At 65.8% G+C, this 57,671-nt stretch carries 44 protein-coding genes (2 of these 44 cut by a window edge); 23 read left to right on the top strand and 21 right to left on the bottom strand.

Going from position 1 to position 57,671, the window contains the following annotated elements; translation table 11 throughout:
- The 3 genes in view from AAF481_11475 to AAF481_11485 are tightly spaced (at most 51 nt apart) and all read left to right on the top strand, a layout consistent with a single transcriptional unit that may run on beyond the window.
- Window positions 1-1,448: the 3' portion of a S9 family peptidase gene (locus AAF481_11475; protein ID MEM7481785.1), read on the top strand. Its footprint begins 577 nt before the window's first position; the window shows 1,448 of its 2,025 coding nt (coding positions 578-2,025); the start codon falls outside the window, past its left edge; its stop codon occupies window positions 1,446-1,448.
- A gap of 51 nt (window positions 1,449-1,499) precedes the next feature.
- Window positions 1,500-2,711: a crosslink repair DNA glycosylase YcaQ family protein gene (locus AAF481_11480; protein MEM7481786.1), complete on the top strand. Its 1,212-nt coding sequence runs from the start codon at window positions 1,500-1,502 to the stop codon at window positions 2,709-2,711.
- A gap of 23 nt (window positions 2,712-2,734) precedes the next feature.
- Window positions 2,735-4,291 carry a tetratricopeptide repeat protein gene (locus AAF481_11485; protein ID MEM7481787.1) on the top strand — a complete coding sequence of 519 codons (1,557 nt, stop codon included), beginning with the start codon at window positions 2,735-2,737 and terminating at the stop codon, window positions 4,289-4,291.
- 5 nt (window positions 4,292-4,296) lie between these two features.
- On the opposite strand, the gene AAF481_11490 is transcribed toward AAF481_11485, so the two are convergent.
- The 3 genes from AAF481_11490 to AAF481_11500 all read right to left on the bottom strand — a co-directional run bounded on the left by AAF481_11490 (window position 4,297) and on the right by AAF481_11500 (window position 6,192).
- Complete coding sequence (locus AAF481_11490) at window positions 4,297-5,232, bottom strand: branched-chain amino acid transaminase (protein ID MEM7481788.1); 936 nt, start codon at window positions 5,230-5,232, stop codon at window positions 4,297-4,299.
- 116 nt (window positions 5,233-5,348) lie between these two features.
- Window positions 5,349-5,780, bottom strand: coding sequence for a DUF6010 family protein (locus AAF481_11495; protein MEM7481789.1), 432 nt, complete (start codon window positions 5,778-5,780; stop codon window positions 5,349-5,351).
- A 4-nt stretch (window positions 5,781-5,784) separates the two neighbouring features.
- Window positions 5,785-6,192, bottom strand: a complete 408-nt coding sequence (locus AAF481_11500; protein ID MEM7481790.1) for a DUF3224 domain-containing protein — start codon at window positions 6,190-6,192, stop codon at window positions 5,785-5,787.
- A 132-nt stretch (window positions 6,193-6,324) separates the two neighbouring features.
- Here AAF481_11500 and AAF481_11505 point away from each other — a divergent pair, with 132 nt between their 5' ends.
- The 3 genes from AAF481_11505 (at window position 6,325) to AAF481_11515 (ending at window position 11,619) form a co-directional block, all read left to right on the top strand.
- Window positions 6,325-6,534 carry an AbrB/MazE/SpoVT family DNA-binding domain-containing protein gene (locus AAF481_11505; protein ID MEM7481791.1) on the top strand — a complete coding sequence of 70 codons (210 nt, stop codon included), beginning with the start codon at window positions 6,325-6,327 and terminating at the stop codon, window positions 6,532-6,534.
- Complete coding sequence (locus AAF481_11510) at window positions 6,531-6,905, top strand: type II toxin-antitoxin system VapC family toxin (GenBank protein ID MEM7481792.1); 375 nt, start codon at window positions 6,531-6,533, stop codon at window positions 6,903-6,905. Before AAF481_11505 ends, AAF481_11510 begins: the two co-directional genes overlap by 4 nt.
- A 346-nt stretch (window positions 6,906-7,251) precedes the next feature.
- Window positions 7,252-11,619, top strand: a complete 4,368-nt coding sequence (locus tag AAF481_11515; GenBank protein MEM7481793.1) for a M36 family metallopeptidase — start codon at window positions 7,252-7,254, stop codon at window positions 11,617-11,619.
- 151 nt (window positions 11,620-11,770) lie between these two features.
- Here the strand turns inward: AAF481_11515 and AAF481_11520 are convergent, their stop codons facing one another.
- The 4 genes from AAF481_11520 to AAF481_11535 all read right to left on the bottom strand — a co-directional run bounded on the left by AAF481_11520 (window position 11,771) and on the right by AAF481_11535 (window position 20,061).
- Entirely contained in the window at window positions 11,771-14,845 is a 3,075-nt protein-coding gene (locus AAF481_11520; protein MEM7481794.1) for an efflux RND transporter permease subunit, read from the bottom strand.
- A gap of 4 nt (window positions 14,846-14,849) precedes the next feature.
- Window positions 14,850-15,953, bottom strand: a complete 1,104-nt coding sequence (locus AAF481_11525; protein MEM7481795.1) for an efflux RND transporter periplasmic adaptor subunit — start codon at window positions 15,951-15,953, stop codon at window positions 14,850-14,852.
- The gene (locus tag AAF481_11530) at window positions 15,946-18,114 is read right to left on the bottom strand and encodes a TolC family protein (protein ID MEM7481796.1); all 2,169 of its coding nucleotides are present in this window, start codon (window positions 18,112-18,114) and stop codon (window positions 15,946-15,948) included. The genes AAF481_11525 and AAF481_11530 overlap by 8 nt, the downstream gene beginning before the upstream one ends.
- Window positions 18,115-18,366: 252 nt before the next feature.
- Entirely contained in the window at window positions 18,367-20,061 is a 1,695-nt protein-coding gene (locus AAF481_11535) for a sigma 54-interacting transcriptional regulator (GenBank protein ID MEM7481797.1), read from the bottom strand.
- A 287-nt stretch (window positions 20,062-20,348) separates the two neighbouring features.
- Between AAF481_11535 and AAF481_11540 the strand changes: the two genes are divergently transcribed.
- Window positions 20,349-23,558: a hypothetical protein gene (locus tag AAF481_11540; GenBank protein MEM7481798.1), complete on the top strand. Its 3,210-nt coding sequence runs from the start codon at window positions 20,349-20,351 to the stop codon at window positions 23,556-23,558.
- Here the strand turns inward: AAF481_11540 and AAF481_11545 are convergent.
- A complete protein-coding gene (locus AAF481_11545; protein MEM7481799.1) occupies window positions 23,512-26,859 on the bottom strand; it encodes a protein kinase in 3,348 nt (1,115 codons plus the stop codon). The two genes, AAF481_11540 and AAF481_11545, sit on opposite strands and share 47 nt — an antisense overlap.
- A 112-nt stretch (window positions 26,860-26,971) precedes the next feature.
- Here AAF481_11545 and AAF481_11550 point away from each other — a divergent pair, with 112 nt between their 5' ends.
- From AAF481_11550 to AAF481_11560, 3 genes are all read left to right on the top strand, one after another.
- Entirely contained in the window at window positions 26,972-27,949 is a 978-nt protein-coding gene (locus tag AAF481_11550; GenBank protein MEM7481800.1) for a hypothetical protein, read from the top strand.
- 200 nt (window positions 27,950-28,149) lie between these two features.
- Window positions 28,150-32,235, top strand: coding sequence for a M4 family metallopeptidase (locus AAF481_11555; GenBank protein MEM7481801.1), 4,086 nt, complete (start codon window positions 28,150-28,152; stop codon window positions 32,233-32,235).
- Window positions 32,236-32,330: 95 nt separating this feature from the next.
- A complete protein-coding gene (locus tag AAF481_11560; GenBank protein ID MEM7481802.1) occupies window positions 32,331-33,959 on the top strand; it encodes an FAD-dependent protein in 1,629 nt (542 codons plus the stop codon).
- Window positions 33,960-34,043: 84 nt separating this feature from the next.
- Here AAF481_11560 and AAF481_11565 read toward each other — a convergent pair whose 3' ends face one another.
- The 7 genes from AAF481_11565 to AAF481_11595 form a co-directional block, all read right to left on the bottom strand.
- On the bottom strand, window positions 34,044-34,601 hold the full coding sequence (locus AAF481_11565; protein MEM7481803.1) for a hypothetical protein: 558 nt from the start codon (window positions 34,599-34,601) through the stop codon (window positions 34,044-34,046).
- A gap of 322 nt (window positions 34,602-34,923) precedes the next feature.
- Window positions 34,924-36,069: an ABC transporter permease gene (locus AAF481_11570; GenBank protein ID MEM7481804.1), complete on the bottom strand. Its 1,146-nt coding sequence runs from the start codon at window positions 36,067-36,069 to the stop codon at window positions 34,924-34,926.
- 15 nt (window positions 36,070-36,084) lie between these two features.
- Window positions 36,085-37,212, bottom strand: a complete 1,128-nt coding sequence (locus AAF481_11575; protein MEM7481805.1) for an ABC transporter permease — start codon at window positions 37,210-37,212, stop codon at window positions 36,085-36,087.
- The gene (locus AAF481_11580) at window positions 37,209-37,937 is read right to left on the bottom strand and encodes an ABC transporter ATP-binding protein (GenBank protein ID MEM7481806.1); all 729 of its coding nucleotides are present in this window, start codon (window positions 37,935-37,937) and stop codon (window positions 37,209-37,211) included. Before AAF481_11580 ends, AAF481_11575 begins: the two co-directional genes overlap by 4 nt.
- Window positions 37,934-39,016: an efflux RND transporter periplasmic adaptor subunit gene (locus tag AAF481_11585; GenBank protein ID MEM7481807.1), complete on the bottom strand. Its 1,083-nt coding sequence runs from the start codon at window positions 39,014-39,016 to the stop codon at window positions 37,934-37,936. The genes AAF481_11580 and AAF481_11585 overlap by 4 nt, the downstream gene beginning before the upstream one ends.
- Window positions 39,017-39,077: 61 nt before the next feature.
- Window positions 39,078-39,449: a PadR family transcriptional regulator gene (locus tag AAF481_11590; protein ID MEM7481808.1), complete on the bottom strand. Its 372-nt coding sequence runs from the start codon at window positions 39,447-39,449 to the stop codon at window positions 39,078-39,080.
- A 293-nt stretch (window positions 39,450-39,742) separates the two neighbouring features.
- Complete coding sequence (locus tag AAF481_11595) at window positions 39,743-40,468, bottom strand: DUF2071 domain-containing protein (protein ID MEM7481809.1); 726 nt, start codon at window positions 40,466-40,468, stop codon at window positions 39,743-39,745.
- Between the two features lie 197 nt (window positions 40,469-40,665).
- Here AAF481_11595 and AAF481_11600 point away from each other — a divergent pair, with 197 nt between their 5' ends.
- Window positions 40,666-40,896 (top strand): ribbon-helix-helix domain-containing protein, encoded by a 231-nt coding sequence (locus AAF481_11600; protein MEM7481810.1) that lies wholly within the window; start codon window positions 40,666-40,668, stop codon window positions 40,894-40,896.
- On the top strand, window positions 40,893-41,222 hold the full coding sequence (locus tag AAF481_11605; protein MEM7481811.1) for a type II toxin-antitoxin system PemK/MazF family toxin: 330 nt from the start codon (window positions 40,893-40,895) through the stop codon (window positions 41,220-41,222). The genes AAF481_11600 and AAF481_11605 overlap by 4 nt, the downstream gene beginning before the upstream one ends.
- 18 nt (window positions 41,223-41,240) lie before the next feature.
- Here AAF481_11605 and AAF481_11610 read toward each other — a convergent pair whose 3' ends face one another.
- Entirely contained in the window at window positions 41,241-42,779 is a 1,539-nt protein-coding gene (locus AAF481_11610) for a DNA polymerase Y family protein (GenBank protein ID MEM7481812.1), read from the bottom strand.
- 8 nt (window positions 42,780-42,787) lie between these two features.
- Window positions 42,788-43,696 carry a hypothetical protein gene (locus AAF481_11615; GenBank protein MEM7481813.1) on the bottom strand — a complete coding sequence of 303 codons (909 nt, stop codon included), beginning with the start codon at window positions 43,694-43,696 and terminating at the stop codon, window positions 42,788-42,790.
- Between the two features lie 281 nt (window positions 43,697-43,977).
- Here AAF481_11615 and pdxH point away from each other — a divergent pair, with 281 nt between their 5' ends.
- Entirely contained in the window at window positions 43,978-44,610 is a 633-nt protein-coding gene (gene pdxH, locus AAF481_11620; GenBank protein ID MEM7481814.1) for a pyridoxamine 5'-phosphate oxidase, read from the top strand.
- Window positions 44,611-44,622: 12 nt separating this feature from the next.
- Here pdxH and AAF481_11625 read toward each other — a convergent pair whose 3' ends face one another.
- Window positions 44,623-45,987, bottom strand: coding sequence for a DEAD/DEAH box helicase family protein (locus AAF481_11625; GenBank protein MEM7481815.1), 1,365 nt, complete (start codon window positions 45,985-45,987; stop codon window positions 44,623-44,625).
- 330 nt (window positions 45,988-46,317) lie between these two features.
- On the opposite strand from AAF481_11625, the gene AAF481_11630 reads away from it, so the two are divergent.
- The 4 genes from AAF481_11630 to AAF481_11645 all read left to right on the top strand — a co-directional run bounded on the left by AAF481_11630 (window position 46,318) and on the right by AAF481_11645 (window position 49,126).
- The gene (locus AAF481_11630) at window positions 46,318-46,767 is read left to right on the top strand and encodes a polyhydroxyalkanoate synthesis regulator DNA-binding domain-containing protein (GenBank protein MEM7481816.1); all 450 of its coding nucleotides are present in this window, start codon (window positions 46,318-46,320) and stop codon (window positions 46,765-46,767) included.
- Window positions 46,767-47,150: a phasin family protein gene (locus AAF481_11635; protein ID MEM7481817.1), complete on the top strand. Its 384-nt coding sequence runs from the start codon at window positions 46,767-46,769 to the stop codon at window positions 47,148-47,150. The genes AAF481_11630 and AAF481_11635 overlap by 1 nt, the downstream gene beginning before the upstream one ends.
- A 132-nt stretch (window positions 47,151-47,282) precedes the next feature.
- Window positions 47,283-47,933 (top strand): phasin family protein, encoded by a 651-nt coding sequence (locus AAF481_11640; GenBank protein ID MEM7481818.1) that lies wholly within the window; start codon window positions 47,283-47,285, stop codon window positions 47,931-47,933.
- Between the two features lie 11 nt (window positions 47,934-47,944).
- Complete coding sequence (locus tag AAF481_11645; protein ID MEM7481819.1) at window positions 47,945-49,126, top strand: patatin-like phospholipase family protein; 1,182 nt, start codon at window positions 47,945-47,947, stop codon at window positions 49,124-49,126.
- Window positions 49,127-49,335: 209 nt separating this feature from the next.
- Here the strand turns inward: AAF481_11645 and AAF481_11650 are convergent, their stop codons facing one another.
- Window positions 49,336-51,114, bottom strand: coding sequence for an AarF/UbiB family protein (locus tag AAF481_11650; GenBank protein ID MEM7481820.1), 1,779 nt, complete (start codon window positions 51,112-51,114; stop codon window positions 49,336-49,338).
- 113 nt (window positions 51,115-51,227) lie between these two features.
- Here AAF481_11650 and ftsY point away from each other — a divergent pair, with 113 nt between their 5' ends.
- The 6 genes from ftsY to AAF481_11680 are packed head-to-tail and all read left to right on the top strand — an operon-like array spanning window position 51,228 to window position 56,774.
- Complete coding sequence (gene ftsY / locus AAF481_11655) at window positions 51,228-52,250, top strand: signal recognition particle-docking protein FtsY (protein MEM7481821.1); 1,023 nt, start codon at window positions 51,228-51,230, stop codon at window positions 52,248-52,250.
- A complete protein-coding gene (gene ribD / locus AAF481_11660; GenBank protein MEM7481822.1) occupies window positions 52,186-53,373 on the top strand; it encodes a bifunctional diaminohydroxyphosphoribosylaminopyrimidine deaminase/5-amino-6-(5-phosphoribosylamino)uracil reductase RibD in 1,188 nt (395 codons plus the stop codon). Before ftsY ends, ribD begins: the two co-directional genes overlap by 65 nt.
- Window positions 53,337-53,948: a riboflavin synthase gene (locus AAF481_11665; GenBank protein ID MEM7481823.1), complete on the top strand. Its 612-nt coding sequence runs from the start codon at window positions 53,337-53,339 to the stop codon at window positions 53,946-53,948. The genes ribD and AAF481_11665 overlap by 37 nt, the downstream gene beginning before the upstream one ends.
- Before the next feature lie 11 nt (window positions 53,949-53,959).
- Window positions 53,960-54,961 carry a hypothetical protein gene (locus AAF481_11670; GenBank protein ID MEM7481824.1) on the top strand — a complete coding sequence of 334 codons (1,002 nt, stop codon included), beginning with the start codon at window positions 53,960-53,962 and terminating at the stop codon, window positions 54,959-54,961.
- Window positions 54,962-54,984: 23 nt separating this feature from the next.
- On the top strand, window positions 54,985-55,734 hold the full coding sequence (locus AAF481_11675; protein ID MEM7481825.1) for a hypothetical protein: 750 nt from the start codon (window positions 54,985-54,987) through the stop codon (window positions 55,732-55,734).
- Between the two features lie 14 nt (window positions 55,735-55,748).
- The gene (locus AAF481_11680) at window positions 55,749-56,774 is read left to right on the top strand and encodes a GntG family PLP-dependent aldolase (protein ID MEM7481826.1); all 1,026 of its coding nucleotides are present in this window, start codon (window positions 55,749-55,751) and stop codon (window positions 56,772-56,774) included.
- Here the strand turns inward: AAF481_11680 and AAF481_11685 are convergent.
- Both AAF481_11685 and hpt read right to left on the bottom strand, forming a co-directional pair.
- On the bottom strand, window positions 56,771-57,166 hold the full coding sequence (locus AAF481_11685) for a Rid family detoxifying hydrolase (GenBank protein MEM7481827.1): 396 nt from the start codon (window positions 57,164-57,166) through the stop codon (window positions 56,771-56,773). The genes AAF481_11680 and AAF481_11685 overlap by 4 nt on opposite strands.
- Window positions 57,163-57,671: the 3' portion of a hypoxanthine phosphoribosyltransferase gene (hpt, locus tag AAF481_11690; GenBank protein MEM7481828.1), read on the bottom strand. The gene runs 67 nt beyond the window's last position; 509 of the gene's 576 nt are visible here — the last part of the coding sequence; its start codon lies beyond the right edge, outside the window — the gene reads right to left on this strand; its stop codon occupies window positions 57,163-57,165. Before hpt ends, AAF481_11685 begins: the two co-directional genes overlap by 4 nt.

The raw sequence follows: 57,671 nt of genomic DNA on the forward strand, positions 1-57,671 counted from the left end.
TCACCGACGGCACGTCGCAGGCGGTGCTCGAAGAGGGCAAGACCTGGGCTCCGATTGAGTTCTCGCCGAATGGCGACAAGCTCCTGGTGATCCGCTTGGTCTCCGCCAACGAGTCCTACCCCCACATGCTGGACCTCGCCTCGGGCAAGCTGACGGAGCTGAATCCGAGCGATGAGAGGGTGGCCTACGGCGGTGCGACCTTCTCGAAGGACGGCAAGGGCATCTACTTCTCGACGGACCTCGACGCTGAGTTCGAACAGCTCCGCTATTACGACATTGAAAGCGGCGAGAGCAAGGTACTGACCGGCGATATTCCGTGGGATGTCGGCAGCATCAACCTGTCCGCCGACGGTGAGCTTTTGGCCTTCACCGTCAACGAGGGCGGCATTTCGCGCCTGCACGTTCGCAGGACGGAAGATTTCTCGCCGGTCGAGATTCCCGCCCTGCCGACCGGCCAGGTGGTCGGTCTGGAGTTCAACCCCGCGGGCGATAAGCTGGGCTTCATCGTCAGTTCGCCGCAGACGCCCGGCGACGTCTACTCGATTGACTTCGAGAACAACGCTCTGGAGCGCTGGACCTACTCGGAAGTCGGCGGGCTCGACACTGAGACCTTCACCAGCCCGGAGCTGGTCGAATTCCCGACCTTTGACGAGGTGGGCGGCGAGCCGCGCATGATCCCCGCTTTCTACTACCGGCCGAAGGGCCCCGGCCCGCATCCGGTGCTGATCCAAATCCACGGCGGTCCGGAGGGCCAGGCGCGGCCCTTCTTCAACTCCTCCGTGCCGTTCCTGATGGAGGAGTTGGGCATCGCCGTGGTGGTGCCCAACGTGCGCGGCTCCTCGGGTTACGGCAAGAGCTATCTGCTGCTCGACAACGGCTTCAAGCGCGAGGACTCCGTCAAGGACATCGGCGCTCTGCTCGACTGGATCGAGGCACAGCCGGAACTCGACGCTTCACGCATGGCGGTGATGGGCGGCAGCTACGGCGGCTATATGGTGCTTGCCTCGATGGTGCACTACAACGACCGGCTGCGCGCTGGCATCGACATCGTCGGCATCAGCAACTTCGTCACCTTCCTGAAGAACACCCAGGACTACCGGCGGGACCTGCGCCGGGTCGAGTACGGCGACGAGCGCGACCAGGAGATGCACGACTTCCTGCAGAAGATCTCGCCCAACAACCAGGCGGACAAAATCACCAAGCCGATGTTCATCGTGCAGGGCTTGAATGATCCCCGCGTACCGGTGACCGAGAGTGAGCAGATGGTGGAGGAGATCCGCAAGAACGGTGGCGACGTCTGGTACCTGCTGGCGAAGGACGAAGGCCACGGCTTCCGCAAGAAGGGCAACCGCGACTACTACGCCAGCGCGACGGTGCTGTTCCTGCAGCAGCACCTCCTCGGCGAAGGCGGCGAGGAATCGGGTGCGATGGACAAAGCCGCCCGCTAGCCACCACCCCGACGGGCGGAGCGATTCCGGCTCCGTCCGTTCCTTCTCGAGATGACCGCCACTCTCACCCAGCGCCAAGCCCGTCGCCTGGCGCTGCTGAGAGCCGGTCTGATCAAGCCCTCATGGAGCGGCATGCCCGCCCGCGGCGCCCGCTACGGTCGGGCCGCGGCGCTGAAAGTGATCCGGCGATTCGGCTATCTACAGCTCGATACGGTTTCGATCGCCGGCGCCCGCAGTCATGTGCTGGTGCTGCTCTCGCGGCTCACCGGCTTCGATCCGGCGCTCGGAGAGCGGCTGCTCGAACCCGGCGAGCCGCTGTTCGAGTACTGGGGTCACGAGGCGAGCTGGCTGCCGCTGGAGCTGTACCCGGCCTTCGAGTTTCGCCGTCGCGAGTGTGCGAGGCATCCCTGGTGGGGAGACTTGATCGGCAAGCACCAGGACGTCGCCGACGGGCTGATCGCGCGTATTGCCGCGGAAGGCCCCCTGCGCTCGGCGGATTTCGAGGAGGGCGGCCGGCGCAAGGGCGATCGTGCCGGCTGGTGGAACCTCAAGGTCGCCGCCAAGGTGGCTACGGCGCTGTGGTCCTGCGGCCGCCTGGCGATCCGTCGCCGGAGCGCTTTTCAGCGCCACTACGATCTCGCCGAGCGGGTCATTCCCGAGGAGCTGCGAGGCCGGCCGCTGGGCCGGGAGGACGCTCTGCCGATCTTGTTGGAACGTGCCCTTGCCGGCCACGGTTGGGCTACCACCGGCACCTTGGCCGCGACCTGGCGGCTCAAGAGTCTTCGGCCCGCCATCGATTCGGCCCTGCGTCGGTTGACGGACGAGGGGCGGATCCTTCCCTGCCGATTGCTGGTGGGGCGGAGCAAGGCAGACGCCATCGGTTGGGTCCGGCCGCAGGATCTGGAGTTCGCCGATCGGTTGGGTGACCTCCGTCCGAGGCGCGGCCGTGGTGTCTTGCTGTCGCCCTTCGATCCGGTGTTGTGGGATCGCGGGCGGGTGCAGACGCTGTTCGGTTTCGAGCAGCTCTTGGAGATCTTCAAACCGGCGCCGCAACGGCGCTGGGGATACTTCTGCCTGCCCGTTCTGGCCGGTGACTCGTTGATCGGGCGGGTGGATCTCAAGGCCGAGAACGCCGCCGGGCGGCTGCGGGTGCTCTCACGGCATTTCGAGCGATCGAAGCCGACGGCCGCGGACCGTTCGGCCATGGACTCCGCTCTAGAACGACACGGTGAGGCTCTGTCGCTGGCCGTGGCCGATGACTGAACCCACCTGCTAACCTCCGGCCCATGAACGCCAAGATCCGCCCCTTCGCCCTCTCCGTTGCCCTCCTCCTGTTCGCCGCCATCGCTTGCGCCGAGTCGCCGGCCAGGACACCGGCGGCCCAGCGGGACCTGGGCGATATCGAGTTTCCCACCTCCGGCGAGCCGGCCGCTCAGAGCCACTTCGAGCGCGGCATGCTGTGGCTCCACAGCTTCGAGTACGAGGATGCCCGGAGCGAGTTCCGGAAGGCCCTGGAGGTCGACCCGGACTACGTCATGGCGGTGTGGGGCGAGGCGCTGACCTTTCATCATCCGATCTGGGTGCGGCAGGACGTGGAGCGCGGCCGCCGTGCCCTCGAACGGCTCGGACAAGGCCGCGAGGCGCGCCTTTCGAAGGCCCCGACGGTGCGGGAGCGCGGCTACCTGGAAGCGGTCGAGGCACTTTTCGGGGAGGGTACCAAGGAAGAGCGCGATGCGGCCTACGCGGCGGCCATGGGGAGTCTCGTCGAGCGCTATCCGGAGGACCAGGAGGCGGCCAGCCTGTATGCCCTAGCGATCCTCGGCACGGCCCAGGGCGACCGCGACTTTGCAACCTACATGCGCGCCGCTGCCATTGCCGAAGAGGTCTATCGGCGAAATCCCCGTCATCCCGGTGCCCTGCACTACTTGATTCACTCCTACGACGATCCCATCCATGGTCCCCTCGGCTTGCGGGCGGCCCGGGTGTATGCCGACGTCGCGCCTTCCGCGCCGCACGCTCTGCATATGCCGTCGCACATCTTCTTTGCCTTGGGGATGTGGGACGAATCGGCGGCCTCGAACGTCGACTCCTTCGACGCTGCGGCGGCCCGCGGCCGGCGCAACGACCACGCTCTGTACTGGTTGCACTACACCCTTTTGCAGCAGGGTCGCTGGAATTCCGCCCGCGAGCGGCTGGAGTTCTTGGTCGCGGAACTGAAGGACAAGGACGATCCCCGGGGCTGGCGGCATCTCGCGTACTTGCGGGCGAGCCACGGCGTCGAAACCGGCCAGTGGCCGTCGACTCCAGGCGATGTGGAGGGCAAGGTCGATTCCTCGCTGGTGCGGGCGGCGGATCTCTACGCCGCCGGCACCATGGGCTGGTCCAAGGGCAACCTGCCGGCGGCCGAGGCGGCCCTCGCCAGGCTCAAGGAAGTCGCAGGAGACCTCTCCGAGGGGGACGAAGCGGCCTTTCTGGCGGGCCAGCTCGAAGGGCGATTGCTGCTCTACAAGGGACAGTCCGACGAGGGCATCGAGCTGCTGCGCCGGGTGGCCGACGCGGAAGACAACCGCAGCTACGAGATCGGCCCGCCGATGCCTCCCAAGCCCACCCGCGAGGTGCTCGGTGAAGGCCTGCTCAACCTCGGACGACCGGCCGAGGCGCGCCAGGAGTTCGAGGCGGTGCTGGAGCGCTTTCCGGGACGGGCTTGGACCCTACGGTCGCTGATTCGGGCCCTGTGCAAGGTGGAAGACTTTCCGGCGGCCCATCGGGCGATGGGTCAACTCGAAGGCTACCGCCGGAATGCCGAGCCAGGATCCGAGGCCATTCCCACCTGTGACCATTAGATCCGCTACGCCTCGGCGGCGGCGGCGACCGGGTCCAGCCAGCCCCAGCGGTCTTCCGTCGTGCCGTCGAAGATTCCGCGGAACATCTCCTGCAATTTGCGGGTGATCGGCCCCGGCCGGCCGTCGCCGATGTCGAGGCCGTCGACGGTGCGCACCGGCACGATCTCGGCGGCGGTGCCGGTCAAGAACATCTCGTCAGCGCCGTAGACCCGCTCGCGGATCAAGTTCTCTTCGCGCACCGGAATACCGATCTCGGCGGCCAGGCGGAAGACCGTGGCGCGGGTGATGCCAGAGAGCACCGAGGCGGCCAGAGGCGGGGTCACCAGCTCGCCGCCGATCACCAGAAACAGATTCTCGCCTGCCCCTTCGCTGACGAAGCCCGCGGTATTCAGAGCAATACCCTCGGTGTAGCCGTGACGCTGCGCTTCCTGCGACACCAGGCGGGAACTCAAGTAGTGGCCGCCGGCCTTCGCCATCAGCGGGGTGGCGTTGCTCGGCGGGCGCTGCCAGGAAGAGAACCCCACGTCGATGCCGTGGGCGTGGGACTCTTCGCCCAGGTAGGCGCCCCAAGGGAAGGCCGCAATGGCCAGTTCCACCTCGCAACCCCGGCCGGTCAGGCCGATGCCGCCGGCGCCCAGGTAGGCGATCGGTCGCACATAGGCTGCGCCCAGGTCGTTGGCGGTCACCACATCGCGACAGGCGTCGAACACCTCGTCGAAGCTCCAGGGAATGTCCAGGCGGTAGATCCGGGCCGAGGCGAACAGCCGCAGAAGGTGGTCGCGCAGGCGAAAGATGCAGGTTCCCTGGTGCGTCTCGTAGGCTCGGATGCCCTCGAAGACCGAGGTGCCGTAATGCAGGCCGTGGGTCATGATGTGGCAGGTCGCGTTCTCCCAGGGGACCAGGGAGCCGTTGTGCCAGATCGCTTCGGCGCGTTTGTTCATCGGGGTTTGCGCTCCTATTCCAACATTCCTCTCGACCTACGAGGGGAGTGATTCCAGCGGATTCCGGCCTACCAGTATGGCGGACCGGCTCGAAAGGCTCAAGGTGAGCCGCTGGGTCAGTTTCGCGACGACGTCCGTAAACGCCAGACAATCCAGGCACTTACGACGAGGTCGAAACTCAGGCAGGCGACGGCATACCGGGCCGGCGCAAGGGAGCGCCCTGGACCGACGAAATGAAGACCCAGGTCCCACACCGTATGAAGGCCCCAGCCGGCGGCGAGCCAATAGCCGGAGCGCCGAATTCCCAGCAGGGCAAACAGGCTGAACAGCAAGACCCCGGCCAGCTCGATCGCCAACCACCCGCTACCCGCCTCGGAGATGCCCCCGAAGAACACGTAGATCCAGGCGGCGATCATCAGGCCGACGGCGAGGATTCCGCGGCTGCCCTGCCGGCGAAGGGTGGCCAGACGCAGGAAGAGCGCCGCCAGAGCGGCACCGACCACCAGCCAGAAGAGGATCTGCAGATGAGACAGCGTCGCCGACTCCATCGGGTCAGGAAGGCTTCGCCACGGTGAACTCGAAGTCGAAAACATGGCGCTCGGCGTGCCCGGTGGAGAAGGTCCCTTCGCCCTGCAGGCCGGCCAATGCTCCGGTCCCGGATCCCGGCACCACGGTGCAGATGGCGCTGGCGATGCCCTTGGCGTAGCTGCCGGCGTGGTGCAGCACGAAAGAGCCCTCCCTGCCTCCGACCTGGCCCGTCACCAGCTCCTGGCCGACGAAACTCGCCGAGCCGTCCGGCCGGTAGGTCATCAGGTAGTCGAGGGTGCCCTCACCTTCGATCACCCCCGAGAATCCCTTGGAGATCTGCGCCCGGGTCAATTTCCGCCCATCGTCGCCTTCGGAATAGGCGATTTCGTTCCAGGAACGGATCTCGAAGGTGGTGCTGGGATTTTCGGTCAAGGGGGCTCCTTTCGCAGTGGGGGAAGTGCTGACCCTTGCAGCCTACCAGGCTGACAGTTCTCGCTTGGGCACGGTGGACCTCACTTATCGTGTTACGATATGTTGATCGATCGGTGCAACGTAGGAGGGTGTATGGCTCAGACCACCGTTTCCCCCAAGTTTCAAGTCGTCATTCCCAAGGAAGTTCGGCAACAGGTCCCTATTTTCAAGGGTCAGCGCTTGGGCGTGATCGTCAAGAACGGTCTCATCACCTTGGTTCCGGATCGGCCCATCGCTGAAATGAGAGGGTTTCTTCGCGGGATACCGACGGAAGGAGTTCGGGAGAAGAAGGATCGAATGTGAATCTGGTCGATTCTTCTGGCTGGCTTGAGTTCTTCTCCGATGGTCCTCTTGCCGATCACTATGCCGAGTACCTAGCAGACCCCTCGAAAGTCCTGACTCCGACGGTAGTGCTGTATGAGGTCTACAAGTGGATCAAGCGTTCACGGTCGGAAGAAGAGGCTCTGATCGTCGCCGCGCGTCTTACGGGAACCATGGTGGTTTCGCTCCAGCCTACGGTGGCTCTGGAGGCCGGTGACCTGAGCCTGGAGCACGGATTGGCGATGGCCGACGCTCTGATCTACGCGACCGCCCTGCACCATCAAGCTTCGGTCATCACCAGCGATGCTGACTTCGAGCACCTGCCAGGGGTCGTCTACTTAGCTAAATCGTAGAAAGATTCTGCGGCAGCGAACGAGGGCTTCTCGGCACTGGAGCCGGTGCGTCATTGCGCATGCGGTCATCACCTGGTACGATGCTTCCGGTCCTATTCAATAATCAGCGGAACTGCTGTTGTGTTGGAGTGCTGATGAGGGAATCCGCCTGATTTGGCGGGGTTCTGGATGGAACGGTGTCACGCGCCGCTTGCCGAGAGTGTGCTTCTTGATGCGTGCTTCACTATTTTCTTGTAGGGGGTTGAGTCTGCCGGCGGGATGGCCGCTCACTCCTTTGCGCGACCTTGTAGGGAACTTCCCGTGGCCTGGTTGGCCGGTTCCCGCTCATTTCCTTGGAGGCAACTGAATGCACCGACCGAGTTTTCCGCTAAAGACCCTTAGTGTGGTGGCGGCTCTGGCCGCGCTATTGTTCACCGGCGGGCTTTGGGCCGTCGGCCCGGACGCCGGTGAAGGCCACAGCCTGCGCGACTTCGATGCGCGGGTGCGCTACAACCAAACCTTCAAAGTCGACCCCACGGCGGGCCAGCAGCAGAGAATCGCGGCGATGAGCGCCGCGGTGCCGGAGATGGCCGTCACCTTCGAGGAGACCACGGGCGCCACCCGCACGGTCTACAACCAGACCGGTTATCTAACCGGTCCTCGCAGCGGTGAGCCGCTGGCGATCGCCAAGGACTATCTCCAGACTCAGCTCGGACTCCTCGGGCTCGACGGGAGCGATTTCGCCGGCCACGAGCTGACGGATCTGGTGCCCAGCCGGGTGACTGGTGCCAGTCACGTCTACCTGCGCCAGGTCCATCAGGGCATTCCGGTCTACAACGGCCAGCTCCACGTCAACGTCAACCGCGAAGGGCGAATTCTCGGCGTCAACAACTCCTTCTTGCCGAAGCTGGCCTTGGCCGTCAACCGGGCACAGCCCGGCCTGCGGGCCGTCGAGGCCGTCCGCATCGCCGCCGAGCACCTGGGGCTGCCGGTGGACATTCGCGCGCTGACCCGCCCGAACGGAGTGCGTCAGACCACTCGCCTGCGGGCCCGGGGTGTGTCCTTGGACGAGGTTGAGGCAAGCCTGATGTGGTTGCCGGTCCGACGCGGTGAGGCGCGGCTGGTGTGGAACTTCAACGTGCGCACGCCGGACGGCATACACCACTATGACTTCAATATCGATGCGCACGACGGCAGGGTGTGGACCCGCTTCGACTGGACCCGCAGCGACAGTTACCGGGTCTACCCGATTCCGGCCGAGTCGCCGAGCCACGTTTCGCCGGTGCCGCCGGCCGACGGCCGCACCCTGGTATCGGATCCGGCGTCCACCGCTGCATCGCCCCTCGGCTGGCACGATACCGGGACCACCAGCTACACGATCATGCGCGGCAACAACGCCCACGCCTTCCCGGACACCGACGGCAACGGCGCACCTCCCGCTTCGGAGACGAGCTGCGGGGCGTCGCTGGATTGCGACTTCTCGATCAACCTCAATCAAGCGCCGAGCCAGTACCAGCCGGCGGCGACGGCAAATGCCTTCTACTGGAACAACATCCTGCACGACATCCAGTACCTCTACGGTTTCGACGAGGCGGCCGGTAACTTCCAGCAGAACAACTTCGGCAACGGCGGCGCCGGTGGCGACTACGTCAATGTGTCGGTGCAGTCGGGCAACTTCCGGTGCCCGAACAACGCGTTCTTCTCGACTCCGCCGGATGGCGGCAACGGCGCCATGCTGATGTGCCTCTGGACCTCGCCGAACCCGGACCGGGACGGCGATCTCGACAACGGCATCATGGCCCACGAGTTCGGCCACGGCGTGTCGATCCGTCAGGTCGGTGGTCCGTCCAATTCGAGCTGCTTGAACAACAACCAGCAGGCCGGTGAGGGCTGGAGCGACCTGATGTCGTTGATGTACACCCACGAAGTGGGCGATCAGGGCACGGACCCGCGCGGTATCGGCACCTACGCCCTCAATCAACCGACGTCCGGCGCCGGCATTCGCACCCAGCGCTACTCCACCAATCCCGCGGTCAACAACCACACCTACGAGTCGATCCAGGGGATGGCGATCCCGCACGGCGTCGGCGAGGTGTGGGCGCAGGCGTACTGGGAGGTGTATTGGGCGCTGGTGGATCAGTACGGCTTCGATCCGGACCTCTACGACGCCTCCGGCGGCTCCGGCAACCAGCGGGCGATGTTCTACTTCAACGAGGGACTGAAGAACACCGCCTGCTCGCCGACCTTCGTCGACAATCGAGACGGCATCATCCAGGCGGCGACGGACAATTTCGGCGGCGCCGATGTTTGCCTGATCTGGGAGACCTTCGCGGCCTTCGGCCTAGGCGAGGATGCCGTCTCCGGCGGCTCCGGCTCGACCAACCCGACCAACGGCTTCGCGGTGCCGGCTTCCTGCGCCTGTCAGCCTTCGGCGGTGGCCGATGCCGGCCCGGACCAGTCCATCTGCCTGGGCGACTCGGCGACGGTCGGCACTCCGGCCCTTGCCGGACACAGCTATAGCTGGGCGCCGGGCGGTCAGTCGACGGCTCAGATCTCCGTCAGCCCGTCGACTTCGACCACCTACACGGTGACGGCGACGACCACCTGTGGTTCCGCTCAGGATTCCGCCACGGTGACCGTCGACAGCGGCACCGGCGGTGGCCTGAACGACGATTTCGAAGGCAGCGTCGCTGGCTGGACCACCTCCGGCCTGTGGCACGTGGCGACCAATTCGACCTGCGCCAGCCCGCAGAACGGCTACACCTCGCCGGTCAACGCCTTCTACTATGGCCAGGATTCGACCTGCAACTACGACTCCGGCGCCGCCAACAGCGGCTCCTTGACCTCGCCGGTGATCACCGGGATCACCGCGTCGTCGACCCTGACCTTCCAGTATCTCCGTCAGGTGGAGAGCTTCAGCGGAGCCTTTGATTCGACGGTGGTCGAGATTGTCACCGGCAGTGGGGCGACGACGGTGTTCGCCCTCGATTCGTCGGACGCATCGACCTCCGTGTGGGAGTCGAGCGGTGCGATCTCGCTGAGTGCCTTCGCCGGTCAGAGCATTCAGGTGCGTTTCACCTTCGATACCAGCGATAACGTCGACAACGATCAGATCGGCTGGTTCGTCGACGATGTGGTGGTGACCGGGGATTCGCCGTGCACGCCGTCGAACACCCCGCCGACGGTGACCATCTCTTCGCCGGCGGATCCGACCACCGTGACGCAAGGCGCTTCGGTGACCTTCACCGGCACCGCGACGGACGCCGAGGACGGTACCCTCACGGGTTCGCTGTCCTGGAGCTCGAACCTGGACGGCGCCATTGGTTCCGGCGGTTCGTTCTCGACCTCGTCGCTCTCCATCGGCACCCACACGGTGACCGCTTCGGTGACCGACAGCGGCAGCCTCTCGGGTTCCGACACGGTGACCGTCACGGTCAACGCGCCGACCAACGACGTGCCGAACGTCAACATTTCGTCGCCGGCGGATCCGACGACGGTGACCGAGGGCACTTCGGTGACCTTCACCGGCACGGCGACGGACACCGAGGACGGCACCTTGACGGGTTCGTTGTCCTGGAGTTCGAACCTGGACGGCGTGATCGGTGCCGGTGGTTCGTTCTCGACCTCGTCGCTGTCCGTGGGTGCTCACACGGTGACCGCCTCGGTCACCGACAGTGGCGGTGCCACCGGCTCCGACACGGTCAGCGTGACGGTCAATGCGGACACCCCGGGTTGCTCCGACTGCATCGACTGGAGCGTCACCGGCACGGTGTCGTACTCGACGCAGGACGCCAGCGCCGACGTGACGGTGGAGGACGGCGGAGATACCTTGCTGCTGGAGCAGAACACCTGGCGGCGGACGACGGATACCTTCACCGTCACCTCCAACACGGTGCTGGAGTTCGACTTCTCGTCCACCGACGAGGGTGAGATCCACGGCATCGGCTTCGACGAGGACGACACCATCAGCAACGCTGTCCGGGTGTTCCAGGTGCACGGCACCCAGAACTGGGGGAGCGCCAACCACGACTTCGATAATTACGTCGCGGGCAGTGGTTTCGTCACCTATTCGATTCCGGTGGGGCAGTACTACACCGGCAGCGGGTTGCGTTTGGTGCTGGTCAACGACAAGGATGCCGGAGCGCTGACCAACGACAGCCGGTTCCGCAACGTGCGGATCTACGAGGACGTGCCGGTGGGTTGCGCCGTCAACGATGATTTCGAGGGTGGCGCTGCCGCCTGGATCAATGGCGCTGCGGCGACCTGTACCACCGGTGACTTCGTGGTGGGTACGCCGACCCAGCAGACCAACGGCGGGGTGACCACCCAGGTCGGCGGTGACCACACCACCGGGTCCGGCAACGCCATCTTCACGGCGACCAACACCAGCGCCGGCAATGCCGACGTGGATGGCGGCACCTGCATCCTCGAGTCGCCGGTGTTCTCGGTGGCCGAGGCGTCGGTGTTGCGCGTTTGGTACTTCCACGGTCAGCGCGATGCCGGGGACGACGCGGGAGACCTTTTCCGCTTGGAGGTGTCCACCAACGGTGGCTCCAGCTACACGTCGATCGTCGATCTCGGCGACGTCACCAGCAACGCGGCATGGACCGAGGCAACGTCGGCGATTCCCGCCGGCTCGTCGGTGATGCTGCGGGTGCAGGTGGCCGATGCCACCGCCGATGGCGACTTGGTCGAGGCGGGAATCGACGACCTGTCGATCTGCCCTTCCCCGTAGGTAGGCGCTAGCGAGGATTCCGGGACCGCTTCGGCGGATCCCGGGATTCTCTGGACATCGTATGGATCCTTCGGGCTCGGCTCTCAGCCGAGCCCGAAGTGTTTTCGGGGCGTGTCTCCGACCTTGCCCGCGAGCCTTTCGCTTCGAACGCCTAGCGGTAGCGCACCCGGAAGAGTGCGCTGTAGAGCAGGGGGACGACGAAGAGGGTCAGGGCCGTCGCGAAGGCCAGGCCGAAGATGATCGTCACAGCCATCGGCTGGAACATCGCCGTACCGCCCCACCACAAAGGCAGCAATCCGAGGACGGTCGTTGCGGTGGTCAGCAGAATGGGGCGCAGTCGCTGCTGGCAGGCATCGATCACCGCTTGACTCGGCGCCTTGCCGAGTTCCGTTTGCTCGATCTTGATGCGATCCAACAGCACGATGGCGTTGTTGATGATGATGCCGGACAGCGCGATCAATCCCAGAAGCGTGAAGAAGCCAAAGCTCGATCGAGCGACCAGAAGACCGAAGGTCACTCCGATCAAGCCCAGCGGAATGGTGGTGAGGATGATCAGTGGCCGACGAAGGGAATTGAACTGCCCAACCAACAACAGCAGGATCGCCATGCCGGCGAGGGGTAGTTTGGCGGCGATCGAAGCGTTGGCTTCGTCGGAGGATTCCGACTCGCCGCCTTCCTCATAGCGAAATTCGTCCGGCCAACCGGTACTCGCTTCGGCGAGCCAAGGGGAGAGTTCGGCGTTGACTTCGGAGGCGGTGACCTGCGGGTCGAGGGTGACCTTGAGGACCATGGTGCGCTCGCGATCGCGACGCTCGATAATGCCGGGCTCGAAGGCAAGGCGGACATCGGCGACCTGTTTCAGCGGCACTGTGGTGCCGGCGGCCTGAGAGTAGACGCTCAGACCGTCGATCTTGCCGATGTCCTGACGGTCGGCGGCGACGGAGCGCAGGGTCACCGGGATCAGTTTGTCTCCTTCTCGATACTCGGTCATGTCGATTCCCGCCAGACTGGCATTCAGGGAGTAGGCCACGTCTTCACTGGTGACCCCGGCTGAGCGAGCACGCTCTTGGTCTACTTCCACCACCAGTTTCTTGGTTTTGAGGCCCCAGGTGTTCTTGACCGAACGAACGGCGGGAATCCGGTACAGCCGGTCGGTGACTTCTGCCGCAACGGAGTAGAGTGAATCGAGGTCGGGCCCGGAGATGCGAATCTGAATCGGGTAGCCCACCGGCGGACCGTTCTCGAGGCGGGCGATCTGCGTTTGGAGGTCCGGGTGCTGTTGCCGAATATACCTCTGGAGGCCGGCGATGATCTCGTCGACGTCTTTCCCGTCAGCGGTCTTGCCGATCAAGAAAGTGTTCGCCGGGTTGGCGTTGGGTGGATCGAGCGCCAGGGTAAACCGTGGACCTCCTTCGCCGATGAAGGTGAGCCAATGGGTCAGTCGGGAGTCGCCGTCGGCTGCTCGATGGAAGGTGCTGTCGAGGTATTGATCGATGTCGGCCATCACTTGCTGGCTGGTTTCGATCGATGTCCCCAAAGGCATCTCCAGTTTGCCTGAAAACACCGGATCCTCGGAGGGTGCAATGAACACCTGGGGGACCCACCGAAAGCTGAAAATGGCCAGGGCGAAGGCTGCCACCACCACCAAACCGCTGAGCAACGGGAAGCGCAGGGCGCGCAACAACAGGTTGCGATAGAGGCGATACCAGCGACCGTCGAAGACCTCCTCGCTGGCCGTCTCGCCGGATTTCTTCTTGACCCTGAGGGCGACGGTGGTCAGCAGCGGAATAAAGGTCATGGCCAAGAGCCACGAGATGAGCAAGGTGATGGTGACGACGTAGAAAATGTCGGCGGTGTACTCTCCGACCGCCGATTCCGCCAGCCCGATGGGCGTGAAGGCGGCGGCGGTGGTGAGCGAGGAAATCAGCAGCGGGGTGATCAGCTCGCGCCCGGACTCGACGGCGGCGGGAATGGCCGCCATCCCTCGCTCTCGTTTGACCAGTACCGACTCGACCATCACGATGGCGTTGTCGACCAGGAGGCCCAAAGCGATGATCAAGGCGGCCAAGGAGATTTGGTTGATGGTGATGCCGAACAACTGCATCACATAGAAGGTGATGATCATGGCGCTGGGGATGAGCGTCGCCACGACCATGCCGGTGCGAAAGCCGAGAGTGAAGATCATCACCAAGATGACGATGCCGATGGCCTGCAGCAGGCTGGAGAGGAAGTCATTGATATTGGCCTCGACCAACTCCGACTGAAACCAGACCTTTTCGATTTCGACTCCCCACGGATAGCGGTTTTGAATCCGCGGGATCTCGCGGTCGAGGATGTCTCCGAGTTTGCGGATGTCGCCGCCTTCGCGCATGGAAATGGCAATGGCCAGGGCCGCTTTGCCGTTGATCCGCGTCACGCTCGACGGTGGATCCACCGTATCTCGGTACACCTGGGCGATGTCTTCGAGGTACACCATGCTGCCGGAAGGTAGCTGTAGCACCGTCCGCCGAAGGTCCTCGACGGATTCGAAATTGCCCGTCGGTTCGAGCACAATGCGCTCCCGGCCGCTCGTTACATTGCCTCCGGAGGACAAAATGTTGACGCTCGCCAAGGAAGCCGAGAGCTGCTGCGGAGAGAGGCCGATTTCGCGTAGTCGGGCGTGGTTGTACTCGACGAAAACGACCTCTTGTTGAGTGCCGTGGAGGGTGACCTTGGCGACTTCCGAGATTTTGAGGAGCTGATCGCGGATCTCGTCGGCGATGTCCTCGAGTTCGGCGTAGTCGTAGCCCTCGCCGCTCAAGGTGTAGACGCTGCCGAAGACGTCACCGAATTCGTCGTTGACAAAGGGGCCGTCGACGGACTGGGGAAGATCTCCCTGAACGTCTTCGATCTTGCGCCGCAGATCATCGAAGATCGGGCGCATGTTCTTGTAGCTCTCGAGGAAGTTGACGCTGACGATGGAAATGCCGGTTCGCGACTCGGAGGTGATGAAATCGACCTCCGGCATCTCCTGCGCTTTCTTCTCGATCTTGTCTGTGACCAACTGTTCGACCCGTTCCGGGCTGGCGCCGGGAAAGCGGGTGGTGACGACCGCTGTGCGAACGATGAACCCCGGATCCTGGGCTTTGGGGAGGGCGACGTAGGCGAGTATTCCGGAGAGGAGAAGAACGCCCACCAGCACCAACGTGATGCGATTTCGGCGGATGGCTACTTCGGTCAAAGACACTGCTTCATCCCTTCCTGGATTCTTCGAGAAGGACTCGCAGGCCGTCCCGAATCAACGAGGTTCCCGCCGTGATGACCCGATCTCCAACCGACAGTCCGGCCGTGATCTCGGCTCCGTCCTCGGTGAGATCTCCGACCGTGACGACCCGTTGGGTCACGATCCCCTCGCCGGGTTCGTCGGCCGCTTCAGCGAGGTAGACGTAGGTCGTGCCGCCGCTCTCCACCAAAGCCGACAGGGGGATCAAGAACCGTCCGTCGGAGGAACCGGCGGCCAGCTCGAAGCGGACCTCCGCCGCCAGGCCGGCGCGCAGTTCCGGGTGATCCCCTTCGAGGGTCACGGTGGCCGGAAAGGTCGAACCCTGGCGGGCGCTGATGCCAACTTCCGTCAGCCGTCCGGGAAACACCTCATCGGGTCGGGCGTCGAAGCGAACCTGGGCGGTCATCCCTGTCTCGAGATCTGCAACCAGACTTTCGGGGATCGAGAGGCTGACTTCGAGCCCTTCGCCGCAGTTGACCGTTGCGACCGTTCCACCGGTCGACACGTTCTCGTTGACCTCCACATCGATGGACGCCACCGAACAGTCCGTCGAGGCCGCTAGACGGGTGTAGGAGACATTCAGGCGTGCCAGTTCCAAGGCCTTTTGGGAAGCTCGCACTTGCGCTTCGGCCGACTCCGCAGAGGCACGAGCGCTGTCGAGGTCGGTACGCGAAGCGTTGTTGTCGGCGTAGAGGTCCTTGGTGCGCGCATAGGTCGCTGCGGCATTGCGTTCGGAGGCGACGGCCTGGGCGAGGCTGGCTTGGGACTGTTCGGCCTGTAGTTCGTAGGAGAACGGGTCGAGGCGGGCGACCAGGTCTCCGCGGCGGAGCTTCTGTCCCACCTCGATGGGCAAAGCCACGACGGTGCCGCCGACTTTGAAACTGAGACGAGAGGTTTGGACGGCCCGCGATGTGCCTGTGAAGGTTCGCGTGCGACGGCCATCGGCAGACTGGACGGTCCATGTCCGAACGCTGCGGAGTGCCTCCTCGGTCGATGGCTCTGCCGGGCCGCAGCCGTTGAGCAGTCCGAAGGCCAGCAGAAGGATGGCAAGGGGTCGGAAAGGCTCAGTCATCGGTCGATTCTCCTTGGGTCAAGCTCTGCTTGAGGTCTTCCAGGGACGTGGCTCGTTCTTCGGCGTCGAGAAAAAAGTCGAAGCGCCCGACGGCCCGCTGTACGTTCATCAGGTCGATCAGAAAGTTGTACACCGTGCTGGCCTCTGCCAGTTCGGCTCGCAGGGAGGCATCCTGGGCGTCCAGAAGGTCGAGAATTCCGGTGGCTCCCTCGCGGTAGGAAGCGGTCACCAATTCCAGGTTCTGGCGCGAGGCCTCCGCGGCTTGTTCGGCCAAGGGTAGGTTGTTGTAGGAGGCGTTAGCGAGGTGAAGGGTCGAACGGATCGACTGCTCGAGCTGTACCCGGATGGCCTGGCGACGCAGCTTCAGGGCCTCGAGTTCCAGCTCCGACTGGAGTCGCCGGCTCTTGCGGGCGCCGCCGCTGAACAGCGGCAGGGAAGCCGTAACCCCGATCGACCAGTCGCTCTCCCCGGCCAAATCGATGGGGCCCTCACGGCTTTCTTCGAGAGTCTCGGTGGCCTGCCCCTGGAGCGTGACTTCCGGCGAGTAGTAGGCCCGTCGATCCGCCAGAAGCTGCCTCTCGAGGGAAGCGATGGTGGCGTCGAGGGAATCCAGCTCCGGGGCGCGTTCCAGGCCCTCCGCGATCAGTTGCTCGGCGAAGGCCTGGAAGGAGCCCGGGTTGTCGATCAAGTCGCCTAGCTCATTGTCCGGATCGAGAAACTCCGGATCACGTAGGGTCGAAGGCGTGATCGGTCGGCGCTCCGTCAGCGGTCGGTTGAGCACGCGGTTCAGGTTCTCATAGGAGCGGTCTCGCTCGGCGAAAGCGTCGATGGCCGCCTGCCGAGCTGCCGCCAATTCGCTTTCCCAGCGCAAGACGTCCGAGCGGTTCGAAGCCCCGATGCGAACTCGATCTTGGGCGAGGTCGAGGTTGGCTCGGATCAACTCCAGGTTGTTCCGCTGGACTTGCCACTGGGTTTCGGTGAGTTGGAGGGTAAGGAAGGCCACCGTCGCCTCCTGGATCGTGTCGAGGCGGAAGGCTTCCAGATCGTAGCGCTGACTCTCGAAGGATCGCTCCTGGATCTCGACTCCTGCCCGTGCCGATTCCGACCAGAGGATCTGGCGGATCGAGAGGGCGGCCTTCAGGTCGCGCTCGGCCAGGGCTCCGGAGGAGACCGAGGAGCTGCCGTCGTTGAACTGATTGCCCTGGAGACTGGAGGAGATCTGAGGACGCAGGTTGGCTCGAGCTTGTTCGGTGATTTGCTTTGTCGCTGCCGTTCGGAAACTGTCGGCGAGATAGGCGAGGTTGCTCTTCACCGCCTCCCGAGCCACGTCGCCCAGGGACCAGGGCTCTCCCCTCGTCGGGGTTTCGGCGTTGATCAATTCCGCTTCGATCAGCACCGAGTAGCGGGGCCACAGATCGAGGGCCCGGGCGGTCTCCATGTTGAGAAAGATCCGGCGCTTCTCCTGGAAGGCGACGGGTAGCCGGGAGGCGTCCTCGCCGAGCAGCGCCGCCTGAATCTGAAGGGCGGTTTTGCGGGCGATCCGCTGCCAGTCGGAACGGCGCGTATCGGCCATCAGCAAGCCGTTCTCCACCATGTCGTCGCCATCGAAGGTGAAGCTGGGGAGCCGACGCTCGATCAGGCCTTCCACGAGCCGCTCGATGGCCCCGGGGCTCAACCGATCCGCGCCACCGATCATCACCGCATCGACAGTGGCCGGGAGATCCGTCAACAAATCCCCTTCCGGGTCGGTGAAGGGCAGCAAGACGACCTCGACCCCAGCGTATTCTGCGATTCGGGTGGCTTCGAGGGCAATGTCATCCACGGCCTCGAGAATGAACCCATCTACCAACATGCCGAGGGTGTCGAAATCCGCTACGCGCTGGAAGGCTTCTAGATCGACGGAAAAATCGGTGCTGTCGCTCAGGTAGGCGAGGTTGGTCTTGCCGGAGCTAGCGCCGTCTCGCGGCAAGCCGAGGAGGCGAGCATCGAACACCACCGGTAGAAACGTCGGCTTGGCGTAGCTCGGGCGTTTTCCGAGAATCTGGTTAGCGAGCAAGCCGGTTACGAGAACGACGTTGACTCGCTCGTCGGCGTAGGCTCTTTCGAGGGCGTTGTGAATACCGTCGGCCGTCCAGTCCCCGCCGAATTCAAGGAACTGCATCTCGAACTCTCCCTTTGTAAGGGCGAGCAGCTCTTGGCGGAAGATCTCATCCGTTCGAGAGTCCCGGGGGGGTGGGCCATCGCCCAGGAGGGCGACTCCGATGGGTTGGCAAAGAGCAGGGCAGGTCGTGAGAACGGCGAGAATCCAGAGAAGGACAGTTCGTGGCAAAGGGGGGCTCCTCTTTCGGTTTCGGAGGCGGGTTTTCGACCGAGATCCTACTCTAGATCGACGGTGTCCGCCGCCGGTTCTCGGCTAGGGATCACGGCGAATACCGAGGGCTTTCATCCGCCGGTAGAGGGTGGAAACCGCCAGGTCCAGCGCCGCTGCCGCTTCGGTCACGCTGGCGTCGGTCCGGAAGAGGGCGGCGGAGATGGCGTTCCGCTCGGCGCTTTCGAGGACTTCCTTGAGGGATCCCGCCGGCGCTTCGGTCGCGCTCGCGGCCAACCGCCGGCTCAGGGCCTGGGTTCCTAGTAGTTCTCCATCGCTCAGAAAAAGCGCCGCCCGGGCAATCTCCGTGCGGAGTTGACGGATGTTGCCCGGCCAACGGAAGGCTTCCAACCGGTCCAGCGCCGCCCGTGAGATACCCGCTGGGCGAATGCCCAAGGCCTCGGCCTCCGCGGCGAGGAAGGTGATCGCCAGGTTGGCGATGTCCACCCGGCGCTCCCGCAGCGGCGGTACGGTGACTTCCCAGCCGGCGATGCGGTGGTAGAGATCGCTCCGGAAGCTGCCCGCGGCGAGCATCTCTTCCAGTGGCTGATGGGTGGCGGCCAGGATCCGCGCCTCCGCCGGGCGCGGTTCGCGGCCGCCGAGGCGGTACACCTCACCCTCTTGCAGAACTCGCAGGATCTTCGCCTGGGTGGCCGGCGCCATATCGCCGATCTCGTCCAAGAAGAGGGTGCCGCCGTGGGCCGCTTCGAACTTTCCTGGCCGGGCATCCACTCCGGTGGCGACGCCCCGTTCGATGCCGAACAGTTCCGACTCCAACAAATCGTCCGGCAGGGCGGCGCAGTTGAGGGTGACGAGCGGTCCGGCGAGGCCGGAGGCCTCGTGGACATAGCGTGCCAGGACCTCTTTGCCGGTGCCCGATTCCCCCCGAATCAGCACTCCGATCTTGCCCGGTGCCACCCGCGCAGCCTGGGCATAGATCTCCTGCACTCGGCGGTCGAGGCTGGCCGGTGGCGGCAGTGGGGGAGGTTGGCTGCGGGGCGACGCGGTCCTGCTCAGTCCCCGCTGGTCTCGGGAGCCCGACAGGGCGAGCAGGCTGGCGGCGCATTCCACCACCCCCTGGCAGGCCCGCGCGACGCCCGACTGGAAAAAGGTCACCGCCACCCGGACGTCCTGCCGATCTGCCGCGATCTCCAGAGTGTCTGCGCGGGGCGAGGTCGCCTCGCGGCGCCCTTCGAACAACAGGCCCGCGGTTTTTTCTTCGATGCGGACGGCGAGGCAGGAGAGGGAGCGAAACAAGGCGGCTCCCAACGCCTGGGCTGCTCCGAGGCGGTCCAGGCCTCCGGCCATTCGCTCGAGCAAGGGAGGGATCTCTCCGACCAAGAAACCCTGGGCCGGAGCCAGCGCGGCGGTGCTCTGGTGGGTGCCCTCTCGGGTAGGCCGCGATCCGACTTCCGAGGCTAGTCGAACGCCGGCTTCGAGATCCCCATCCGGCGCTTCCTCCAAGCGCACTTCAACACTTCCCAACTGCAAGACCTGGCCGGCCTTCAGAGCGGTCGGGGCCCGCAACTTCGAACCCCCGACGCGGCTTCCATTGCTGGAACCAAGATCCTCGGCTGCGACGGAACCGTCCCGCTGGGTCAATCGCAGGTGCCGGCGCGACACGCTCGGATGGGAAATCTGAATATCGCAGCCCGGTCCGGAGCCCACTACGGTGGTCTCGGCGGCCAGCGGCCGGCGTAGAGGTCGCCCTTCGAGATCGATGGAGAGGATCCAGGCCATCGTAGGAAACCTATCAGTTCGCTCTCACCGGTGAGAAAACGATCGTCTCGAAAATGAGAATGCGTCGTCCCTTCGGCTGCCGATGGGATGAAAACACAGTGCTCGAGGACTACGACAAGATTCATGTAAATGAAATCAATACAGTGGCTTGCGGGATATGAGCGAGGGCCCTTCCCGACGCCTCCACAAGGTGCCAGGGACTTGGTAGCGACCTTGCTTTTGGGGGTAGGTGATGCGGCGAAGAGGCCGCCCCTAACATCCACGATATCTCCAAGAGAGGTGAGTCCATGAATCCGAAGAATTTCCCCAGTCCCCGATGGCTGGTCGCGATCGCGCTGTTGAGCGCGGTCTGTTCGGCTGGAGCCCTTGGCGCTGAAGAGGAGCGCGAAGAGCTGGTCGCAGAGCGCACCGTTTACATGAAGACCTTCGACAATCACGACGGCACCAAGACCCAACACATTGGACTCGAGCCGTTGCACTACCAGTCCGAGAGCGGTGGGACCTTCGAGGTGATCGATCCGCGGCTGGTGGAAGAGGCCGGCTGGCAGAACGATGCCAATTCCTTTTCGGTGCGGTTGCCGCAGCAACTCGGGGCCGGTGACTCTGTGGAGCTGAAAGGCGGCGCCCTTCGCTGGCGGCCGGGAGTGCTCTATGCCCGTACCCTTTCCGGTGCCGAGATCGCGATTGCGGAGGCGGCGCCAGCCTGGGGCTCGCGCTTTGAGGAGTTCGAGAACATCGTCATCTATCCGGACCTCTATCCGGGAATGGACCTCTTGGCGGAGGTGCGTGGTGGCACGTTGAACCTGTCCTTTCGTTTCACCGAGTGGGCCTTCTCCCTGGCGCCGGAGCAAATTGCTTCCTTCGAGCTGGAGGCGGATTTCGAAGTGAACGATCCCGCTCTGCTCGAGGAGGTGGACACTCGGGCGGCAGAGGGAGAGACCTTTGAAGAGATCCCGCTTTACTTCGGTCAACCCGATGATGAGTTTGTGATTGCTCTCTTCGGCCTGCCGGACGCTACGGAGCATGAGTTGGAGACCTACGCGGATGCCTTGCGCCGGGAGGAAGAAGCGGAAGCCGCTTCGGCGCCGGAGACCTGGCGTTCCAATACCTTCCACTGGCTGCAGACCGGGCGTTTGGTACACCACTTCTACTATCCGAAGGCGCCGACCTTCGGCCCCGGTTGGGGAACCGGCAGTACGACCGCCGCGCTCATTGCCAGCTTTCGCTTCGTGATGATCGATGGCCCGCGTCAGCGGCGCTATTTCACCGCGGCCTATTCGCCGGCGAATTTTGGCCGCCGTGACGCCGGGGCCCCGGCGATCGGTGTGACCAGCCGCTGTGCCGTGGCGGGCAAGGGGTGCCAGCTTTTCTGGAATTACATCGCCGCCGGCAAGGGCGATGGCAGGGCCCGGCGGGCCTTTGTCTTTTTCCCGGGTATGAAGCCGATGCTCGATGCGATCCGCGCCGCGGGGCCGGACATGACCATTCTCGACGTGCAGGTCGGCTTTGACCAGCAATTGGCCAAACCGCCGGGATCGGTGGCCATCCGGACCGATGAAATCATTGCCCACCGTGCCCTGCCGTGGATGTTCAAGGATGGCTATGCGATCAAGGTGCACGACTGGCCGACCATCGTGCCCCATCCCTATAACCAGCAGTTGCGGACCGTTTCCAACGGCTGGATCAAGACCGCGACCTGGTCGCCCTTGAGCGGCCGGTCGCGCACCGTGAAAGTCGACGGCGACGACCTCACCTTCGGCAGCTTGATGCATACCGCCAATGGCTCATCGCGAACCGCGGCGACGGACCTTCGCAAGCTACTCGCCGGCAATGACCACCCGATGACGGTCATCCTGGCGTTGCCCTACGACCGGACGCCCTGCACCGTCTGCACCTCGAATCATCCGGATGCGGCGGTGCAGGCGTTGAACGGGGACTACCGGGTCGGGGCCGTCTTCTATGAGCTGGCGTTGGAGGTGACGACCACCAACAAGCCGATTCGTGACGCTCAGGTGACGGCGCAGAGCGTCGTCTCGGGCGGCGACCGCCTCTACCCCGGCGAAACCCTCGCCTGGGATTTGGAGATGACCCAGTATTCCGGTCCGGCGGATGTTCTGGAATTCATCGAGCCGAAGTGGGATCCGAAGTACTTCGACATTTGGACGACCGATCCCGCCACCGGCGCTGCGCTGAACGCTCCGAGGCTTTCGCAGGTGGGGGACAAGGTGCGGGTGCATGTGAGGTGGAAGCGCGCCGACCCGAAGCTTTACGACAAGGTGGAGAGACTGGTGTTCTACGGAGGATTCCAGAGCGGTACTCGCTTTCTCGGCAAGGTGGAGATCCCGGTTTTGCTCTTCGGGCCGGTGGCGCAGCCGACGATCACCCAACTCCACTCGGTGCTCGAGGACGACATTCCGTCGGCGATGACCTTGGCCGAGATCAAGCTGCCCGCCACACCCCTCAAAGCAACGGCCTGGGCCGAGGCCGAGCTGCGGTGGTTGAGCGGACCGACCAAGGCTCCAAAGGAGGGTGTGCATTGGGTGAGGAGGAATGCCACCACCGGCACGGATGGCTGGGTGGACGTGTATCCGGATCAGTTCAAGCCCGGCATACACACCCTGGAACTCACCCCTTGCCTGAAGCCCACCGGAACGAATGGGCCGGTCCATTGCCAGACGGCCCGCAAGCAGCAAATGACTCTGGAGGTGCGCGCCGCGGCTTCGCCACCGCCGACTCCGAAGCCGGAGATCGACTTCGTCAGTCCCTGGAGTATCGACAACCCCTCCGGTGGCCCGGTGACCGTGTCGATCTTCGGCAGCGATGTCGGTGGTGCCTCGTCTGGAACCGCCGTGACCATCCCGCAGGTGGTGACCAACGCTACGCCCCTGGCGGGTTCGACGGCGTCTCGCACCAACATTTCGGCGTCTCTTTCGGCGTCCGGGGTGTGTGGCCCGCGGCAATTGCGATTGACCACCGCCGGTGGCAGCGACGTGCATTTCTTCAACGTCACCCGGCCCTTCCAGGGAAGTCCCAACCACTTCGCCACGGAAGCCGAGGCGGGCACGCGGAGCGGGTTGCGGAATCTTTCCTTTCCGGAAGCCTCGGGGGGCAAGGCGGTGGGGCCGGGCTTGGCCGACGTGAAGAGCAGCGCCACCTTCAAGATGCAGGTGCCCGCCACTTCTTCGAACTATCAGCTCTACGTGCTCTATCGCACGCCGGGATCGGTTACGGCGCGGGCGAATGCCACGATCAAACTTCCCGGAGCGGCCGGTTCGACGATCGCCGTGGCGCTTCCGGCGACCAGCGGCAAGGACTTCAAACTGGCGTCCCTCTACGACTTTAGACAGTCGAAGCCGCCGAGCACCTTTGCCCTCCAGGCGGGGCAGACCTACCAGGTGATCCTGTCGACCCGGACCGGCCAAGACTTTCCGATCGTCGACATGCTGATTCTCAGCGATGGCTCGCTACCACCGACGCTGGCGGAGCTTTGCCGCTAGCTGGATCGCGGACGGCGAGCAGGGGGTTGAGCCGGTAGGCCTCCTGCAAGTCCTTCTCGGCCTCTGCTGCGAGGGTGGCGCGATCCGTCACCCTCGCCAAGGCCAGCTTCAGCTCGCCCCGGGCCGCCAGTAGTGCCGGATGATTGCGGTGAACCGCCAGCGCTTCGTCCAGCGTCCGCCGGCCATCGGCCCACCGGACCGATGCCTGGTCCTCGAGGGATCCTTGAAGCTGTCGTAACTCCGCGTACACCAGGCTGGTCTCGGCATCCGCCGGTCGAATGGCCAGGGCCTCTTCGAGCCGGCGTTCCGCCTCGGCGAGCAAATGAGCCCGTCGCTCGGGGTCGGCTCCCATCGGCCGGGCCCGGTGGAGCGCCACCTGCGCGAGGGTTCGGCGAGCGGTGACCGATTCGCCGTCGATCGCCAGCGCTTCGGTGGCCCTCTCGATGGCCTTCGCGAGGGCTTCCTCGCCGCTTCCCTGAGCGAGGCGCCGGCGGGCGTCTGCCTCCAGCCACCAGATGTTTGCCAGCTCCGCCAAGCCGGCGGCGTACCGTGGATTGCGTTCGAGGGCCGCGCCGTAGCGTCGGCGGGCCGTTGCCAGCGCCGGCGAAGGGTCGGCGCCGGTGAGCAGGGCGTAGCGGGCGCGGACTTGCTCCACGCGACCCATGTTGACGTGCGGTTGAAAGGCCCGTTCGTTCAGGCGGACGGTGTTTTGAAGCGCTTCGTTGGCCCGGTCGAGCTGTAGTTCGGGATCGCGGCCGTGAGACACCTCCCAGCGCGCCTGATACATGCTCGCCTGGCCCCGATTGTTGTAGGCCGAGGCGTAGTTGGGGTGGACTTCCAGGCTGCTGGCGAAGGCCTCTTCCGCCTGGCGGAAGGACTCGCTGGGGTCCTCTCCGCGGCCCATCGCCGCCTGGCCCAGATCCATCAGAGCGATGCCCAGATTGTTGCGGGCATAGGCGTTCTCCGGGTTGAGGGCGAGGGCTCTCGCATAGGCATCGACGGCCGCCCGCAGGCTGTCCCGGGCATCGAGCCCGCGCGAACTCTCATGGCGGGCGCGGAAAGTGTGGGAGCGTCCGAGGTTGTTCAGGGCATAGCCGTAGTCCGGATCGCGGGCGAGAGCGTCTTCCAGCGAGGCGATGGCTTGGTCGAGGGAGGCCGTGGGATCTGCCCCGCTGCCCATCTCGACGAGGGCACGCCGGTTGAGGATGTTGCCCTGGTGGTTGAGGAGCAGGGTCGGATCGTCGGCCAGACCGATCCCGGTGCGCGTGGCTTCGAGGGCGGCATCGAGATCCGGCAGCGGATCTTCGCCGATCTGACTGCGGTGCAGGGCCCGGTCGTTGAACACGCCTGCCAGACGCTGCCAGCCGCGTGGACCCGAGGGATCGAGTTCCACCGCCCGGCGCGCATGGTGTTCCGCCCGGGCAGAGGCCGCGGAGCGGTCCTCGCCGCGCACGGCGAGCTGTTCCGCGCGGATGGTCCAGAGGGTCGCGATGCCGGTTTCGAGAAGCGCCCGATCCGGTTCAACGGCAATGCCGGCACGGCAGTCCGCCAGGGCCCTCGACTGCACCGCCTCCACATCGCCACCGCGGCCGTAGACCTCCATCTCCATGCGCTTGCCTCCGAGGTCGCACAGCCGCAGGTGGATGTCGCTGGCGCTGGGAGCGATCTCCATCGCCCGCCGGTAGTCGCCCTCGGCCTGATCGAAGGCCGCCGCTGCCTCCTCCGGTTGGCCGGACATGCGTAGCCCATCGCCGGCCGTCGCCTTCACATCACCGCTCAGGATGGCTGCCTCGAACAGCCAGGGCGCCTCTTCCAAAGCTGCCGCCGCGGCGGCCGCGGCGGTGGGGGAGTCGTCGCCGTAGAAGGCGATCAGTCCTTCGAGGTAGGCCGGTACGGTGACGGCGCTGCCGCGGCTCGCCGCGAGGAACTCCAGCGCCGGGTCGCGCAGTTCCTCGGCCGCCTGGGCCAGCGCCGTCTCACGGGCGACGCGGTGGCCGATTCCGCGGGCGATCCGTACGGCCCGTTCGTACTGACGGCCGTAGACCAAGCCGAGGGCGAAGGCCGCTTCGGGCGGACGATAGCCGCTCTTCCAGGCTTGATCGAGGGGTGGCCGCGCGGCGTCGATCCGGCCGAGGGCGAGGTGGCCGCGGCCGATGGCGTGGAGGGCAGGTCCGCGGATGGCGGCCGCGGTGGTCTGCGCCTCCACCTCCAGCTCCGCCACCCGCTGCCGCACGCGGTCTCGCTCCGCGCGAATATCGTGAGCGGGGCTCATGTGCGAGGCCCTCATCAGCCATTCCAAATCCTTCACCTCGGCGGTGAATCGTTGCGCCGCCTGCGCCTCCTGGAGCGACTGCCAGCGGGCGTAGAGGGTGTAAGAACCGAGGGCCACCAGGGCGCCGGCCGCCAGGGCGATCACCGCCGCCACGTTGCGGTGCTTGCGAAACTTCTTGGCGAGGTGATAAGCGAGGGTGGGGGCCTGGGCGGCGATCGGCTCGCCGTCGAGGAAGCAGTGCAGTTCCTCGGCCAGGGCGCGGGCCGAAGGGTAGCGCCGGCCCGGGTTCTTCTCCAGGCACTTGAGGGTGATGACTTCCAGGTCCCGCGGCAGGTTCGATCGGTGGCGGCGAAGAGCCGTGGGTTCCTGATGCAGGGTCTTGAGCAGCAGGTCCGTCTGCCCGCCCTCGAACACCGGTTGTCCGGTCAGCACCTGGTAGAGGGTGGCGCCGAGGCCGTAGACGTCGCTTCGCCGGTCGACCAGCGCGCTGTCTCCCTCCGCCTGCTCCGGAGCCATGAACGGCGGCGTGCCGAGGACCGCACCATCCACCGTCCAGCGGGTGGCGCCGTCGACCTGATGGACCAAGCCGAAATCCACCACGTAGGGATGGAACGTCGCGTCGCGCCCGCTCTCGCGGGTCTCCTCCACCAGGATGTTTCCGGGTTTGAGATCGCGGTGGATCAGGCCGGTGCGATGGGCTTCGTGCACCGCCGCGGCCACCTGCGCCATCGCCCGCACCCGCTGTTTGAGGGACATGCGCGGTGCGACCTCGTCGAGCGGCAGCCCCTCGATGCACTGCATGGCGATGTAGGGGTTCTCCGGGTTGGCTCCCACTTCGTACACCCGGCAGATGTGCGGATGGTCGAGCCGTGCCTGGGCACGCGCCTCCCGTAGCAGTCGGCCGGCGGCCTCTTCGCTGTAGGACCGCAGAACCTTGAGAGCCACGTGGCGTTCGAGCAGGGGATCCCAGACCTTGTAGACCTCTCCCATGCCGCCGCGGCCGAGAACGGTGCCCGTTTCGTATCTCATGGACGCTCCTTCGGAGGATGTCTCGGAGTACCTATGCCTTGTGAGCGAGCCTAGCAGCCGTCCCGGCACGCTGTGTCCTCAGGCGCCGTGGGGGCGATAAAGTTGCCCGGCTATGAAGAAAAAAGTGCTGCCGATTCTCGCCCTGTTCCCCTGCATGATCCTGTTCGGCATGATCGTGGGGGGAGTGATCGTCGCCCGATTCATGGATCGCTCGCCGGACGGCTGGACCCAGATCGCCGACTTTCTCGGCGGTGTGATGTTGGGAGGCTTCGTCGGCCTGGTGCTGTCGGTGGTGCTGGCCTTCGTTGTGTCGCCGCGCGGCATGCTGAAGACCGCCGCGGCGGCGGCCCTCGGCTTCGTCCTGGTGTTCGCCTGGGCGCGGTGGACCCAGCCGAAGCGCGAGATCGATCATCGCGACTCGACGCCCTCCGTTGCGAAACCGACGCCGCAGCCGACGCAGGGCACCGAACCGGCGATCAGCGCGCCGCCGGAGTCCAGTCCGACAGCCGCCGTGGAGCCGCTAGCGGCGGCATCGACGAGCTTGCCGTGCGAGCCCGCCGCGGACAGGGAGGCCTTCGCCTTCAGCGGCTCTCTGCGGGCCGGCGAGGGCTACCGCGCGACCTTCGGCCCGGGCTGGGAAGTCGCTCTGGAGCCGTTGGCTACCGACCCCGGGGGCGCCGGGCGCGGCTGGGAGATTCGGGTGCTCGATCCCTCCTCGACGGCTCCGCCCGACGCCCGATCGTCTCGCCCGGAGGCGGAGCGCGACCTGGCGCGCTGGACTCCGCCCTTGCGGGGACCCAGCCCACGGCGGATCGAGGCGTCGCACTTCGTGGTTGACGGTCAGCCGAAGGACGGTCGGGTGAATGCGCCGCAGCGCCAGCGCTTCTTTCTCTTCTCGCCGGAAGTCGGCCGCACCATCGGGGTCAACGGCAACCCACCGACGGCCGAGGAGGTCGAGCGGATTTCCGCCTTCGGTCGCGGCGGCCTGGTGTTGACGGAGATGGATTGGGCCGACTCCGGAGAGTCTGGCGGTTTTCGCCGTATCGCCTTCGACGGCTGCATCACCTGGCCGCGCGGCTTCGGGTCGTAGGGACCCCGCGCGGCGACTGAGATCGGTCCGCCCCGAATCACTCCGCACAGATTCGTTGGCAGGTTTTTCCTCCTTTTCTCGTCTAGGGGAGTCGGAACCGGTGTGTTTGCCGCACCGCTCCGCGAGCCCCGTGTCCGCTGGCCGATCGGCGGTCGGTGGATATGGGGACGCTCCACTCTCTGGATTCCGCGAGGTGAACCATGACCAAGACGACGTTGCTCTTTCTGTTGATCGCCTGCCTGTTCTGGACCACCGGAACGATGGGCGCTGAATTCTCGCCGCAGCTCGAGATCGAAGGCCTCCATACGCTGCGCTACACCCCCGACGATCACGGCGCTCTTTCTTTCCGGATCGATCGCGCGACCCGCCTCTCATCGCAAGATCTGGTCGGTCTGTTGGCCGATCAGCTCGATATCAGTGACGAAGCGCACTGGATCGAGATCGGCCGTCAGGGCGAGATGGTTCGTTTCCAGCAGCTTCACCAGGGAGTACCCGTCGTCGGTGCGCAATTGGTTCTGTGGGAGTCCGAGGGCTCCGTCCACGCCGCCGTCGGACGCGTGAGCGACGTCTGGGGGATCGATCCCGTCCCGTCGATCGCCGCCGAGGAGGCGGTCGCCTTCGCCCTGGATGGGCTCCATGACGAGCTGGTGGAACCGGTGGAAGTGGCAGATCTGATCACCCCACCGGAACCGGAACTCTTCGTCCTGTCGACGGATTCGACCTACGACCCGGAGAGCATGGCTCTCGTCTATCGGGTCTTTCTCGATCTGCCGGAAATCTTCGGAGGCATGGAGGCGATGGTGCGTGCCGATTCCGGCGAGTTGGTGCAGCTTATCCGGGCGGCGCGGCCGGCCTTTGGCGACGGCCACACCTACTACTCCGGGTACAAACAGTTTGAAGTCGATTTCAATAGCGCAAACCCCTTTCCCTACTCGCTGACGACACCACAGCTCGACATGGACACTCGAGAAATGGCTTACGCCACCGGCAATCCTCAGTGGAATTCCAACGAGGTCACCAGCTTGGTCCACACCTTCGGCGCTCCGGAGCACGGTGTTCCGCTGGAGATCCACTGGGCGACACAGGAGTTTCTCGATTATCTGAAGACCATCCACCTCTACGACCTGACTCTGCATCTCCCCGGCACGCTGACGTCCTACGCGAACTGCGGCAACGAGCCGGACAACGCTTCGGCCAGTCCCAGCAACAGCTCCATTTGCTATGGAAATCGCACCGCGACCGGCAACTCTTTCGCCACCGTGGACGTGATCGGTCACGAGATCGCTCATCTGATGACCGCGGCGACTTCGAACCTCATCTATGCCGGCGAATCCGGAGCTTTGAACGAGTCGTTCTCGGACATTTTGGGCCGGCTGCTCGAAGACGCGGTCTCCTCGACCTCGAACTGGACGATTGCGGAACAGTCGGGCAACTTCGTCCGCTCCATGGGCACCCCCAAGGTGGTGGGGCATCCCGATACCTACCAAGGTCAGAACTGGTATGTGGGCAACGACACGATGGTCGAGGTTCACACCAATTCGGGAGTTCAGAACTTTTGGTTCTATCTCCTGGCCCAGGGCGAGCAGAGCGGTCTCGTCACCATCGACGGGATCCCGACCCATCCGGTGGTCAACGTCCAGGGAATCGGACTGCTCAAGGCGGGAAGGATCGCGGTGCAGAACCAGATGAACCTTCCCAACAGTGCCACCTTTTCGCAATCGGCCGCCGGTAGCCTGCTGCAAGCCAGCTTGCTCTACGGCAGCTATACGCCGGAACACCGCTCGACGCACGACGCCTGGTACGGCGCCGGGGTGGAACCGCAACCGTTCTCCGGCGACGTCATCTACCCGGAAAACGGAGTGGTGGATGTGCCCGCCGGGGTGGTGACGTTGCGTTGGCTGGTGGGGAACGACGTGGGGGTGTGGGATGTCGAGATCTCTACCACTCCCGATATGCAGACGATCGTGGCGAGTGGCCAGACGGCCCAAACGGAAACCACCAACGGGGTCACCCAGGCGCTCTATGAGTTCGGCGATGCGCAAAAGGACGTGACCTACTACTGGCGCGTACGCAGCGGCTTTCCGAACGCCTTTGGCGAGACCAAGAGCTGGCGCGACCTCCATACCTTCACCGCCGATCTCGAGGCCCCCACGCCCATCGGCCCGATGGGACCGGCGGATACCCGAACGGGGCTCTGGTATCCCTGGGGATTGGACTTCTCTTGGGAGCACGAGGAGGACGCTCAGTACGAGGTGCAGATATGGGAGACCTCAGGCGCCGGTTGCCCGGAGCCGAGCACGCTGCTGATCGATCAGCCCGGCATGCCGGCGGTCGGGAATCCCGCTCCCGGGGACCCGGTGACGCACACCTTCCATCTGCCGGTTTCGAGCACCCTGTGCTGGCGGGTGCGCGCCCAGACCGTCGATGGCTCGAACAACGTGATCTACAGTGAGTGGTCCCCGTCCAGCCATTTCAGTACCGACCTGCCGGCGGTGACCGCACAGGCGCCGGTGGCGGGCGCCGTCGTCGACCCGTGGACCCTGACCTTCAACTACGACGCTCCCCCCTTCGCTCAGGAGGTGCGGGTCGAAATCGGCCTCAAGAACCCGATCAACACGGACGGCCTCGACAAGTACTGCACCGATCCGGCGAAGTTCGAACCGGACATCGACCCCTACGGTACCTGGTCCGTGCGCAACGTTTGTTTTGCCGCCAACGAGCACAATCCATCCGGCAGTCTGACGGTGCCGATTCCCCCTCGCTGGGAACCGGAGGCGCCTCAGAAGGGCTTTTATTCGCCCACCAATCCCCACACTCCCTGGCTCCACGAATATCGGCTCTATGTTTGGGGCCCGGAGGTGGGCTGGGCCGCGACGGTGGACGGTTCCGCCCTTGGCGAACAGGGCGCCACCTCGAAGAAGGAAACCTTCCGAACGGACGGCTTCAGCAAGTTTGCTCCGGTGGTGGGGATCTTCAAAGACCCGGCGCGCAACCGCCTCGACAACCTCGGGACCTACGCCGGAATCCACACCGCGGCGCCGGTTTTCGACCTCGACCTGTACCAGGACAAGCCGGAGTCGGAAACCGTTACGGTGGCCTGGCAGGAGGTGCCTGGAGCGGAGGGCTACGTGGTCAAAGTGATCACCTTCTGGGACGAAAAAGCGCTTTCGTCCGATGCCCGTTCCCTCGACACCAAGGGCGGCTGCGCGAAATGGGTCAAAGTTGCGTCCCTTGGCAATCCCAACCAGCCCTCGGCGGAGATCGCCCGCAAGTGCCTTGGCTACGGCGGCAATACCCTGGGGTCGGTGATCCAGATCTACCCCTACGTGGTGAGTCCCCATATGTCGACGCCGGCGATGGAGGTCGAGGTCGGCCTGCGCCTTTGGAAGACGTTGGACACGCAAGATACTCGCTTCAAAGTGTTCATGGCCGACGTCGTTCCGCCGACCGTGCTGGACGTGAATGCCGCGGATTCCACGGCCACCAAGACGGTGCTGTCGAGCGGCACCCGGCGATTCCGTTTCGATGCGCATTTCGGCGAAAACGGCGCCGACCCCAACGTTCCGGCAAGCCTCAAGATCAAGCCCTGGATGTTCGTCGATGTGGGCCATCAGGCCGGCGACGTGCCGAACCGCTTTACGAAGTTTCTGCTGCACAGCGGGCCCGGTTGCGGCGGGTCGGCAAACACCGTCGGTGGAGGTGAGTCCGTTCCCTTCCTGGGCACGAAGACCCTCGGCATGGCCTTCCCATCGGTCCAAGACGGTGACGTCTACTCGCTCGAGATCTTTCCGCGCAGCTATTTGATGGACGCGGTGGCGAAGGACCTCAGCATCCCTCCGCACTCCGCCTATGCCAGTGGACAGAGCACCTGCCTGGATATCGAGTTCCAGATCAAGTGGTCGGATCCCGAGCCGGAGCCGGAACCCGAGCCGGCGCCGACCCCCAACTCCGTACTGTGCCAGCAGGTGGTGAATGCCGGCGGCAACATGCCGGAAACACATGTGGTCGAACTCGGTTCGAACTCCGGGACTACCATTTTCGGTATCAACACCTTCACCGTTCCGGATCGGATGCTCGTGAAGTACGAGGGGCAGACGATCTTCGACACCCTGTGCTTGTCGACGGAACCCACTTTCGGCTGTGACAGCCAATGCTGTTGCAGCGGCGGTGCTTGCGACTGCGCCATTCCCTTCTCGGGGACCTCGACCCAGATGACGGTCGAAGTCATACCCAACTGCGCGGGAACCGCGGATACCGCCTGGGCCTTCACCTTGTCTTGTCCGTGAAGATTCGGTGACCCGATGGCGGGGCCGGTGCGGCCGGTCCCGCCGTTTTCCTGAGGCATGGTCGGCTTGCCCCGGTGAGGGTACGATGCACGCCTATGCTGCGATTGACCGGTCTCACCCTGCCCTTGGAGCATTCCGAGGAAGATCTCCGCACAATAGTGTTAGACACCCTCGGCATCTCGCCGGAGGAGCTGGCCAGCTACACCCTGGCGCGCCGCAGCCCGGACCCGCGCCGACGCGGCCGGATCGCTCTGGACTATGCCGTCGATGTGGCGACCACCCGCGACGCGGAGCTGCTGGGGCGCTTCGCCGGCGATCGGCGAGTGAGCGAGTCGCCGGACAGCCGTTATCGCCCGGTGGCCCGGGCGCCAAAGAACCTCCAAGCGCGGCCGGTGGTGATCGGCATGGGGCCGTGCGGCCTGTTCGCCGCCCTGATCTTGGCGGAGATGGGCTTCCGGCCGATCGTCCTCGAGCGCGGTAAGAAAGTGCGTGAGCGCACCGTGGACACCTTCGCCTTGTGGCGCCGGGGAAAGCTCGATCCCGAATCGAACGCCCAGTTCGGCGAAGGCGGCGCAGGCACCTTCTCCGACGGCAAGCTCTACAGCCGGATCAAGGACCCGGCCTTCCGCGGCCGCAAGGTGTTGACGGAATTCGTCGCAGCCGGTGCCCCGGAAGAGATCCTGTTCGTCAACAAGCCGCACATCGGCACCTTCCGGCTGGTCAAGATGGTCGAGGCGATACGGGCCAAGATCGAGCGCTTGGGCGGGGAGATTCGCTTCCGGAGGCGGGTGGAGGATCTGGAGATCGAAGAGGTGGATGACGACCGCCGCATCCGGGCCGTCTACCTCGCAAACGGCGAGCGGCTGGCGGCGGACCAGGTGGTTCTCGCCGTGGGGCACAGCGCCCGGGACACCTTTTTCATGCTGCGCGATCGCGGGGTCTTGTTGGAGGCCAAGCCGTTTTCCATCGGCTTTCGCGTCGAGCATCCGCAGGCGCTGATCGATCGGCGCCGCTTCGGTCGCCAGGCGGGGCATCCGATCCTCGGGGCCGCCGACTACAAGTTGGTGCATCACCAAGAGAAGACCGGCGACGGGCGCTCCGTCTACAGCTTTTGCATGTGCCCCGGCGGCACGGTGGTGGCGGCGACGTCGGAAGCGGGTCGGGTGGTGACCAACGGCATGAGCCAGTACGACCGCAGCGAGCGCAACGCCAACGCCGGCATCGTCGTCGGCATCACGCCGCGGGACTATCCCGGCGATCCGCTGGCGGGCATCGAATTTCAGCGGCGCTGGGAAGCGCGGGCCTTTGAACTCGGGGGCGGCACCTACCGGGCGCCGGCACAGCGGTTGGGGGATTTCCTCGCCGGGCGGCCTTCCGAGGCCGTCGGCTCCGTCTTGCCGTCGTACACGCCCGGAGTGCGCTGGGGAAATCTATCCACCAGCCTGCCGGACTACGCCATCGCCGCCATCCGGCAGGCGATCCCGGCCTTCGACCGGAAGCTGCCGGGCTTTGCCATGGACGACGCGGTGCTCACCGGCATCGAATCGCGCACCTCGTCGCCGCTCCGCATCCGGCGCGGGGACGACTTCCAGAGCGTCAACACCGCCGGCCTCTACCCGGCCGGCGAAGGGGCCGGTTACGCCGGCGGTATCCTGTCGGCGGCGGTGGACGGCATCCGCGTGGCCGAAGCGGTGGCGCTTGGCTCCATCAACTTGCAGGAGTGAGTTAGGGGGCGCCTAAGCCCCCCTGAAATTGAAGAGCCAGCAGGCGTGCCGAAAAAATGCGCGAAGCGCTCTTTCAGCAATCTGCTAGCTGTCCGGGTGCTTCTTCTGGGTGACGAAGAAGAGGAAGTCGGTGCCCCGGTAGACGGCGCCGTAGGCCTCGTCGTCGAACTTGGGGATCACCGCGCCGACCTTGAAATCCTCGCCCCGGAACTTGGTCTCCAGGTAGAGATCCAGCTTGCCGCTCTTCTTCTTAGGCACGGCTTTCCAGCCGCCGTCTTCCATCGCTTCGACATTCCACTTGCCCGAGGCGGACACTCCGCCGACCACGCCCGGGCCCATCTCGGTGACCGCGACGGAGCCGTCCTCGGCTTTCTCGAAGTGCAGCCAGGTGACCGACGACGACTTCCACTTGGCCGGCTCCAGGTACGACAGATCGCGCACCAGGTCCATTTTCTGGGTGGTCTTGTCCGCGGCGCTGATGCTCAACTGGTCGCCGATGGCGGCGGTATCCAGATTCTGGTTGCCGAGGGTGCGCGGACCGAGCTGTCCCAGGGCCGGCAAGGCGATGAAGCTGGCGACGAGCAGGACGGCGCCGGGCAAGAGGAGCCGCTGGATGCGGCGGTTCTGCGAGGATTGGTACATGGATCTCTCTCCAGGTCGATCTTCAGATGTCATGGACTGGGGAAAGGGCCTGAGGCCGAGACTCTGCGGCAACGCTCAGGTGCTCTCAAAGGGTATACGAAGTCGAGGCCCGAAAGATTCCAAACCGAACTCTCGAGTCGCCGAAATCCTAGCGGCGTCGAGTCGGTGCGTAGAGCCCCATTTCGGGGCAGCAGATCCGCCGGATCTCGGCCCTCCTCACGCGGCCGAACCACGCTGCCCGGCGTGCCGAAAACTAGGTTGTCGTTTCGCGCAGCTACCGTCAGTCCGTCACTGCTTCCGCGATCGACACAAGACTCGGGGTTCAGGCGCCGGGGCGGGCTAGAAGATCGTCGACGACTCTCTGGCGTGCAGCGTGGAGGGCCGGGAGCACACCGCCGAGCACACCGATCAACAACGCCATCGTTAGGGACTGCACCACATGCCCCGGCTGCACGCGCACAGCGGAGTGGGCCAGGTACGGCAGCTCGAAAGGGATTCGCGCCAGGCCCAAGCCCAACACGATGCCGATCAGCCCGCCGGTGCCACAGAGAATACTCGATTCGACGAGGACCGCAAGAAGCACATTCCAGCGCCGGTAGCCCATTGCGCGTAGGAGGCCGATCTCGCGCCGGCGGGCCGCGACATTCGTAAACATGGTGTTCATGCCGCCGAAGATGGCGCCGATGGCGATGATGAGGGCCAGGAAGCTCCCGACTCCGCCGACCGCTGCCGACGTTGCTCCGGCTCGTGCGTAGAAAGTCGGGGCCGGCTGGGCGCGCAGGGGGAACCGTCGGTTTTCGTTGATCTCCTCGATGATCGCTTGCGCCTCGGATTCGCCGGTGGCGCGAAGGGTGAAGCCGGAGATGTCGCGACGCTGGGCCGCCGCCGCAAGGTCGTCCAGATGGACCCAAATCTCTTGATCGTAGACGCAGCCTCCACTGTCCATGATTCCCACGATCTGCCACTCCGCCCCTTCGAAGCGGAGGGTAGATCCGACTTCGAGATCGAATTTCTGAGCCAATGGGCGGCCGATGCTGGCCTTGAAACCCGCCGCCGGCCAGGCTCCCTTCGCCAACTCGACTTGGCTGTACACCTCAACCCTGCTCGCCTGGACGCCGCGCACCTCCACGTTGGTCTCCTCGCCGTCCGTCCCGCTAGAGAGCACGCAGCCAAGTCGCAGCTCTGGGGAGACCAGAGGAACGTTGCCCTCCGCTGCCACGCCGTCCAGGGTCTCCGTGTAGACCATCGCCGACCGCGAGACGTTCGAGAAATCGGCCGTCAATGCGCCCGCTTGGAGAACGACGATCTCGTCGGCGGCACCGGTTTGCCGGAAACCCGAGACCATCGTGGTCGTGACGGCACCCATCACGGTATGGATGCCGATGGCGAGCGCCACTCCGGCCACGGTCATCAACGCGCGGACCTCGCGTCGGCGAATGCTTCGGAGGATGTACTCGATCGGGATCATCGCAGCGGCTCCAGATCAATCGATGACGCGTAGAGCCTCCACCGGGCGAAGGCGCGCCGCGCGAATGGCGGGAACGAGCCCACCTCCCAGGCCTATGATGAGGGCCATGAGAGCGGCGAGGGTGATCGTCGAGGCCGTCCAGGTGAAGCCCTCGAGCTGGGCGGTCCGGCTATTGAGCATCCAGGCGGTCAGCCCTAAACCCAAGAGGCCACCGGCCGCGGCGAGCAGTAGCGATTCCCCCACGACTAACGTCACGATCTCGCCGGGTCTGTATCCCACAGCCTTCAGCACACCGAAGTCCCGGATGCGCTCCCGCACGCTCATCGCGACCGTGTTCGCGGCTCCGAGGGTGGTGACCAGCACGGTGATGATCGCCATCAACCGCAGGTACTCGGTGAAGCCCATGAATTCTTCGACGACCGCTTCGGCGAATTTTGCGGAGGTCGTCGTCTTGGTGGGCACCGGAACGGTCGACAGCTCCTCGTCGATTCGCGCCGCCAGATCCTCTGGTGAGCCTTGCTCCAGCGCCACCAAGACGAAGGTGATCTGGCCTTCGAGGTTGCGGAGTACCTGAAGGTAGTCTCGATGCAGGAGCAGATGGCTCTCCAGGTCGAGACCCTGGGGTGGGATCGTTCCAGCAATTCGAACGTTCAGCCCTGTCTTGGACAGCTCCACCTCGTCGCTCACTTCCCATCCCATCTTCTCCAGCAGGCGGTGGCCGACCATGGCGGAGCGACGGTCGTCGGCGAATGACTGCCATTCGGCAGCGTCCACCTGGAGTGGCTGGACGTTCCGATAGGCCTTGGGTTCGACGCCGCGCAGGAAGACGTGCACGCTCTCCTCACCGATAATTGCGAGTTCAGAGAAGACTCCGGTGGCCGCCGACACGCCGCGGACATCGGCCACGCGCTCCTCATGACTCTCGGGTAGCCGACTGGCAAGCGCGTTGGCACGCCCGGCGCGACGAACACTCAGAGTCTCGTCGGCACCGGTTTGCCTCGCACCCATCATGAGCGTATCGATGGCAGCGCTGAGGGAGCCGAATACCAGAACCGCTACCGCGGTTCCCAGGACGGTGAGGATGGAGCGGCGCTTGTTGCGCCACAGATTGGAAACCATCAAGGGCAGCAGGTGTAGGATCACGCCGTTCTCTGCCGCCCGGCTGACACCTGCGGCTCGGATTCGTGCAGCCGCCCATGGCCGAAGTAGAGGATGCGATCCGCGCACGAGGCGACGGCGCGGTCGTGAGTGACCATCACGATGGTCTTGCCATGTTCGCGAGAAAGCGCTCGGAGGATTTCGACGATCTCCCAGCCGGCGGTCTCGTCGAGGTCTCCGGTCGGCTCGTCGGCGATGATGATCTGAGGATCGATCACGAGGGCGCGGGCGATGGCGACACGCTGTTCTTGCCCTCCGGAAAGCTGCGACGGCATGTGGTTGGCGCGGTCGGTGAGCCCCATGAGGTCCAATGCCGCGTCGACCTGCTCTCGACGGCGCCTGCGATTTAGCGACATCCGCCGAAGGGGCAGGGCTACGTTCTCCCTCGTACTAAACACCGGCAAGAGGTTGAAGGATTGAAACACGAATCCGACATGGGAAGCGCGAAAATCAGACAGCTCCCGTTCGGACAGCGCGGTGAGATCGACTCCCCTCACCTGACACCGACCTTCGTCCGGCAGGTCGAGCCCACCGAGGATGTGGAGCAGTGTGGACTTGCCGGAGCCGCTAGGTCCCATCAGTGCCAGGAACTCTCCCTCCGGGACGAGCAGGTTCAGCCGGTCCAGGGGTCGAATCTCCCGTTCGTTCTTACCGTACACCTTGACCAGCTCCGTCGCTCGCACGATCGGGGAGCCTACAGTTTGGTTCATGATCGTTCCTTCTCGGATTGGATCGTCACCCGGGCGCTCATGTTGGGTCGGATCTGGTCGGGTGGATCGAAAATGCGAACGGCCACCGAAACGGTGTTGGACTGCCGGTCTGCTACGGGCGCGATTTCGACAACCTCTGCCTCGAGTCTCGCAAGCCCGAGGGCCTGCACCACCACCGTCGCCGGCGCCCCAAGGGTCACCGACGTGATCCGATTCTCGGGTACATCCAAGCGGGCCCACAGCTCGGAGACGTCGGCGATCTCGATTCCTGGCTGACCGTAAGGGGAACTCATCCTGGTCACTACCTCACCGGGCTCGAGGTCGATCCGGACTACGGTGGCATCGAACGGCGCTCGAAGTTGAGACAGGTCTAGAAGCGCTTCCGCGCGCTGGACAGCGGCCTTTGCTTTCTCCACTCCAGCCGCGGCCAAGAGCAACTCTTCGTCCCTGCTTCCCAAGCGCACTATCTGCTCTTGGGCGAGCGCTTCGTCGAGTCGCGCTCTGGCCGCTTGCTCCTGGCGCTCTGCTCCTTCGAGAACTGCACCCGACTCGATCTGTAGCTCCGCGAGCTTTCGGATACGACTGTGTTCAGCCTGTTTTTCCTGCCATTCTGCCTGCGCTGCATTCGATCGCGCTCTGGCCCGCTGCACCTCTTCCTCGCTCGAACCGGCCACCACCAGCGCATGTCGCGCCTCCGCGTTCCGAACTTCAGCGTTCGCGGCGGCAAGATCGGCCACCGCGGTCTCGGCGACCAATTCCAGGAGAAGTTCGTCTTTGCTAACCTGCTGGCCTGGCTCCACATACACTGCCGCCACGACGCCGTCGCGACCTGGGTAAATGACGGCGCCCCGCTTTGCCTCCAAGAACCCGCCGGCTACCACCGCACCCCCTGCCTTGCGCGGCTCGGGTAGGGTGGACGTCTGTCTGGCCAGCATGGTGCTCTCGGTACTCGCATCGCTCTCTACGGCAACCCAAACCCGCAGCCAGAGCAAGAACGCTCCGCCAGCAAGGAGGAAGCTCGCGACGACGATGAGCCATCGCGAGCTTCCTCTGGCGAGCTGTCGCTGTTTCGGATCCAAACGAAGGCGATCGAGGTTGATTCGGCTCACGGTGTTTCCCATGCAGTGCGGGCGCAGTCCGTCATGGATCGAGATGGTCGCGTCGATTCGACGAAGCGGCCTCGGTCCTGTGCTCGACAGCTTTCTCGAACCAGCGAATGTGCTGACCGATCAGGTCACGCGCTGTTCGCAGATCCTCAACGAGCTGGCGCTGCATGTCTGGCATGCCGCTGAGCCCCTGCTTCGAGATCCGGTAGACCCGCTGTGGTGCTGCGTGGCTACGACGCAGGCGACCCTCTACGAGGCCCTCGTCCTCGAGCCGCTTCAGCAGCGGGTAGAGGGATCCGGGGCTCGGCTTCCAGGTTCCGCCCGTCGCAGATTCAATCAAGCGCATAAGCTCCGTCCCGTAGCGGGGAGCCTCACGCAGCAAGGTGAGCACGTAGAAAGGCAGCATGCCTCGTACCATGCCTTGGTAGATGGGGGACCGTCGGGAGAAGTTTGCGGGCTTCCGATCGCGCGGAGCCTCCACAGGATCTTCACGGGACGTCGACTGGTGATCTGCTCTTCGATCTGTTCCGTTCATTTCTATCGGTTCATACTATTATCGCTAGCGATAGTTGGCAAGCATCCTTCAAGATGAGGAGTACTAGTTGGAGGATCGAGACGCGCGGCCGGGCGTCTCACGAAACACGGCTACTCCGCGTTTCACCCTCACATCGTTTCGAGCGGACTGATCGACTTCAGGCCTCAGATGTCCAGGCGCGCGCCGGGGTAGACGGCGACCTCGCTGCCGACGGCGACGAAGGTCGAGGCCGGCGGTGAGGCGAGGATCTCGCCGAAGGACACGCCGTAGGTCTCGTGGCCAGGGCCGTGGAACTCGGACTCCTTCGCCGACCAGACCTTCCACGACGGATGCTCCACCTGGTACTCCAACGTACCGCCGTCGCGCTGGCGGGTGTAGCCCCAGTAGTGCTCGGTGATGAACTGCTCCTCACTGTCGTCTCGCAGTTCCTCAGCGGGGCCTTCGACCTCCGCCGTGATAGTGAAGTAGCTCCGTCTTTGCTTCCACTGGTAGCGCGCCTTGCCGCCGGTCTGCGGATCGATGTCGACCTTGTGGACCATCGGCACCCGGCGGTAGGGCTCGTTGTAGACCCAGCGCGCCACCGCCGCGATCGCCCGGCGGGGCACCAACTCGCGCAGAAACACCACCCCACGGCGGTCCTCTTCGTCCGCCATCTCCCGCCGCACGTAGAAGCGCAGATTGATCTCTTCGAAGTTCTGGTGCAGCGGAATCCGGAAGCCCCGCAGACGAGTATCCAGAAACAGGAAGGCCACCAGACTGATGTAGTGCGTCCCTCGCCAGGGGTCGAGCACCGTCCCCTTCGGCACCCACGGCTCCAGCAACTCCGGCGGGCAGGAATAGTTGAGGAGGACGAGGTCTTCCCAGCGGGCGGTGAGAAAAGGGCGCGGCATGATGGGACCAGCCTAGCAGCCCCGGAACTCCTGCCGGCAAGGGTTGTGGTGAGGACAAGGCCGCGGCTCGGTGTCGAATCTGGGTCGTTGTCGGATCACAGAGCCGCAGCATGTGCCCGCCTCCACATTCCTCTGTGTATTGCAATGGCTATCAGCATGAGGGTTCAGGTGAAAGCCAAGAGAGGATCTAGCGCTAGATGAGAACCGTTCAGATCACTCTGGATGAAGAGTTGGTCCAAGAAGTCGACCGCGCCGTTGAAAAGCTGGGAACCAGCCGTTCGGGATTTACTCGGGCGGCGCTCAGGGAAGCGCTGCTGGCCATTGAGCGTGAGCGGTTGGAGCGGCGTCATCGCCTGGGTTACGAAAGGCACCCGGTGGTAAAGGGCGAATTCGATGGTTGGGAGGAAGAACAGGTCTGGGTCGAATGATCCAGCGGGGCGAGGTGCGGTGGTTCAAGTTTCGCCGGTCGGACAAGCGGCGTCCGGTGCTGATTCTGACCCGCGATTCGGCGCTGGAGTTTCTGGGCCAGGTGACCGTAGCTCCCATCACCTCCACCATCCGCGATATCCCGACGGAAGTTCCGCTGGGCCCCGAGGATGGGTTGCCGCGCGACTGTGTGGCCAACCTGGATCACGTGCAGACGGTGGCGCGCGGCCAGCTCGGGGCGCTGATCACTCATCTTCCGGGTACGAAACTCGCCAGAGTGCGTCAGGCCCTTCTCTTTGCGCTCGGCTTCGACTCGACGCGGTCTTGAGTTCGGCGCGTTTCTCCCCTAGTCATATACCCCGTCCAAAAACCACCCCTCCCCGGCGCGCTCCCGGTACACCCGGTAGATGCCGCCGCGGTCCAACTCCAGATCCCAGTAGTCGCGTTCGATGGGCTCTTCGGTCCACCAGCCTTCTTCCAGGTGCCAGGGACCGGCGGCGACGCGGACGGAGCCCTGCAGGCGAGGGCGGGGGTTGTCCTGCTCGGCCCTGTCGGAGGCGGGCGCCGGTTGCACTTCGAGGGGGATGCCGCCGTCGCCGAGGAGCACTTCCAGCGGCTGCGGCGGGCGCAGAGCGCGGAGGCCCATCAGCCCCATGCCGTTTTTCGGCGGACGGATCTCGCGCGGCGGCGGTGGTGGCTCGTAGGGGCTCAAAGCACAGGCTTCCGGGCGGTGACGGTCGGCGATGCGCGGGGTGCCGACGCGGTCCGTTCCCAAGAGCGCGAAGAGGCGCGCCAGGGTGGCGGCGAGGCGGTCCGGGGAGAGGGCTTCCGGTCCGAACAGGGTGAGCTGCGCTTCCCGCGGTCGATCCGGGGCGGCGATGAGGGCGAAGGACTGCACCGGCGCCCCGGGCGGTTTCTCTTCCAGCGACAGGCGCAGCAGGGTGAGCAGGGTTTTGGGATCCCGGGTGGGCGCCGGCAGGTCGAAGGCGCGTTCGTCGTGGCCGTCCGGTTCGAGGACGAGAGACAGTTCCAGCCGCCGGCAGGCGAAGCCGCGCTCGGCGAGGCGCTCGGCGAGGCGCTCCAAGGCCGCCCGGCCGACGAACAGAAACGGCTCCAGGGCGACCAGCGGCCATTCGAGGGTCAGCCCCTCGCGAAAGCTCGGCGGCGGCTGGCGCGGCACGAGGGGGTGCGGATCGCGCCCCCGGGCGACGGCGTGGAGGTGGCCGGCGGCGGCGCCGAGGCGGCTGCGGACCTCCGCCACCGGCAGCCGCGCCAGCTCTCCTATGGAGCGGATGCCCCAGCGTTCGAGGGCCTCCGCCAGGGCGACCTCCGGCGCCAGCCGGTCGAGGGGAAGGGGGGCGAGGAAGGCCGCTTCCCGGCCGCGCGGCACGACGGTGGGTTCCGGGCCGGAGGCGGCGGCCACCCGGGCGGCGAGCTTGCTGGCGGCAATCCCCACCCGCGCCGGCAGGCCCACCGCTTCGGCAGCCTGGATGAGGGCGGCACCTAAGCGCTCGCCGCCGGCATCGTCGGAGAACAGCCGGTCGAGGCCGGAGACGTCCAGGTACACCCGCCCTTCCCTCTCTTCTTCGATCGCCGGCGATAGGCCCTCGGCGGCCTCCAGCAGAGCTTCCCGGGCGGCTCGCTCGCACTCCGGATCGCGCCCCCGGGCGATCAGCTTGGGTAGCCGTGCCCGGGCCTGGGGAAGGGTGAGCCCGGGGAGGATGCGCGCCCGCCGGGCCCGGCGGGTGGCGGCGATGACGCGGGCCCGGTCGCCGTTGCCCTCGAGCACCGCGACGGCTTCGTCGCGCAGCTCCGGCTCGGCCCGCAAGCGGGCGGCGAGGGGGAAGAGCGGAACGTCGAGGCAGGCGATCCAGGGGGCGCTCACCGGCGGTTTCAGCCCCCGGCCGCCAGGCGCAGAGAGCCACCCTGGGAGGGGCGGGAGGGGCGGGAGGGGCGCCGGGAGGTGCCACCCACTTGTCGGGGAGGATGACGAGGAGGACGCCACGAGGAGGTGCCGCCTTTTTGCCGGCGCGGACCGGCGGGAGGTTCTTCTCGCGGCGGCGGTGTCTCCGCCAGGGGTTGTTCCGTGACGCTCAGGGCGAGTCTCTGCCAGTGGTTCTGGGGGGCATTGTGGGCGTCGCCCTTGTCGACCACCAGGCGCGATCCGAGGCCGGTCAAGAGCGGCCGCCAGATGCCGCGTCCGCCGTGGGCCGACAGCACCGTGGCGGCGGCGGTGCCGCTCGCCCGGTAGGGGCTGGCGATGAGCAGCGCGCTCTTTTGCCGCTGGGCGCTGCGGGCGAGGCGTACCCAGAAGGCTTCGCTACCCCGGCCGCCGGGCACCGGTGGCTCGCCGAGGTCGAGAACGGCCAGCGGAAAGGCGCCGTCGAGCACCGCCTCGGTGCTGGTGAGGGCTTCCTTGAGGGTGCGTGGACGGATCCACAGCAGGCGCTCCGGATCGCCTCCGAAGGTTTCGAACTGGCGCGGGTCGAGGCCGTCTCCCAAATCGACGAAGGCGGCCGCCTCGCCGCGCCGGGTGGTCTCCGCCAGGGCCGCCAGGACGAGGGAGAAACGGCCGCTCGACCGGCGCCCGACGATCTCCGTCAGCTCGCCGCGCCGCAGGCCGCCGCCGAGCAGGGTGTCGAGGGCTTCGGTGCCGGTGGGGAAGCGCTCCTCGGAGCGGTGATCCCGGTGACGCCGCAGCAGCTCCCGGCCGCTCGAAACGTGCCGCCGCAGATCGTTCGGTAGGGCAACCGCCGAGGTTGGGTAGCGGCGGCTGGGGCTGATGGCGGAGAGGGCTTGCATGAGTCGGTCGCGATCTCGAAGTCCTCATAACGTAAGGCGTTAATAGGGCGTAATCAATCATCGGTTCACCCTTCGAAAATTCTTCTAAGTGACTGATTCTTCGAAGAAAATATCTTTTCTGATGACAACCCCGGAGGGGCCGTCGTCTCCCTCCGGAATGTGGTGTGCCGCCCGGGCGACGGGCGGTCGTCGGAGGAGGCGACGAGAAAGTTGGAAGGTTGTTGAAGGGTGAGGCGGTGACGGACCCCCGGCGGGGCGCCGGTGCTGGATATGATCGCCTCATGAGCGATCTAGCGGACCTGCGCGAGGAGTACGATGGCGAGTTGGCGGTGGCGGAGATCTCCGCCGATCCCCTGGAGCAGTTCGAGCGCTGGTTCGAGGCCGCCCGGTCGGCGGATCTGCCGGATCCGAACGCCATGACCCTGGCGACGGTCGATGCCGGCGGCCGGCCCGCGGCGCGCATCGTGCTCCTGAAGGGCCTCGATGGCAGCGGTTTCGTCTTCTACACCCACTACGACAGCCGCAAGGGGCACGAGCTGGCGGCGGACCCGCGGGCGGCGCTGGTGTTCTTCTGGCAGCCGCTGCACCGGCAGGTGCGGGTGGTGGGGACGGTGGAGAAGGTCTCCGCCGAGGAGTCCGACGCCTATTTCGCGTCGCGCCCCCTGGGCTCCCGCTACAGCGCCATCGCCTCACCCCAAAGCCGGCCGGTGGCCGACCGCCGCGAGTTGGAAGAGCGCTGGCGGCGGGCGCGTGAGGAGTGCGGCGAGGAGCCGCCGCGCCCGCCGGACTGGGGAGGCTACCGCCTGCGGCCGGAGGAGATCGAGTTCTGGCAGGGCCGCAGAAGCCGCCTGCACGACCGCCTGCGCTACCGGCGGGAGGGGGAGGGCTGGGTGGTCGAGCGGTTGGCGCCCTGAGGGTTCTTCGCCCTACCGATAGGCGCTGTGGCGCCGCCGCCGTTCACTGACGAAGGTTTCCGCCGTGTCTTCGGTGACCACCTCGTAGAGAGTGGCCCGCTTGCCTTCGGCGCGCCGCAGGATGCGGCCGAGGCGTTGGACGTGTTCCCGCACGCTGCCGGTGCCGGACAGCACGATGCCGATCGAGGCGGCGGGCACGTCCACCCCTTCGTTGAGCACCCGGGAGGTCACCAGGATCGGCAGCTCGCCGCGGTTGAAGCGCTCGAGGGTTTCGTGACGCTCCCGCACCTTGGTCTGGTGGGTGATCGCCGGCACCAGAAAGCGCCGCGAGATGCGGTAGACCGTTTCGTTGTCGTGGGTGAACACCAGGACGCGGTCTCGGCGGTGGCGCGTCAGCAGCTCGCCGAGAAGCTCGAGTTTGGCGTCGGAAGCCTGGGCGATGGCCTTCTGCCGGCGGTAGGCGAGGAACGCTCGCCGCCCCTCCTCGCTGCGCGAAGTCATCATCAAGAACTGGTTCCAGCCGCCCGGCGACCCTAGGCGGATCCCCTGGCGGGCGACGAAGTCCCGGTAGATCGCCCGCGCCTCGGCGTACTCGTCGCGCTCCGTTTCGCCGAGGGCCACGGCCAGGGTGATGGTGTCGTAGTCCGCCAGGTACTCGCCGGCCAGCTCGCCGATCTCCCGCCGGTAGACGATCGGGCCGATCAGCGCCTCGGACCGGACTTCGGCGCCGTCCTCGCGCTCCGGCGTGGCGGTGAGACCGAGGCGGAAGGGGGCGATGGCGGCCTCGGCGGCAAAGGCATAGGACGGGCTCGGCAGATGGTGGCACTCGTCGAACACCAGCAGGCCGAAACGGTTGCCGAAGCGGTCCATGTGGAGATGGGCGGAGTCATAGGTGGTGACGGTGATCGGCAGCGGATTGTGCTCGCCGCCTCCCACCAGGCCGATCTCGGTGCCGAAGGCGTTGCTCATCACCGTCAGCCATTGCTGCATGAGGTCGAGGGTGGGGGTGATGACCAGGGCGCTGCGCTGGAGGCGGGCGATCAACATCACCGCTAGGTGGGTCTTGCCGGCGCCGGTGGGCAGCACCACGACCCCCCGACGCCCGGTTTTCCACCAGGCCTCGGCGGCCTCTGCCTGGTGGGGATAGGGCTGGCGTTTCCAGCGCTGGGTGAGCTGGAGTTCTGGATAGGCGCGCGCCCGGTCTTCGAAGGGAGCGCCGGAGCGGTGGAGGTGGCGCACGACTTCCCGGTAGCGCAGGGCCGGCGCGCGCCAGCACCGGACCCGGCGGTCGAACACCATGGCCGGCGGAAGAACATCGTCTTCGAGATCGGCACCGGCCAGGGTCAACGTGCCGCGGTCGAAGTCCAGGTGGAGCATGGCGGCACCCTATCGGGGCTTGGCCGTCCGGCGCAACGAAGATCGTGGGGTGGCGGCTTGCCGCGCTGCGACATGGATTGCCTCTCGAAGGGTGCGATCTTGCGCGAAAGACTGTATTACAAGGGCTGGAAGGTCAATGTTTATAGCTTTTTGACGCGTTGCGGCATCGATCGGTTGACAATCTTGCCGCGCTGCGGTATTTTCTCTCAGTCGGTGCCGCGGCACGGCAAAGTTCGTCATAATGTGTCATTCCCCAAGCCGCCCGTGGATACCTGGGTTGCGAGAAGCCACTCGCTCTCGGCGGGCCGACGGAAATAAGAGGAGATCTCGATGATTCGGCTGATCAAGCGGTACGAAAGCCGCAAGCTATACGACACGGAGGAGAGCCGCTACGTCTCTCTCGAAGAGATTGCCGCCTGGGTCCGGGAAGGTCAGGAGGTCAAGGTGGTGGACAACGGCAGCTCGGCCGATGTGACGTCCCAGACGTTGACCCAGATCATCCTCGAAGAAGGCCGCAAAGGGTCGTCTTTCCTGCCCAGTGAGCTGCTGCACGAACTCGTGCGAGTGGGGGAGAAGGCGATGTCGAGCGGGGTCGAGCATGTGCAGCACGGCGTGGACCGGCTGCTCCAGGCGTCCATGGATCGGGTGGGTCCGCTGCGGCGGGCGCGCGAAGAGATGCAGCGCTTGCGCTCACAACTGGAGCAACTCGAATCCTCTCTCGTCGACCTCGAAGGACAAGGCGGCACCAACGGACAATCTACGAGCAAGGGAGATGCGTGATGAATACTACGACTGAGAAGCTGTTCAAGGGGCCGGCGGAGCTGGCTCAGGATGTGACCGAAGCCGGCCGTGAGATTTGGCGGGCCGGGCTGGGTGCCTTCGCCCGCGCTGAAAAAAGCGGCCGCAAGACCTTTGATCGCCTGGTCGAGAAGGGCCGGAAGGTCGAGAAGAAGCAGTTCAAGGCCATCGACAAGACCGTGGCGCAGACCTCGAAGAAGGTGCAGGAGTTTTCCTCCAAGGCGCAGGAGTCCGTCGAGAACGGCATGACCCACATGCTGCACCGCTTTGGCCTGGCCACCCTCGACGACCTCGAAGCGTTGTCGCGGCACGTCGAGGAGCTGTCGAAGAAGGTCGACGAGGCTCTCGCTTCGCCGCGCGTCTGATCGCCGCTCCGCAGCATCCGAATCCGATTTCGAAGTGACAATTCTTGAGGCGTTGGCGGCGGTGCCCTGTGGGGGCGCCGCTCCGCCGCTCTTCCGGCGAGCGACCGGATGAGATCCAGAAAGGACCCGACAATGGGCAAGAAAAAGAAGAACAAGAAGAGCAAGAAGGACGTGCAGGATGAGATTCTCGATTCGGCGCACCGCATTTGGCTCGCCGGACTCGGCGCTCTGACGACCGTGGAAGAGCAGGGTTCCAAGCTCTTCAAGTCGTTGGTCGAGCGCGGCAAGTCGATGGAGAAGGAAGGTCGCAAGACCGTCGGCAAGGCGAAGGACAAGGTGGAGGTCGAGTTCGATCGCGCCAAGGACAAGGTCGAAGAGGGCGTGGGCAAGGTCGGCGAAACCGTCGAACAGACCCTGTCCGATGCTCTGCACCGTTTCGGGGTGCCGACTCGCGATGAAATCCACACCCTAGTGACCCGGGTCGAAGAGCTGAACAAGAAGGTCGACGATCTGCGCAAGGCGCCGCGAACCACCACCGCTCGCAAGCCCGCCGCGCGCAAGCCCGCCGCGCGCAAGCCGGCTGCACGCAAGCCCGCCGCCAAGAAGCCTGCCGCCAAGGCCGCCTCTACCCGCAAGCCCGCCGCCAAGTCCGCTACCGCTCGCAAACCGGCGGCGAAGAAGACCCCTACCGCGGCGAAGAAGCCTGCCGCCAAGACGACGACCGCGCGCAAGCCTGCCGCCCGCAAGCCCGCCAGCAAGTCCACCGCTAGCAAGCCGTCCTGATCCGACGGGCCATGGCGAGCTCAAAAAAGATCGGGCTCGCCCTGGCCGGCGGCGGTCCCGAGGGTGCGGTTTACGAGATCGGTGCTCTGCGAGCGCTCGAAGAGAGCCTCCAAGGGCTCGACTTCACGGACCTCCACATCTATGTCGGCGTGAGCGCCGGTGCCTTCGTCGGCGCCTGCCTCGCCAACGGTGTGACCGTCCGGCAGCTCTGTCGGGTGGTGGCCTCGGACGGTACCGACGAGGGTCCTTTCGCGCCGGAGAATTTCTTCGCGCCGGCCGTTGGAGAGGTCGCCCGCCGCGCCACCATGGTGCCCGGCCTGCTCGCCGGTGGTTTGTTGGATTTCGTTCGCAAGCCGAGCAATTTCAGCCCCCTCGAACCGCTGCTGCGGTTGAGCCGAGCCCTGCCCGTGGGGATGTTCAACAGCGGGCGGATCGGCCAGTACCTCGAATCGGTATTCAGCAGGGAGGGCCGTACCGACGACTTCCGCCAGCTCCGCCGCCGGTTGGTGATCGTCGCCTCGGACCTCGACTCCGGGCGCGCCGTGCGTTTCGGCGAAACGGGCCGGGACCACATTCCCATCTCCAAAGCAGTGCAGGCGAGTTCCGCCCTGCCGGGTTTCTTCGCGCCGGTCCAGATCGAAGGGCGACACTACGTGGACGGCGTGCTGTTGAAGACAGTGCACGCTTCGACCGCCCTCAAAGCCGGTGCCGATCTCTTGCTGGCGATCAATCCGATCGTGCCGGTGGACACCGCCAAGGCGGTGGAGGAAGGGGTCATGAAGCGCGGCAAGCTGGTGGATCGCGGTCTGCCGGCGGTGCTGTCGCAGACCCTGCGTACTCTCATCCGCTCCCGCCTCGAAGCGGGCCTGAAAAAGAGCGAAGCGCAGTTTGCGGATCGCGATGTGCTGCTGTTCGAACCGCGGCGCGACGACTTCCGGATGTTCTTCACCAACATCTTCAGCTTTTCCGATCGAAGGGCCGTCTGCGAGCACGGCTACCGCAGCACCCGCGAGCACCTGCGGGAGCGCCAAGACGCAATCAGCGAGGTTCTCGCGCCCTACGGAATCCGCTTCCGGCCGGGAGTGCTGGAAGGGGAGCGTTCCCTGTGGGACGGCGTGGAGGCCAAGGCGGACGTCGCGCCGCGGCTGAATGCGGCTCTGGATCGCCTGGACGCACTGCTGGACGCGGGATAAAGGCGATCTTTTCCTAGCCAATCGGTCAGGTAGGTGGTGGTCATCGGGGTTACGAGGCCCTGGGAAGAACCTCGACCTCCTCGGTGAGGCGACCGCCGAGTTGATCCCGTTCGACGTCGAGATCGTAGGCGTTCTGCAGGTTCAGCCGGAACCGCTCGCCGTCCGGGAGGAGCGGTTGCTGCCCATCGACTTGGATTCGGCCCTGTGCCCTACTCCCGCCGCCGGGTCGCCAGCATCCCACCCAACAGAAAAAGCGCCACCGCCCCCCAGTGCTGGGGCGACCAGGAGGTGCCGCCGGCAACGAACAGAATGGCTCCGGCGACCAGGCAGAAGCCGCCGAATAGGGTGCTCCGTAGGCCGGCGAAGGGCTGAGGCTGGGGGCGCTGGCTCTGCTGTTCGAGGAGCCGCATGGCCTCGCTGACGAGGGCCGGGGTCTTGATGAAGGCGTCGAACATTTCCGGCGCGTTGCGCAGGCCGGCTTCGACCAGACGCAGGGGGTTGAGCTGCTGGAGAAGAAGCGCCTGGGTGGGCGGCTGGGCGACGGCCACTACGTCGAAATCCGGTTCGAGGATCTGGCCCACCCCTTCGAAGGTCACCAGGGCCTTGGTCATCAGCACCATCTCCACCGGAAAGTACATGCGGTGACGGGCGCCGCGCTCGACGGATTCCATGATCAGCTGGCCGAGGGAGAAGTCGCGGAAGTTGGCGCTTCGGTGCCAGCGCTGGCAGATTTCGGACACCTCGCGCCGGAAGGCGGCCGGCTGGCTGCCGGCCCCGGCGGTGGCGGTGGCGGCCAGGTAGCGGGCGGCGTTCTCGGAGTCGCCCATCACCAGGCAGTAGAAGTAGTAGAGCAGGCCGCGGCGCAGTTCATCGTCGAAGCGGCCGACCATGCCGAGATCGATGAAGCCGACTTTGGGTCCCGGGAGGACCATCAGGTTACCCGGGTGGAGGTCGGCGTGAAAGAAGCCGTCGCGGTAGATCATGCGGACGATGGCGGCGGCCCCCAGCTCGATCAACCGCTTGCGCTCCGCCGGTGCCAGGTTGCGGGCGCGCAGGGAGTCTGGCCGCTCGCCGGCGAAGTACTCCATGGTCAACAGGTTGCGGCCGCTGGCGTGGCGATAGACCCGCGGGAAGACCACCTCCGGCTGATCCTCGAAATTGGCGGCGAAGATTTCCGCGTTGTCCGCTTCGAGGCGTAGATCCACCTCCCGTCGGGTGTAGGTGACGAATTCGTCGATCATGCGGCGCGGCTGGTAGCGCGGGAAGGCCCACTGCAGGATCCGGCCGAGGAGCCACAGCAGCTTGGCGTCGCGCTCCAGGGTCTCGCGGATGCCGGGCTTGACGACCTTGAGAATGACCGCTGGGCCGGGGCCGTCGGCGGCATCGTCGTCGACTCTCGGCCCTTGATTCAAGCTCTCTTTCAAGGTGCCGCGGTGGATCTGCGCAATGGAGGCGGAGCCCAGGGGCTCCGGGTCGATCCAGTCGAAGATCTCGTCGGCGGAGTGTCCGAGGGTTTCTTCGACCCGCTCCATGAAGACCGGAAAGGGCACCACCGGCAGGCGATCGAGGAGCAGCTTGAGCTCTTCGGTGAGCGCCTTCGGCAGGATGTCCGAGCGCAGGGAGAGCACCTGTCCGAGCTTGATGTAGGTCGGCCCGAGCAATTCCAGGCGCCGCCGGAGCTGCTCCGGGAAGGGCCGTTTGACCAGCGGCGAGGCGGCATAGAGCGGCCGGAAGAGGAGCGCCAGGAGCTGCCGCAGGCGGAATCCCAACCCCCGTCGCTTGCGGGCCGGCGCATCCCGCACGGAGGCGAGAAGCTGGCCGTAGATCAACCCCAGGGCATGCCGGTACACGGTGAACACCCGCCGCGGCAAACCGCCGGTGGTGCTCATCTGCCGCACTTCGAAAGAGGTATCGGAAAGCGGACCGGGCGGAACCGGGTCCGCGCCGGGGGTCGAGGGGTTGGGCGGAGAGGGCGTGGGCTGGGCCATGATGGGCTCTCGACGGATGCTACCGCAAGCTGGCGGCCGGTCAGCTGGCGGGGAGGGAAAATCCCTCATTCCAAGGGTCCTGGCGCGCCCCGCGCCACGTTATGATTCTCTCCATGAGCAGTCCCACGAGCGACCACGACACCCTGGAAGAACAGAACCTGGAACTGGCGCCGGAGCGCAAGCTGCCGTCGCCGGAGGAGCAGCCGAAGGGCTTCTGGAAGAAGCTCAAGCGCGGGCTCCTGATGACCCATACGGAGATCATCGACAAGGTGGGGGCCGCCCTCGAAGGCCGCGCCACCCTCGATGACGAAACCCTCGAGTTTCTGGAGGAAGCCCTGATCAGTGCCGATATCGGGGTGGAAGCCTCGCTGGAACTGGTCGAGCGCATCCGCGCCGACGTGCGCGAAGGCCAGGCGGTGGACATCCTGAAGCTGCGCGAAATGCTGGTGGACGAGATGGCCCTAATGCTGATGGACGCCGAACTCAAAGGCCGCCAGAAGGCGCCCCCCGAGGGCCGCCCCGGTGCACCGTTGGTCACCCTGATGATCGGCGTCAACGGCGTCGGCAAAACGACCTCCATCGCCAAGCTGGCGCACCACGGGCAGCGTCGCGGCAAGTCCGTGTTGATGGCCGCCGGCGATACCTTCCGCGCGGCGGCGATCGAGCAGATTTCCCTGTGGGGCGAGCGTCTCGGGGTGGAGGTGATCCGTTCCTCCGCCGGCGCCGATCCCGCCTCGGTGGTGTTCGACGCCCTGCAGGCGGCCCGCGCCCGGCGGGTGGACGAGCTGCTGGTGGACACCGCCGGCCGGCTCCACACCAAGGAATACCTGATGAAGGAGCTGGGCAAGATCGGCAAGGTGATCGACCGCGAGGCCGAGGGCTGGCCGCGCCGGACGGTGCTGGTGCTCGACGCCACCACCGGCCAAAACGCCATCTCCCAGGCCCGCACCTTCAGCCAGGTGATCCCCATCGACGGGGTGCTTCTCGCCAAATTGGACGGCACCGCCAAGGGCGGCATGGCGGTGGCCGTAGCCCGCGAGCTGGGGTTACCGGTGCTCTACCTGGGGGTCGGTGAGATGTCGGAGGATCTGGTCGAGTTTCGGCCGCGGGAGTTCGCCACTGCGCTCCTCGGCTGAATCCCAGGCCAGGTTGATGAGCTTGGCCCTGCGGCTCGCTGCCCTCGGCCGCTGGACCGCCTCGCCGAACCCGATGGTCGGCGCCGTAGTGGTCGCCGACGGGGTGGTGGTGGGCCGCGGCCACCATCAGCGTGCCGGCGGTCCCCACGCCGAGGTGGTGGCCCTGGAGGAAGCCGGGGAGCGTGCCCGCGGCGCCACCCTCTACGTCACCTTGGAGCCCTGCTCCCACCAGGGCCGCACGCCGCCCTGCGTGGAGGCGGTGAAGGCAGCCGGCGTCGCTGAGGTGGTGGCCTGTCACCGGGATCCCGATCCGCGGGTCGCCGGCGCCGGCTTCGCCGCCCTGCGGGCGGCCGGCATCGAGGTGAAGGTGGGGGTGAAGGCGGAACAGGCGGTACACCTCAACCTGTCCTTCCTCACCGCCCAGGTCCACCGGCGGCCGGCGGTCACCATCAAGTGGGCGATGAGCCTCGACGGCAAGATCGCCACGGCGAGCGGCGAAAGCCAGTGGATCTCCTCGCCGCCGGCCCGACGCTGGGCCCTCGCTCTGCGCGAAGAGCACGACGCCATCCTGGTGGGCAGCGGTACGGCGCTGGCGGACGATCCCCGCCTCACCCGGCGCCGAGGACGGGCCGAGGGGCCGATCGTGAGGGCGGTGCTCGACCGCCGCCTGCGCCTGCCGGCGGCGGCCCGGATGCTGGCCGAGGCGGGTCCGGTGCTGGTGTACACTCGCCGGCTCGTCGGCGCCGAGGCCGAAATGAAAACTGCGGCCGCGCCCCTGGGGGAGGCGGGCGCCGAGGTGGTGGCCTTGCCGCAGGCGTCGCCGGCGGAGGTGTTGGCGGACCTCCACCAGCGTGGCGTCCGCAGTCTGCTGGTGGAGGGCGGTGGCGAAGTGACCGCCGCCTTCGTCGAAGCTGGCCTATGGGACCGTGTGGTCGTGGTGCTGGCGCCGCGTTTGATCGGTGGGCGCGATGCTCCGGGCCCGGTCTCCGGCCGCGGCTTTTCGAGCCTCGCCGCGACCCCCGATGTGAGCTTTTTCCGGAGCCGGCGGCGCGGTCCGGACCGAATTCTCGAAGGATTGAGGGACGGATGTTTACCGGCCTTGTTACAGAGCTTGGGCGCATAGCTTCGGCACCGACCCCTTCCGGTCGTGGAGGAAGTCGGCTGGAGATCGCCCACCGGCAGGACTTGGGTGAGCGGCTGAGCCCGGGCGCCAGTCTGGCGGTGGCCGGCGTGTGCCTGACGGTGACGGACGGGGAAGCCGAGCGATCCGTTGTGGAACTGGCGCCGGAAACCCTCGCCCGCACCAATCTCGGCGATCTCCAAGCCGGTTCTCCGGTCAACCTGGAGCCGGCCCTGCGGGTGGGCGATGCCCTCGGCGGCCACTGGGTGCAGGGGCACGTGGACGGCTGTGTGGCGGTGGTCGGGCGGCAAGACCTCGAAGACCACTGTTGGCTGACCGTGGCGCTGCCGGAATCGCTCGCCGCCTATGTGGTGGAGAAAGGCTCCGTCACCCTCGACGGGGTGAGCCTGACGGTGGCGGCCCTCGCGGAGGACCGCTTCTCCGTCACCCTGATCCCGCACACCCTCGAAGTCACCACCCTCGGGGCGACCGGCGTCGGACACCGGTTGAATCTCGAAGTGGATGTCCTCGCCAAGTACGTCGAGCGGGCCGTCGCGGCGCGGCTACCGACAGCGTGAAGGCCGATGCCGTGAAGAGCAGTCGGGCGGTGCGCTGGATCCCGCAACCGGTCGAGCCCGGGCGCTTCTGGATTCGTCAGCGGCCACAGCCTTGGCCGGCGGCGTCTGGGCCGTGGACGGATCTGGCGCGGAGTGCCATCGGGTCATCTTCCCTCACTTCCGGCGGCCCTGAGGGCGAAGGGCGCCCGCTCGATTTCCCTCCCCAGCGCCCGCCCGGCCTTCTCTACCTGCCGCCGGTGGATGCCGCCTCGGGAGCCTCGCGCTCGGCCTGGGCGGAAGGTTCGGCCAAGGATGGCGCTTCTTTGCTCTTGCAGTGCTCGGTGGGTTTCGACCGTCCGCCGACTACGAGTCGTCGAGCGTTGACCGTGGCCTGGGACCCCCTGGCCGCTCTGCTGGGCGAGGAGTCCTGGACCTGGCCGCGGCAACCCACAGGCGATGGCATCGCCGTCTGGCCGCTGATTCCCGGCCTGAGCACTGACCCGGGGACATGGGACGAGCAGTTCCGGGCCCTTCGCACCGCCGGCTTCTCGGTGGTCCAGCCGGTGGTGCCGGAGTTGACGCCGGTCGAGCGCCGCACGCTGGCGGAGCGTTGGGGAGACGAGGTGTTCGAAGAGCTGTTTCACGGCCCGCGGCCGGACGAGCGCGCGTTTTCCCAGGCGGCCGCCCGGTACGGGTTGGCGCCCTTCCTGGCCCGCCCGCCGCGGGTGGCGGCTTCGGCGCGGGTGCGGAACAACGCGCGGTTGGCGGAGCGCCTGGCCCTGGCCGGCGAATTGTGGCTGCGCCTCGGCCGGCCGGACCCCCAGGGCCAGGCCTTCTTTCGGGCCGCCCGCTGGGCGGACGAGACGGGCTACGATGTAGCCGCCCTGGCGCGGGAGGGCAACCTGGCGGTGGTCGAGGCGGTCGACGGCCAGAGCGCCGAGGTGATCCGCACGGTGGTCGCCGGCCCTGGCGATGACACCGCCGGAGAGGATCTCGCCGCGCGGCTGTTGGCCGAGTACTTGGGTACGGAGTAGATCTCCAACGGAGGAGAATTGCGATGCGAGTCAGAGAGACGTTCCGAAGAACCCGACTTCTCGGCCTCTCCCTATGCCTGGCTCTGGGCGTGGCTTTCGCCGGTCCGGCGCTGGCCTGGGACGTTGACACCGGTATGTCGCAGGAGACCTTCCGTCTGTTCCATGACCGGATGGTCTTCGCCGCCTATCCCTACGCCCGCCACGGCGCGGCGCCCCTGGGTCTGGTCGGCTTCGACATCTATGCCGACCTGTCGGCGGATCTCGATGCTGGCGACGACGACGCCTTCCTGGCGGCGATCGACGGCAGCCTGCCCGGCGACGCCCTGGCCTTCGTGCGGGTGGGAGCCCGCAAGGGGCTGCCCGGCGGGTTCGATCTCGGCGCGGGCTATGCCCGGGCAGTCGACGGCGACATCGAGCTGCTCTCCGCCGACCTGCAGTGGGCGATCCTCAAGGGAGGCGCCTTGAAACCGGCTCTGTCGCTGCGCCTGACCGGTACCCAGAACCTCGACAGCGGTCCCTACCAGGTGGAAATCTACGGTGCCGAAGTGCTGCTTTCGAAAGGCTTTCCGCTGTTCACGCCCTATGTCGGCGTGGGGTTCTACCGCGGCGAAGGGGATCTGGAGCGATCCGGTGGCGGAAGGTTCAGCCGCAGCGAGGACGGCACCTTCGCCTACGCCGGGGTGACCGTTAACCTGCTGGTGCCGAAGATCAACTTCGAGCTGGAGCAGGGCGAGTCGTTCCAGGGCGCGGTGCGCGTCTCGATCGGCTTGTAGGGTCGGGATTCTCGATGAGCATCGATCTCCGCTCCGACACGGTCACCCGGCCGAGTGAACGGATGCGCCGGGCGATGGCCGATGCCGAGGTCGGCGACGATGTGTTCCGCGAAGACCCGACGGCGATCCGGCTGGAGGAGCGGGCGGCGGAGCTCCTGGGTAAGGAGGCGGCCCTCTTCGTGCCCTCCGGCACCATGGGCAACCAGATCGCCCTCCACCTCCACGGTCGTCCCGGCTGCGAGGTGGTCTGTGAGGCCGAGAGCCACATTCTGCTCTACGAGCTCGGCGCCATGGCCGCCCTCTCCGGACTGCTGCCGAAACCGGTGGCCGGCGAGGCGGGGCTGCTGGCGCCGGAGGACGTGGAGAAGGCGATCGCGCCGGAGGTGGTCTACCGCTCCCGCACGGCGCTCCTGTCCCTTGAAAACACCCACAACATGGCTGGCGGCACGATCTATCGGCGGGATCGACTCGCATCGCTGCTGGCGGTCGCTCGGCGCCACGAGCTGCCGGTGCACCTGGACGGCTCGCGCCTATTCAACGCCGCCGTCGCCCTCGACTTGCCGGTGGCGGAGCTGGCCGCCGGCTGCGATTCAGTGATGATCGCCCTGTCGAAGGGACTCGGAGCGCCGGCCGGATCGCTCCTCGCCGGCTCCCGGCCCTGGATCGCCGAGGCCCGGCGGGTGCGCAAGATGTTCGGCGGGGCGATGCGCCAGGTGGGGGTGCTGGCGGCGCCGGGACTTCTGGCGCTGGAAGAGGGGCCGGCGGCCTTGGCGGCGGATCACCGCCACGCCCGGCGGCTGGCCGAAGCGCTAGCGGCGCTGCCCGGTTGGGGCATCGATCTGAAGCGGGTGGAGACCAACATCGTCATCGCCTCGCCGCCCGGTGGCGACGCCTACACCTTCTGTCGACAGGCCTCGCGGGCGGGCGTGATGGCCGTTCCGGTGAGCGCCGAGGCGGTGCGATTCGTCACCCACCGGGATGTATCGTCGGACGATGTGGATCAAGCAATCCAGGTGATTCGCACGCTCCGAGCCTGCTAGCCGAGTCGCGCCACCAGGTCGATCTCCACCAGCGCACCCTTCGGCAGGCCCGCTGCCTGCACCGTCGAGCGGGCCGGTCGGTGGTCGCCCATCGCTTCCCCGTAGAGGGTGTTCAGAGTCGCAAAATTCCCCATGTCCATCACGTAGATGGTCGCCTTGACGACGTCCGAGAAGGTGCAGCCGGAGTTGGCCAGAACCGCTTCGAGATTCGCCAGCACCTGCTTCGCCTGAGCCTCGAAGTCACTCTCCCCGTCCGTGCTCTGGACCATCTCTTCCGTTGCCGGATCGAGACCGATCTGGCCGGAAGTGTAGAGAAATCCGTCGACCTCGACGGCCTGGGAGTAGGGTCCGACCGCCGCCGGGGCGCGGTCCGTGTTCTTCAGTTTCATCAGAAGTCTTCCTCGTAAACGCCGATGTACGGCAGGTTGCGGTAGCGGTCGGCCAGGTCGAGGCCGTAGCCGACCACGAACAGGTCTTCGATCTCGAAGCCACAGTAGTCAATCGGCACGTTCACCTTGCGCGCCTCGCGCTTGTCGAGGAGAGCGCACAGCCGCACGCTGCGGGCGCCGCGGTGCTTGAGCAGCGCCAGAATGGTGGACAGGGTGAAGCCGGTGTCGACGATGTCCTCGATCAGCAGCACATCGCGGTCGCGGATGGCCAGGTCGACGTCCTTGAGGATGCGTACCTCGCCGGGGCTGGTGCCGTCGCGGTAGCTAGAAGTCTGAAAGAAGTCCACCTTCACCGGCAGTGTCTCGATTTCCTTCAGAAGGTCCACCATGAAGAAGACAGAGCCCTTGAGCACGCCGATGCACAGCAGCGGTTGCGGCGCCGATCCCTCGCCGAGTTCCTCGGCCCGCCGCAGGTAATCGCGCTCGATCTCGGCGGACATCTCGGCGA

This window comes from Acidobacteriota bacterium (genome assembly GCA_039030395.1).
Taxonomy (GTDB): Bacteria; Acidobacteriota; Thermoanaerobaculia; order Multivoradales; family JBCCEF01; genus JBCCEF01.

What these genes read in the sequence shown, in the direction of transcription:
- AAF481_11680 (MEM7481826.1), top strand. Translation starts at nt 55,749, where the DNA reads ATGAGCATCGATCTCCGCTCCGACACGGTCACCCGGCCGAGTGAACGG.
- AAF481_11605 (MEM7481811.1), top strand. Translation starts at nt 40,893, where the DNA reads ATGATCCAGCGGGGCGAGGTGCGGTGGTTCAAGTTTCGCCGGTCGGAC.
- AAF481_11540 (MEM7481798.1), top strand. Translation starts at nt 20,349, where the DNA reads ATGAATCCGAAGAATTTCCCCAGTCCCCGATGGCTGGTCGCGATCGCG.
- AAF481_11645 (MEM7481819.1), top strand. Translation starts at nt 47,945, where the DNA reads ATGGCGAGCTCAAAAAAGATCGGGCTCGCCCTGGCCGGCGGCGGTCCC.
- AAF481_11615 (MEM7481813.1), bottom strand. Translation starts at nt 43,696, where the DNA reads ATGCAAGCCCTCTCCGCCATCAGCCCCAGCCGCCGCTACCCAACCTCG.
- AAF481_11515 (MEM7481793.1), top strand. Translation starts at nt 7,252, where the DNA reads ATGCACCGACCGAGTTTTCCGCTAAAGACCCTTAGTGTGGTGGCGGCT.
- AAF481_11665 (MEM7481823.1), top strand. Translation starts at nt 53,337, where the DNA reads ATGTTTACCGGCCTTGTTACAGAGCTTGGGCGCATAGCTTCGGCACCG.
- AAF481_11590 (MEM7481808.1), bottom strand. Translation starts at nt 39,449, where the DNA reads ATGCTGCCTTTCTACGTGCTCACCTTGCTGCGTGAGGCTCCCCGCTAC.
- AAF481_11525 (MEM7481795.1), bottom strand. Translation starts at nt 15,953, where the DNA reads ATGACTGAGCCTTTCCGACCCCTTGCCATCCTTCTGCTGGCCTTCGGA.
- AAF481_11640 (MEM7481818.1), top strand. Translation starts at nt 47,283, where the DNA reads ATGGGCAAGAAAAAGAAGAACAAGAAGAGCAAGAAGGACGTGCAGGAT.
- AAF481_11600 (MEM7481810.1), top strand. Translation starts at nt 40,666, where the DNA reads ATGAGAACCGTTCAGATCACTCTGGATGAAGAGTTGGTCCAAGAAGTC.
- AAF481_11535 (MEM7481797.1), bottom strand. Translation starts at nt 20,061, where the DNA reads ATGGCCTGGATCCTCTCCATCGATCTCGAAGGGCGACCTCTACGCCGG.
- AAF481_11555 (MEM7481801.1), top strand. Translation starts at nt 28,150, where the DNA reads ATGACCAAGACGACGTTGCTCTTTCTGTTGATCGCCTGCCTGTTCTGG.
- AAF481_11565 (MEM7481803.1), bottom strand. Translation starts at nt 34,601, where the DNA reads ATGTACCAATCCTCGCAGAACCGCCGCATCCAGCGGCTCCTCTTGCCC.
- AAF481_11560 (MEM7481802.1), top strand. Translation starts at nt 32,331, where the DNA reads ATGCTGCGATTGACCGGTCTCACCCTGCCCTTGGAGCATTCCGAGGAA.
- AAF481_11625 (MEM7481815.1), bottom strand. Translation starts at nt 45,987, where the DNA reads ATGCTCCACCTGGACTTCGACCGCGGCACGTTGACCCTGGCCGGTGCC.
- AAF481_11570 (MEM7481804.1), bottom strand. Translation starts at nt 36,069, where the DNA reads ATGATCCCGATCGAGTACATCCTCCGAAGCATTCGCCGACGCGAGGTC.
- AAF481_11635 (MEM7481817.1), top strand. Translation starts at nt 46,767, where the DNA reads ATGAATACTACGACTGAGAAGCTGTTCAAGGGGCCGGCGGAGCTGGCT.
- AAF481_11485 (MEM7481787.1), top strand. Translation starts at nt 2,735, where the DNA reads ATGAACGCCAAGATCCGCCCCTTCGCCCTCTCCGTTGCCCTCCTCCTG.
- AAF481_11480 (MEM7481786.1), top strand. Translation starts at nt 1,500, where the DNA reads ATGACCGCCACTCTCACCCAGCGCCAAGCCCGTCGCCTGGCGCTGCTG.
- AAF481_11650 (MEM7481820.1), bottom strand. Translation starts at nt 51,114, where the DNA reads ATGGCCCAGCCCACGCCCTCTCCGCCCAACCCCTCGACCCCCGGCGCG.
- AAF481_11530 (MEM7481796.1), bottom strand. Translation starts at nt 18,114, where the DNA reads ATGCAGTTCCTTGAATTCGGCGGGGACTGGACGGCCGACGGTATTCAC.
- AAF481_11550 (MEM7481800.1), top strand. Translation starts at nt 26,972, where the DNA reads ATGAAGAAAAAAGTGCTGCCGATTCTCGCCCTGTTCCCCTGCATGATC.
- AAF481_11675 (MEM7481825.1), top strand. Translation starts at nt 54,985, where the DNA reads ATGCGAGTCAGAGAGACGTTCCGAAGAACCCGACTTCTCGGCCTCTCC.
- pdxH (MEM7481814.1), top strand. Translation starts at nt 43,978, where the DNA reads ATGAGCGATCTAGCGGACCTGCGCGAGGAGTACGATGGCGAGTTGGCG.
- AAF481_11595 (MEM7481809.1), bottom strand. Translation starts at nt 40,468, where the DNA reads ATGCCGCGCCCTTTTCTCACCGCCCGCTGGGAAGACCTCGTCCTCCTC.
- AAF481_11495 (MEM7481789.1), bottom strand. Translation starts at nt 5,780, where the DNA reads ATGGAGTCGGCGACGCTGTCTCATCTGCAGATCCTCTTCTGGCTGGTG.
- AAF481_11505 (MEM7481791.1), top strand. Translation starts at nt 6,325, where the DNA reads ATGGCTCAGACCACCGTTTCCCCCAAGTTTCAAGTCGTCATTCCCAAG.
- AAF481_11630 (MEM7481816.1), top strand. Translation starts at nt 46,318, where the DNA reads ATGATTCGGCTGATCAAGCGGTACGAAAGCCGCAAGCTATACGACACG.
- AAF481_11580 (MEM7481806.1), bottom strand. Translation starts at nt 37,937, where the DNA reads ATGAACCAAACTGTAGGCTCCCCGATCGTGCGAGCGACGGAGCTGGTC.
- AAF481_11545 (MEM7481799.1), bottom strand. Translation starts at nt 26,859, where the DNA reads ATGAGATACGAAACGGGCACCGTTCTCGGCCGCGGCGGCATGGGAGAG.
- ftsY (MEM7481821.1), top strand. Translation starts at nt 51,228, where the DNA reads ATGAGCAGTCCCACGAGCGACCACGACACCCTGGAAGAACAGAACCTG.
- AAF481_11490 (MEM7481788.1), bottom strand. Translation starts at nt 5,232, where the DNA reads ATGAACAAACGCGCCGAAGCGATCTGGCACAACGGCTCCCTGGTCCCC.